Here is a 57,671-nt window from a genome sequence, read left to right as displayed (position 1 = left end):
AGGAAAACCTTCAGGCATCTATTTAAAGCTTAATGCGATCACTGATAAAGAGATGATAGACCAGTTATACCGTGCATCATGCGAAGGTGTAAAAATTAGAATGATTGTTCGAGGAACCTGTGTTTTAGAACCTCAAATTCCCAATCTGAGTGAAAATATATATGTAACTAGTATCGTCGATCAATATTTAGAGCACGCACGGGTATATATATTTGAAAATGATGGTAAAAAAGATACTTTCATCTCCTCTGCTGACTGGATGCCACGTAATTTGGATAACCGCATAGAAGTAGGTGTGAAGATATTTGATCCTATCTTAAAATCAACTATTCATGATATTTTTAATATCCAATGTAATGATAATGTCAAAGCACGAATTATTGATAAAGAAAACATGAATAATTATGTTCAACGCGGTAATAAGAAAAAAATTCGAGCACAGCACGCTATTTATGATTATTTAAAACAATTAGAAGCCAAACAATAAGGATATCTAAACGTGAAGAAATCTAATGAATATGCGGTTATTGATCTCGGTTCTAACAGTTTTCATATGATTATTGCACGAATCATTAATGGTGCAACACAGATAATTTATAAAAATAAAAAGAATATACATTTGGCGACTGGATTAGATGAAAATAATCAATTAAGTGACTCGAGTATTAAACGGGGAATAGAGTGTCTTGAACTGTTTGCTGAACGTTTAAATGGATTTCCCCCGGAAAATGTGAGAATTGTTGCAACTTACACACTTCGTGTTGCATCAAACAGGCATAAGTTTTTGAAGGCTGCAGCTAAAATATTACCTTACCCTATAGAAATTATTTCAGGTCAAGAAGAAGCCCGTTTAGTCTATTTAGGTACTATGACCGCTGAACCCACTTCATCAATTGATACTAAATTTGTTATTGATATTGGCGGAGGATCAACTGAAATTGCGATTGGCAAAGGCAATGACCTTAAACCTATCATTGTCGCTAGTCGTCCAATGGGCTGCGTAACCTTTAATAAACGTTTTTTTCCACAACAAAAGATTGATGAAGAGTCATTTCAACGAGCAAAACTTGCAGCCGAGCAACAAATTGAAACCATGATTAGTACTATCAAAAAACAGAATATTACGGTTGCTTTTGGTACATCAGGAACCATTAAATCTATTCATCATATTCTATTAGATCTTGGTGTGAGTGACGGTATTATTACCCCGAAGAGATTAGATGATTTAGTTAGTTATGTATTGGACTTTGAAACATTTGATGATATTACCTACCCTTCACTATCCGATGAACGTAAACAGGTTTTTGTGAGTGGACTGGCAATATTTTGTGGTGTATTTAATGCATTGGGATTAAATTCGTTGCAGTATAGTTCTAATGCTTTACGTGAAGGGGTTTTATATGAATTAATCGGTGGCCCTAATTATCGAGACATACGTCAAACCACCGCCGAATCTTTATCTAAACACTACAATATCGATCAGCGTCATGCTATGCAAGTTGTCAAAACAGCAAAATACTTTTTTTTACAATGGAAAGAGCAAGCACAAATCGATATTCCAATTTGTGTCGAATCCATTTTATATTGGGCGGCTCTTTTACATGAAGTAGGATTAAAAATTAACTTTTCGTCTGTGCATAAACATTCAAGTTACATTCTGCAAAACAGTAATTTGCCGGGATTTAACGAAGAACAACAACTGTTATTATCGACACTCGTTCGTTATCATCGAAAATCAATTAATATTGAAGCATTTCCTTATTTTAGCCTTTTTGAATTTAAACATATTATTTCATTATTACAAATACTCAGACTCTCCATTCTGATCAATAATCAACGTTCTACAGAGATTAATTTGAATGCATTTCGATTAAAATTAGTTAAAGACAAATTGACCAAAATGACATTCGAAATTGACACTAATTTTGTGGAAAGTAATAAATTGATTTTATTAGATTTAGAGCAGGAACAAAAATATTGGCAGACCATTAATGATTGGAGTTTATCGATTATGTTGTTATGAGATTTTCATATTTAGAGAATAAAAAACCGCCAATTTCTGACGGTTTTTTTGTTGAATAGTGTCTAAGATACGTTATTTCTTAACCTAATTCCAACATTTTCCACCACAAAAGACCAACGGTAAATACAATGGTTAAGTTAACAACGCTACAGATAAACCCTACTTTCCACCATGTTTTGACCGGAACAAAACCTTCAGCAAATAACAATGGATTTCGAGCATTAGCAAATTGGGTAATTGAACCAAAAAAGTTGGTACAAATAACTAATGCAAATATCGCAATCATTGGTGGAACATGAAGTGCCACGGCTACAGATAAGAATACTGGAAATAGCGCCGCAATATGCGCATTGCCACTAGCAAAGAAATAGTGTAAATAAACATAGGCAATAGACAAAATAATAATAACTTGTACCCAGCTATTATCAATAAATTGGTTTTCTACTGCACGACCGATAGTATCGCCTAACCATTTTGTAACACCTAGCTTATTGACTTGTCCTGCTATCATTAATAAAGCCGCAAACCAAATTAAGGTATCCCATGCCGCTTTTTCACCTTTCACATCATCCCAGCTTAGTACACCAGTTAAGATTAAAATTGTTAAACCAATAAAAGCAGTCGTTGTTGCATCAACACCTAAATAGTCTTTACCGAAAATCCAAAGACCTAACAATAAAATTACCGTACCACCCATGATAATTTCTTTAGCGGTGATTGGTCCCATTTTCTTCAACTCTTCAACAGCTAATCTTGGTGCATCAGGTGTTTTTTTAAGTTCTGGATTGGTTAAAAAATAAATAACTAATGGAATCACAATAAAAGAAACCAAACAAGGTACGATAGCGGCAACAAACCACTGTCCCCATCCCAATGTCACGCCTAATGTTTCTGTGACTAATTTAGCGGCTAATAAATTACCGGTAAATGCAGTCAAAAACATTGCTGAGGTAATATCATTGATATGACTTATGGTTAACATTAAAAAAGTGCCAATTCGATTTCTTGATTCATCCTTCGGATTAGAATTAAAGTTAATCGATAACGCTTCAGCGATTGGATAAATTACACCACCAGCACGAGCTGTCGTACTTGGAATGGCAGGCGCCAATGCCACATCTGTTACAGCTAAACCATAAGCTAAGCCTAAAGTGTTTTTACCTAAAATTTTTACTAAATAATAAGCAATACGTTTGCTTAAACCAGTTTTAATAAATCCTCGCGCAATCATAAAAGCAACAACGATCAACCAAATTAAGCTACTATTTAATTCACTTAATGATATCTTGATAGACTCAGTTGCATTAGCTGCACCAGATGGTCTTAAAATAGCAAAAACCGTAATGGCTAATAAGCCAATTGCGCCAATTGGCATAATTTCTGCAACAATACAGGCAATCGTTGCCACAAAAATAATGCTTGTTCGCCAACCTTCTGTACTTATTCCTTGTGGAGGCGAAACAAATAGCCATAATATTGCTGAAATAGCAGCAATAATTATGAGCGGTAACCATTTTACTGGTGGTTTTTTCACTGCGTTCATAATAATTTCCTTCTTTAATGTAAAAACGTAATTAATTCATTTAAAACAATAAAAGTTTAGCAATTTCATTGTCATTGGTTCTTAATGCAGATTTATTTCATAGTGTTTATCAATTAGATCAAAATTAAAATTTTTCGGATTGATCAGTGTCATCGTTTTATTTTTTAGTAAAAAAATGGCTGAAATTTCTGGATGTTTTTTTAAATATTCACCACTGGCATTTACGCCTAATCCATAAAAAATCGTTGAATAAATATCGCCTTCAAGAGAAGTATTTGAAATAACGGTAACGCTTTCAATTTCATTATCAAGAGGATAGCCAGTTAAAGGATTGAAAATATGATGATAAAGCCGATTATTTTGCACAAAATAACGTTCATAAATGCCCGAAGTAACGACTGATTTATTTTTAACTTTTATTATACCTGCTAACTCATCAGATAAAGAAAAGGGTTTTCTTAACCCTATACACCAACAACCTGACTTTTCTATTGGGGAGGCTCCTAACGTTAGTATATTTCCACCTAAATTTATGATGCCATGGTGAATATGATGTTCAAGTAACAGATTTTTAATGACATCGGCGATATAACCTTTTGCGATAGCACCAAGATCTATCTCCATTCCTGCTTTTTTTAAAAAAACAGAATGGGTTGTATCATTTAATTCTATATCAAATGGATCGGTTAATAATAGTTGTTGTTTGATATGATGATCGGCAGGAATACTATCTCCTTTAAACCCTATTTTCCAAAGTTTGACAACAGGGCCGATAGCCATATTAAAACAACTTGAGGGATTCACGCTCAGTTGCCAAGCCTGTTTAATAAGTGAAAATACAGGTAAGCTTACCTCAACAGGATGTTTGCCTGCTGCAAGATTGATTGACATAACCTCCGAAACTGGGCGGTTAACAGTCAATTTATCTTCAAGCAATTTAATGGTAGCAAAAGCAAGTTTTGCGACGGTTTCATTCTGCTCAAGTAGCGTCAATGTCACCGTCATCCCCATCAATGTTTGAGTATACTCGAAGGTAGTAGAACTTACCATTTTTAAGCCAATTTCAATTAACTGTTAATGTAATCTGTGGCTTTTTTACCTGCTTGTATACCAAAAATAATGATATCAGCAACAGCATTACCACCAATGCGATTTGCTCCATGCACACCACCAACAACCTCACCAGCCGCAAAAACACCTTTAATCACATGTTTATCATTATCTAATACTTGTGTTTCAGTGTTTATCGTTACACCTCCCATTGTATGGTGAACACCCGGTGCAATTTTAATTGCATAAAATGGTGCGGTGTTAATTGGATGACGCATTCCCGTCGTTCGACCAAAATCCTCATCTTGTTTGTTAATTACAAACTCATTATAACGTTCAATCGTTTTTGACAGATTATTAGCATCAATAGAAAGTTTGTTAGCTAATTCAGTAATTGAATCGGCTTGAACAACGAGATCATTAGAAACATACTCTTCAACGGCTTTGTTTTCGTCACGAACTTGTTGATCGAATAAAATATAGGAATAGTGTTCAGGTAATTTGATAATATCCGCTGAAACTTTATCTCGGGTATCTAATTCATTAACAAAACGTTTACCTTCTTGAGAAACAAGAATTGCGCCACCGCCACGTATAGATTCTGAGATCAAATATGAGGTAGTTTGTTCAACAGTTGGATGGATTTGAATTTCGCCCATATCAACAGTGCCAGCCCCAAGTTTTTCTAAGATCATGATACCAGAACCTGTAGCCCCTTTATGGTTGGTTGTCACAAAACCTTTTAAGTCAGGACGATATTTTTCAACCATTTCACGGTTAGCACTAAATCCGCCCGTTGCAATCACCACCGCTTTCGCTTTAATGATATAATTTGTGCCGTCTTCTTCAACGACTTTAACGCCAACAACTTTATGATTTTCGGTAACGATTTCAGTCACATTGGTATCTAACATGACTTCAATACCACGTTTATTAAGATTTTTTACCAATCCACTAATCAAAAATCCGCCAACAGCTGCACCACTTGCTGGTCGATGTGTACGGTCGATACTCATTCCACCTGTTGTCGTAATACCACTTAGTTCAATACCGTTTTCATCTAACCAATCAATCGCATCGGGGGCATTTTCAACAAAGTAACGAAGTAATTCCGGATTATTTTTATTTTTACCACCAGCCAAAGTTTCTTTATAGAATAGATCCTTACTGTCAACGATGCCTTTAAGTTTTTGGAATTTAGTTTCAGCTGCATTCATACCAGCAGACGCTTTATTGGTATTTCCGCCAATAACAGGCATTTTTTCAACGACAACAACGCTAGCCCCTAAATCATGAGCTCGTATTGCAGAAGCCAGCCCTGCTCCCCCGCTTCCCACAACAACAATATCGTAAGATTTATCATTTGGATCACCACCTTCAGCAATAATGGCTTCTTTATTCGATTGTGTCATGGCCTTAGTAACGGCTTTTTTGAATGCTTCACACTGTGATGTAGCCCCAGAAATTGCATCCACATGTGGACTGTTTGAATTAATAATTCGTTGTTTAATTTCTGCAAAATTATCTAAAACTTGGTTATCAAACTCATTGGCATTCACAAGTTGCATATCTTTAATGAAATCTTTGCCTAACTCGACATTAATAAGAAATTCATAAGATTCATCATTAACTTTTTCTTGATATTGACCAGGTTTGAATTTCTTATTATTTAGACTTGCATCACGAATTAATGCTTCAACTAATGAAAAACGCCATAAAGGTTCAGGGATATTCAATTCTTCACGTTTGTCACTACTGATAGTTAGCTCCAGTTGTTCACCTTTTTCAATACGGCTAATCCAGTCTGGATAAGCGATGCATGCTCGACCAACAGCGACCAAATCGTAACCATTATCAATCGCCGTTTCTACATCAATTTGATTAACCACATTACCTACACCTACTACCGGAATTTTAGCTAATGTCGCAGATCGCATTGCCACATATTTATTGATTAACGGGGTTGGATCTTGGGTATCAACAATTGAAGGTCTTAAAATCGCGCCCATTGAAAAATGAATATAATCCAGACCTTTGTCTGCTAATTTTTCAAGTAGATACATGGAGTCATCAAAACGAATACCCGGTACTTCCAGTTCTTCCGGAGAAAAACGATAACCAACAATAAATTCTGGTGTCGCAAACTGTTTAACCATTTTATGCGTGATATCTAAGATTGCTAAAGGGAATTGCAAGCGATTATCACGGCTTCCACCCCATTTATCGGTTCGTTGATTTGAATTTGGAGAATAAAATTGTTGGATTAAATAAGTGTTAGCACCGTGGATTTCAACACCATCAAAACCGGCTTCAATAGCACGACGTACCGCTTGACCAAATTTTTCGATCATGTCGTCGACTTCGTCTGCCGTTAATGCGATCGGTGTTGCAGCGCCTACTCTAGGGGCTGCGATAGCACTTGGTCCAACAGGAGATTGTCCACCAATGAGTTTTGGCTCAACCATTCGACCACCGTGATAAACTTGAATGACTGCTTTCGATCCCTTTTCTTTAATTGCTTTCGCAATTTTAGCTAATCCTTCAATTTTATCATCGTTATCTAAACCTATTGCACCAGGAAACGCTAATCCTTTATTATCGACAAACCCGCACTCAACGATGATTGTTCCAATTTCACCTGCTCGATCTCGATAATACTCGATTAAATCATGCGTGACTGAACCGTCATAAAATCCGGAACAGGTCGTCATTGGCGCCATCATTATTCTATTTTTTAATTCAACGCCATTGGGTAAAGTGAAGGGTTTAAAAATATTTTCTTTTTTCATTATTATATACCTAATTATTTTATTCAGATTTATTAACTGTTGTTAATAATAGCATTACTTATAATCATTCTCCACTTCGAAACAGACTATTAATGTACTGATGTATTATTTTTTAGACAAAAATTTTTATATATTTTTTAAAGTATTATGTGCTATTTGTTTATCTAAACAAATAACATTGTAGCTTAAGTAAGCAAAACAGTTTTCAAGATAGTCATATTGCAACGATAAATCTAAAAAAAAACACTACAACTATTTCATTTAGTTACATATTTATCATTATAATTGGCTTGAAGTTTGAATAGATTAAGCTAGAATGCATGCAAGTTTGTACAAGAGAACCTAAGAATGATTAGAGTGAAAAAAGAAAAATTATTATCCAAAATTAAGTATCACTCTTTTTTAATTCAATTTATTGATCCTCCTTTATGGAGGATTTTTTTTATCAAAAATATACCCCTCTTTCATCAGAATTTTTTTAAGTGCTCATCACAGGAGATATTATGAAATCTTTAACGCCGTTTTACGATCCCACTATCAGTTACGAAGATAATTATGCAAACGGTCCTTTTGGGCTTTTTACACAATTAAGTCACGTTGAACATGTCGCAACCCAAACCAGTCAATTTCTCAATCTTAATGTTAATTTACCATTTGGAATGCCTGCCGGTCCCCTTCTAAATGCCAATTATATTAAAGCTGCATTTGCGTATGGATTTGACTTATGCGTCTATAAAACTGTAAGAACAAGATTTCACAAATGTCATCCATTGCCGAATGTGCTATCTGTTCATCCTAACGGTAAATTATCCAGTAATCTTGATACTGTCTTAGCAGATACAAATTATACTCAACCGCTATCAATTACCAATTCGTTTGGTGTTCCTTCTCTTGCTCCCGATGTTTGGCAACCTGATATGGCTGATGCGGTAAAAGCCGCTGGTCAAGGTCAATATGTTATTGGTAGCTTTCAAGGAACACAAGGACATGGCGAAATTGAAAAAGATTATGCGTTAGCCGCTAAATTAGTAAGAGAAACTAATGCCCCAATTCTTGAAGCAAACTTGAGTTGCCCAAATGAAGGAGCGAGTAAATTACTCTGTTTTGATGTTGATAAAGTAGAACGCATTGTAAATGAAATTAAAAATGCAGTTCCCGATCGTCCACTTATATTGAAACTAGCCTATTTTCCGGATGATGAAAAAATTATTTCATTACTTACTAAAGTCGGATCGATAATTGATGGATTAAGTGCTATTAATACCTTATCAGCTAAACCTGTTAACGCAAATGGTCAGCCAGCTTTAGGAGAAAATAGAAAGGAAGGTGGAATTTGTGGCGATGCCATACGTTGGGCTGGATTAGATATGGTGAGTCGCCTTGATAAATATCGTCAACAAATGGATTTAAAATTCACCATTATAGGTGTTGGTGGAGTTAGCAACAGTGAACATTATCATCAATTCATTAAAAACGGTGCTGATGCTGTGATGAGTGCGACAGGAGCCATGTGGAATCCGTTACTTGCTATAGAGATTAAGAAAAGTCTGAACTAGATTATTAGCAATATTTATAATTGTTACAGGGTAACTTACCCTGTAATTACGTTTCTTTTCTCTTTAAATTTTCTTTTTTCTAAAATAATAAAAGCCAATAACAATATGCGCTAAAAAAACGATTACTAAAATAATGCGCACATGCAAGGAATGAATAAAAATAAATGGGATTAACAATGCGATAAAAACCATAGCTAGCATTTTAAACAAACTTTTTTTAGATGCTTTTTTATCAATAAGCATCTTTTGTATATAAGTTTGATAATAATGACTTTGAGTAAAACAGCGATAAAGACGATCTGAACTATTAAGCCACAAATATGCGGTTAACAAATAGAAAGGTACTGTCGGCAAAAGTGGCACGAAAATGCCTACCGTTCCCAGCAAAAATGAAACACTACCTATAATAATAAATAACCATTTTTTTAACATAACTAAGTATACTTATAGATAATTATTAAAATTTTGATTGCGAATAACAAAGCATGAATTCAATATTCCAAAAAACTTAATCATTACGCCTAAAGTTAGGGTAAATTATTCATTGTGTGACAACTTAAGTATATAACAGAGTTTTAAAAGAAAAAAATGTTATGAAACACGATTTTTTCATATTGATTAAATTACATTTTTCTTTGCATTTATGTTAAATGTGTTATATAAAAACAATTACATATTTAGGTAATTTTAGTTTTGGATCAGTTTTAATATGGAAAAAAAGGAAAAGTTAACTATACTTCTTTGTTCTCCTGATTGTTCGACAAAATTTTTAACAGAAGGATCGGTTTTTATAAAACCAATAGATAGTTATTGGAATGATTTTGGATACCAATTAGCGACAGAAATAGGTATTCGATTAAATGATAATTCAATTGAATGGTTTGATTCAAAATTTGCTTTCAAAGATCAAGATAATACTTATAAGTATGTTTCTACAATTCTAAAAAAAGAGAAATTTGTAAATCTTTTTTCGATAGATTTAGCTTTTGCTCATTTATTCACAAATCAAAAATCTTATAGCGCCATCAGCCGATTAATTGGTTTTGAAAGAGCAATAAACATTCTGGAAGAAATAAATGATATTTGTTTATATGTGGATAAACCTTCAAGAATACCAAAGTGGGATGATTTTTATAAAACCGATGTGTATAGTAGAGCTATGCTTAGAACGAGTGAGGCGTATTTTGCTTATCGGCATGGATATTCTATTATACAAGGTAAAGTCATTGAAAATGCGGACTCTAAACAAACCTTCAACATTACGTTTAAAAATTTAGATTCTCTTCAACTCGAATTTAAATTTACCAATCAGAATAAATTACGGGGTCGCATTGCGACCATAATAGGGCAAAATGGATGTGGAAAAACAACGATACTGACAGAACTCGTTAAAGCGCTTGCTGATAGGCAATCAAAACATATCTCAATTGTTCCACAACTTGACTTTAACCAAGTTATTTTGTTTGCTCATCATGCAACACTTAATTCAATTGACAAAGAACTTATCAATAACCCTAGTGTTTCTATTTCACAGCTAGATCCTAATATTCAGAACGACAGGGTTTTTAATGAAAAAACAGACAATCATTTATTGGTAGATGTGTTAAGAAACAATAGAATATCCGAATTATGTAATATCATTTCCCAAGAATTTTATGATTTAACAATAAAAGTTCCGCTTTTAGTGGATCATTCGGCTAACCTAGATCAACACCACGAAATCGCAATAAAAAACTTTGCCCGATACAATGGTGAGCAACGTTGGCTTGATAGGATAGCGACGATTGACCGAGAAAAAAATCTCGTTATATATAAAAATGACGAAAAATATCATCCAAGTTTAGGACAATCAACATTTATCCGTTTCATTTTAAACGTTTTTGCCAATGTCGGACCGGCATCAGTACTGCTTATTGATGAACCAGAAACTTTTTTACATCCTAACCTTATTTCTCAATTTATGAGAATTCTTAATAATGTATTAGAGACCACAAAATCCATCGCTATAATCGCTACTCATTCTCCTTACATTGTCAGAGAAGTACAAAGTGCACAAGTTCATATTATTGAAAAGGACGAAGTAGATTTCAAAATTAAGCAGCCGCGAATGCAAACATTAGGCGCTAATGTGACCAGCATCTCAAATGAAATCTTTGGCGATGATCTGTTAATCCATCTATACAATGAATTAGTTGATAACATTAAAGATGATTTAACCTTCGATGAAATTCTCGATAAGTATATTGGTGAAATCAGTCCAGATGCCCTCTTACAGCTAAGGAATAATATGGAATATTAATATGAGAAAATTAAATTTTCCACAATATAATAGCGCAGAAATTATTGATAGCAGTCAATTAGATGAACTTTGTCAAAAAAATCGAAAAGGAAAACATATTCGGTTTATTTCATCTTATATCGATATTATTAAAAAATCTTACGAACATTATGATAAGCATAATGGTAACCCTTGGTTTATTAATTCATTGTCAGAAGAAACAATACCTTCATTATCGGCATTTAAACAACACATGAATCTTTTATATGATAACCCGCCACAAGCACTTAAATTCATTAAATCGCTGAGAGAAAGTATTCAAGGTGCATGCCCAATGTGTGGGAGACATGGCAATGGAACAATCGATCATTATTTACCTAAATCAATCTTTCCAGAATACTCTTTCTTTTCCAAGAACCTGATACCTGCTTGTGATAGATGCAATAAGGAACGATCATTAAAAATAAAAGGAGATATATTACATGAAAGGCCTATTCACCCTTATTTTGATAAATTTATTGAAAAAAGAATCATGTCATCTCACTTTAAACCAGACTGGCGAGCACCGTTAATTACTCCTATAGCCATAGATGTAAAAGATGAAGAAAAAATTATAGTTGAATGGCACATCAAGAATATTGTCATCCCTTCAGGAATCAAGAATCATTTCTCTTATTTATGGACAAAATTATGTGAATCACCAAAGATATATATAAAAAACGCAATTAATTTAGAAGACATCATAAAAAAATTATATGAAATCCAATTAATTTACGAGAATAATGGCGGAACACCCAATAATTGGGATGCCTGTTTTTATCATGGATTACAAAATAGCGAAGAAGCACTCAATTATTTGATTAAAATTCAAAAAGGCGAATTATAAATAAACAACTATTGATTTTATATAGAGGATTGGAACAAAAACATTATGGAAAAACTGATGAAATTGGCGGAACGGACGGGGCTCGAACCCGCGACCCCCTGCGTGACAGGCAGGTATTCTAACCAACTGAACTACCGCTCCGCTTTTTAGACTACTTCAAGGCATCACTGCTGAAGTAGGCGTGATATTAAAGATTATTTTCGATGACGTCAATAGATATTTTAAAATATGCAACCAATTGAATAGAAAACAATCATTTACTGGCACGCCATAATGCTCCGCCACTTTTTTTATCAATTTTTGATAAAACAGTTTCATGTTCTGAAAGTTCATATTCTGAGGCTTTTATGACTTTTAAAGGGGTCGATCCTCGCTCTATTCTTTGAAGAGTATTGCTGTTTTCACCATTAGCTAGACTATGTTCATCCATATTAAAGGATAATGTCGTTTGTCCCCCCGTCATAGCTAAATATACTTCAGCTAAAATCTCAGCATCCAGTAAAGCGCCATGAAGTGTACGATGAGAATTATCAATTTGGTAGCGTTCACAAAGCACATCTAAATTATTACGTTTGCCAGGGAAGAGGCGTCTTGCCATTGCTAAAGTATCGGTAACAATACAGTGATCAGCAGTTTTATAATCTAAACCACAAAGACGAAACTCATAATCCATAAACCCAACATCAAACGATGCATTATGGATAATTAATTCAGCACCATCAATAAACTTAATAAAATCATGGGCAATATTTTTGAATATGGGTTTATCTTTAACAGCTTCATTGCTTATACCATGAACTTTAAACGCTTCTTCATCAATTAAGCGTTCTGGATTAATATAGACATGAAAATGATTGCCTGTTAAACGGCGATTGATGATTTCAACAGCACCAATTTCAATAATCTTATGTCCTTCATAATGATTATTTCCATCTTGATTCATACCTGTTGTTTCTGTATCGAGTACAATTTGGCGAGTAGAATGAGTTATCACGTTATTCTCTTTATATCAAACATTGGGAAAACTACGAATTAGTGATATAGTTTACCATTAAATACTATTAATGTTGATACCTACCCGCTATTGGAAGCAGAATCTTCAGATTTGCTTACCATTTTTAAATTGTGTTACATTTTGGGAATTATCAACCTAGTTTGCCGAAAAGTTTGCAAAAATGTTAAAACAAATCAGAATATACACAGATGGTTCTTGTCTTGGAAACCCTGGGCCTGGCGGATATGCTGCCATTTTAAGATATAAGCACAATGAAAAAATATTAGCAGAAGGATATTTTAATACAACTAATAATCGAATGGAGTTATTAGCTGCAATTGTCGCTTTAGAAAAATTAAAAGAGCCTTGTCAAATTGATCTCTATTCTGATAGCCAATATTTGAAAAATGGCATTTCAAAATGGATTTATACCTGGAAAAAAAATGGATGGAAAACCGCAAATAACAAATCTGTCAAAAATGTTGATTTATGGATGCGGCTTGATAAAGCGGTACAAACACATAAAATCGATTGGATTTGGGTTAAAGGCCATGCAGGGCATCCTGAAAATGAACAATGTGATATCATAGCCAAATCTAAAGCTGAGTCCCCTACTTTAGTGGATACTTTTTTTGAAGAATCAAATTCAGCGTAATAAGTTTTAAACCCTATTATTTCACATGAGACCAACCCATTATAGTTATCAAATGTCACTTAATAGCATGGATTTCATTTATGTATAAATTACACATAATCCCCGTTTTAAAAGACAATTATGTCTGGTTATTAGAAAATAATGCTAAACAAGTTATTATCATTGATCCAGGGGCAGCCGAACCTGTTTATAACTATCTACATCTACATAATTTAACACCCCTTGCAATTTTGCTTACTCATCACCATATAGATCACATTGGCGGTGTGGTAAAACTACAAAATGATTTTAATTCTATTGAGGTATATGGGCCCAAAGAGATTCCTTTACCTATTCAATATGTAGAAAATAGGGATAAATTAATTATTGCCGATTTTAAATTTGAGATAATTCCTGTACCAGGTCATACATTGGGTCATTTGGCTTACTATTGTCAGCCTTATCTTTTTTGTGGCGACACGCTGTTATCGGCTGGTTGTGGACGTGTATTTGAAGGTACTTATCAGCAAATGCTAAATTCACTTAACAAATTAGCCCAATTACCTGATGATACCCTAGTCTGTGCTGGTCATGAATATACCAAATCTAATCTTGATTTTGCACTCAATATGTTACCAAATGATACTAAAATTAGTGCCTATTATGATTTAATTTCCGATAAATCAATTACTTTACCATCTACTTTAAGAAATGAAAAACAAATTAATGTTTTTCTACGATGTAAAGAAAAAAACATACAAAATAAATTAAATTTTAACAATGAGTTAGATTTATTTGTTTTTTTTAGAAGCCAAAAGGATATTTTTTAGGTATAATATACGGTTTTAATAAATGTTTAATGTTTTAAGGTAATGAAAAAGTTATTTATATTCACAGCATTATGTTCGTTTTTGGTTGCATGCCAAAACCATCAATCTCAATATAATAGTAGTGTCTATCCAACACATAACTCAGAATCAATCGTTACCAGTGGACTTTTAAAAAGTAGTGGAATTAATAATAAATTAATTACTCAAAATCCTTGGCATTATATGATAAGCCAACTGAATGTGAAAGTCCCTGAAAATAATCGTATTAAAGAAGAAAGAGCGCTTTTATTACGCAACCCTAAAGCTTTTGAAACTACAGCGCTTCGTTCTGAGCCTTATGTATATTACATAATGGATCAACTACGTCAAAATAATTTACCGGTAGAATTAGCTTTAATTCCACTGATTGAAAGTGCCTACGATCCGTTAGCAACATCGGCTGGTAAAGCTGCCGGTTTATGGCAGATTGTACCCATAACGGCCAGAGAATATGGTCTCAATAAAAGTCACTCATTTGATCCAAGACGTGATCTAATTGCATCAACGAATTCAGCGATAACGCTGTTAAAAGATCTGAACGGTCGTTTTAAAGGAGATTGGTTATTAACTCTTGCTGCTTATAATGCTGGCGAAGGTCGCATTAGAAAAGCAATTGCACAAAATAAAGCAAATGGTTTACCAACAAATTATTGGGCGCTGGATTTACCAACTGAAACCCGACACTATGTACCAAAGATTTTAGCCATTATTGATATTGTAAAAAATAGTGAACGTTACGGTATTAAATTACCCGATTGTAACTATGAAAACTCATTAGTTAGAATTGATATGTCTAAAAATATTTCATTAGCTAAAATTGCTCAATATACTGGGATACCAATTAACGACTTAAAAAGTTTTAATGCAGGCTATTTACAACAAACTGTAAGTGGACCATTCCATTTACTGGTTCCGTATTCTTATGCGGAAGATTTACATAAAAAGCTACAAGCACAAAATCTTGTTTCAGCCGAAATCACAGAACTTTTACAAGATGTGCCTCATAACACTATGCCTTTGGAAGTCAAAACAGTAGCAATCAAGTCCGAAGTGTCAAGTGGAATAAATAATAAGAATAAAACGCTTCATACTAAATCCAATAAACAGATCACTTATCAAGTTAAAGCAGGTGATGATTTAGTAACTATAGCTAAAAATTATCGTGTTAAAATTACAGATATTTTAACTTGGAATAATTTGACCGATCAGGATATCAAAGAAGGTGATGTATTAACCATTAATCTTGCAAATCCAATTTAAATTTGACCAATAAAGGATTATGATCAGATGCCGAAGTACTAATTATTTTTGCTGTATCTAATTGTAATCCTCGATAAAATACAAAATCTAATGGTCTTCCCATAAATGTTTTTCGAATATCAATTGAAAAATTCACCGGTTTGAGGTCAATTGTACTTACTAAATGATATAAAAGATTTAACCTCTGTTGACTCCAAGCATTGAAATCACCCGCTAAGATCACCGGTCCATTATGCTCCTTGATTCGATTTAATAGCATATGCATTTGTTGCCGATAACTTTTCACACCAATACTAAAATTAACGGCATGAATGTTCGCAACCAGCAATTGTTGTGTTGAGTTATAAATAGGATATATCGTGATTAAAGCGGATTTTGGAACGCGAATAAGGGGTTCTTTTTCTCTAAATGAATAGATAGAGATAGGTAATGTATCTGTAATTGTCATCACACCAGCATAAATATTATTGAAGCAGTAAGCGGGCACATGGTCTGCTATCTTATTTTGTCGGGTAATAAAGTTCAATAATTGTGGTGTGGTTTGCGCTTCTTGTAATAATATCAATTTAGTTTCATCTGCATAATGTTCTAAAATTTGAATACAGTCGGCTCTTTTTTGTTTAAAAATATTCCAAACCATAATTGTAAAAGTAGTTTTATCAATTAATGGTTTATTTACTATCAATTGACTATTGGGCAAAATAATTTCTACTTCATTATTTGCCCGATATCGTAAGGTATAATCTCGATGTTTAAACATATTAACTATTTATTTTGTTGAGCTAAATATTTATCAAACGATACTTTATCATTTTCTTCTAATTTTTTCTGTTTTTCGAGTGAAATATACCGCTGTTGAACAAAATCATTATCGGTTAACACGGCTAAAGGTTCTGACAATAACTGTTTTTTATATTGACTTGCTAAAGCTAAACCAAATTTAGCTGTTCCCAAATCACTTATCGCCTGTAATGTTCTTGCTGATAAAGTTAATTCTGGATAATCAAACATAACATCAAGTCGCTCACAAACCTTACGGTAGTGCTGTTTTTCATCATGATGATCTAAAACATCAGCAACACGTAGTAAATCCTTAAATAATTGATGACCTACTTTGGCCATTGGTTCATGATAACTTCCACACCCCATTGTTATTTCAATCCCCGGTTTCCGACCTTCTAAAATAACTCGATTCCAGTTTAATTTTGCGCACTCTAGCTCTTGACTGCTCATTTCAGGTGCCGGTGCTAATGCACACCAAATTAAAAATAAATCGATAAATCGGATCTGTTCTTCTGTAATACCGATTGGTGAAAATGGATTAACATCTAAAGCTCTTACTTCGATATACTCAATTCCACCACGTAGCAATGCATCTGAAGGTGATTCCCCTGCCCTAGGAACACGTTTAGGACGAATCGGCGCATAAAACTCATTTTCAATTTGTAAGACTTTATCATTTAATTGACGATACTGACCATCAACTTTAATGCCTAAGCGACTAAATTCGGGAGATTGTGTTTTAGTTGCGCGTTTTAATCCCTCGACATAAGTATTCAAATGATTAAAAGTGATACCCAATTGCTTTTGAGCATTATTGGTATAACCAATATCGCTAAGCCTTAAAGATGTAGCATAAGGTAAATAACAGTTGCCGTTAGTTTGTTCAATGAATGCTTTCGCTTTTTCGGGATCTTGGATAAATGAAGAGCACATTGATGGTGATGCACCAAAAAGATACGGGATTACCCAACCAAAGCGATAATAGTTACGAATTAAAGTGAAATAGCCTTCTGAAATAACATCTTTACCCTCTTCAGTATTTTTTACCCCGTCTCTTGCTTGCCAAAATGCTGTCGGTAAAGAAAAATTATAATGGACACCTGAAATAGTTTGCATCATTGCACCATAACGGTTTTTTAATCCCTCACGATACAGTGTTTTTAAACGCCCTTCGTTTGAAGAACCATATTGCGCTAAAATAATATCGTCTTCTTTCGCAACAAAACACGGCATACTGAGTGGCCACATCATTTCATCACCAATATTAATACTGGCATAACGATGTAAATCTCGCAAAAACGTGAGCATATAATCAATGTTCGTATTGACCGGTGTTATAAATTCAAGCATCGACTCAGCAAAATCAGTTGTGATCCAAGGGTGAGTTAAGGCTGAACCAATTTTATTGGGAAAAGGCGTTTTAGATAAAGAACCATCGGGTAAAATTCGTAAGGTCTCTCGTTCCAGTCCACGTTGAATACCTTGTAAGATAGTATAATGTTTTTCTAACCAATTAAGTGCTTTAGAAACATCAGGTATCATAATCTTTATTTATCCTAAATTGAGTTTTATATATTCAATATTATCATAATTTACAAGCTTCTATTGGTAATTTTGGCTTTTCACTCATGCTTTATCAGATTAGAACTGATTTCAAAGATGAAAACACTCAATAATACTATTTATTATTGATAGTTAGGTCATGAATCGACATTTGATAATCTTGTCTATTTCATGGATAGGAATGGGTAATCATCCGCATTCCTTTTAATGTAAAACAATTAGATATCATCAATTTCACAAAGTTTTAACTCTGTTATTGTGCTTTTTGATTGGCAATATAGCTTTCATCAACTTGAATTATACTATTAGTTTGATGATCGATTTGATAGGTTTTACCAAATCCAATAACCAGTCTGCCTTGCATTGGTGAAATTTTAAATAAGTTAAAGTCTTTCATTTCTGACAACATATAAACCATTTTACTGACTCGTAAAGCAAATTGCTCAATAATAGCATTAAACAATTCGGAATCTTTTTCAATCATGTTAGCAGTGGCTTGAAAGCTTAAACGTTTACGAGCATAAATGTTCTTCGTTTTAGATTCATCTTCAATAATAAAAGCTGAGATATGGGCATTAGCTTTGATATTCTGACTATGTGGGGCTAAATCAGAAATAAGTATATAGTAATCCTTACCATCAAAAAAATAAGGTGAATAACTTGTTTCGACATCGCCATTTGAATTAATGGTCGACAATATGACCGATAAAACGGACTCATGAAGGCTATTTATTGTATTTTGAACTATCTCAATGTTGGACTCAGCCATAAAAATTTCCTTTAACTTTTTAATTTATTTATATTAATTAGTTCGATAGATTAAAGTTTAATCGTTATTTGATCAATCAGTTAATCAATTGAATATAGAGTCATAACTTTAATCATTGTTATTGGGTACACTGTGTAGCCCTATTGTTTTATAGGCATTACTCAATTAGCATTATGTTGTTAACTATTTGTAATAGGCGATTAATCATACCCTATCCGTCTTTTCTTTCCAATAAAACTAATACTTCCATATGCGCTGTATGAGGAAACATATCAAATAATTGAACTTTCTTAAGTTGGTAATCCGATAATAAGCGTATATCTTCAACTAATGATGATAAATTGCAGCTAGAATATAAAATATAATGAGGTTTAACTTGAGCTAAGAATTGCATTAATGTTTCACCTCCCCCTCTTCTGGGTGGATTGAGTAATACTAAGTCAGGTATATTCTGTTGTCCGATGCTATACCGGGTTGCATCTAATGATTTAAAGGTAAGATGAGTAAAACCCATTTCATGTGCTGAGCGTGAAGCACACTCTATTGCATCTTGGCTAATTTCTATTCCCGTCAATTCTATATTCTCGTTATCTGAAGAATTGACTAAATGTAAACCAAATCCGCCTACCCCACAAAACAGATCCCAAATGGAGCTTATTTTTAAATTATTTACCCAATCACTTGCTGTTTGATAAAGATTCTTAGCAATATTGGTATTGGTTTGAAAAAAGCTTTTAGCTTTAATATAAAGGGGAATGTGATTCAATGTAAAATTCAAATAACTATTTTGGGTAAGAACAATTTCTTCTTCACCTTCTAAAATAGCTGAATGATTAGGTTGAATATTTATTGAAACAACCTGTAAATTTTCAATTTTGTTTTGAAGCTGTTGAAGTGAATTTCTGATTTTCTCAACAAACTTGTGTGATCTCATCACAAATCGAATCATAAAACCATTTGTTTCTTCGGCGGTACTTTCTGTAATGATGACAAATTTCAATTCCCCTTTTCGCTTATTAATATTATAAGGAACTAAACCTTGTTTACGGATGTACGTTCGTACTATTTTAAGAATATTTTGCATACTGGTGGTATAAAGCGGACAATCGCAAAGATCAATAGCTTCATTACCATTTACCATACCCAATATCGGTTTTTCAACAGTGCCAAGTACGGCCATTTTTGCCTTATTACGAAAAGCTACTTCTGAGCTAGCAACGGGCAGCTTAACCTCTTTAGGGTTAAACTCCGTTATTTTTTCTGATAAATTACTCTGTTTTTCTTGAAGTTGGGTGGCGTAAGAATAATTGATCCAGTTACATGATAAACATTTTTTTTGCTGATAATAGCGACACTGCATTATAGTCATAACCTCGTTTTATAATAAGTTATTATATAATTAAATTGTTTCAAAGATTAGTTATTTTAAGCCAAACCACAAAAGACAGCCTGATATTGACTTTTTGAAAATAAAAATTAATTATTTATCAAAAAGATATTTAATTATTTTATTACCAAGGTTTGACGTCATAGCGCTATATGATAGGATATAGCCATTAACATTACAGGAACAATTTAATGTCTATTAAGTTAAAAACGCCAACAGAAATCGAAAAAATGCGTATCGCTGGCAAACTTGCTGCCGATGTATTAGAAATGATCGAACCCTATGTCAAGCCCGGTATAACGACAGGTGAACTGGATAAAATTTGCTATGAATATATTGTCAATGTTCAAAAAGCTATCCCTGCAAATATCGGCTATAGCGGTTATCAACATACAAGCTGTATTTCAATCAATGACGTTGTTTGTCATGGTATCCCAAGTTTTGATAAAAAAATAAAAGATGGTGACATACTTAACATTGATGTCACTGTTATCAAAGACGGTTATCACGGTGACACATCAAGAATGTATATTGCAGGAAAACCAACCGTTGCTGGCGAAAAGTTGTGTGAAGTGGCACAAAATAGCTTGTATGAAGCGATAAAAATTATTCAGCCAGGTATTCGATTAAGAGAAATCGGTAAAACAATTCAAAAATATGTAGAAAAATTTGGTTTTTCATCTGTTAGGGAGTATTGTGGCCATGGAATCGGTGAAGTTTATCATGATGAACCGCAAGTGCTACATTATGATGCTGATGACGGTGGAGTTATTTTAAAACCGGGTATGACATTCACTATAGAACCTATGGTAAACACAGGTGATTGGCGTACTCGAACAATGAAAGATGGTTGGACCGTAAAAACCAAAGATCATGGACTTTCTGCTCAATATGAACACACTATTTTAGTGACAGATAATGGTGTTGAAGTATTAACGCTACGCAGTAATGAAAACTTCCCTCGAGTAATCGAACACTAAAACTGATGATTCAACAATAAATTTATTGTTGAATCATGATTATCTTCTCTAATTCATCTTAATAAAGTAATGTATAAAGTTTACGACGATAAGAAGCCGCTAACGGATTACTTGTGCCTAAGGCTGCTAAAAGGTCAAGTAAGGTTTTCTTAACTTGTCCATCACCTGCATTAAGATCTTGATTAAGAGGCTTAAATAGTAATTCAAGTGCTTCTTCTTGCCGTCCTACTTGCATTAATTGCGATGATAATTGGATCATCAACTCTACATCATCCGGGTGTTTTTCTAATTCAGCTTGTAATAATTGCAATTCGGGAGAATTTGCAGCTTGTTCCAATAACTCAATTTCAGCTTGTAAACCATGATAGGTAGTATCCTGATCTTGCAATGGAACAGAAGCTAAAACATCTTTTGCTTCCGCTAGCTGCTTTAATGCTATCTGTGCTTTGGCTAACATGAATGCAATATCGGATCTTGGTTTACCTAAATGATCCTTTAAATTCTTCCATGCTTGTCTTAATAATGGCAAAGCTTCTTCGTATTTTTCTTCATTAAATAGATTTTGTGCTTCAATTAACTTAAGTTCATCTTCATTAGGCAACACTTTAGTAAGTAATTCACGAATTTTTTCTTCTGGTTGAGGCCCTTGAAAACCATCGAGAGGTTGGCCATTTTGGAATAAATAAACGGTCGGAATGGCACGTAACCCAAATTGAGCAGCCAACATCTGTTGCTCATCACAATTGACACTCGCTAAAATAAATTGACCATGATATTCATCAGCTAATTTAGTCAATGTTTGTGTCATTTCTTCATAATTTGGGCTTCTTGGTGACCAAAAGTAAAATAACACAAGCTGTTTAGTTGATTTTTCTAAAATTTCTTGAATATTTTGTTCATTAACATCAAAAATAAAAGGGTTTTGCATATTATGTCCTATGAATATTGAGATTCATTATTTATTGAGTAAAATTCTATCCATTAATCTATCCGGAAGCAAACGTTTGCCAATCGCCGCTAACTGGGTTACTTTTGTTACCCTGTAACGTATTTTAGGTTTGCGATGTTCAAGGGCATGATATAAACATGGCAAAACGGCCTCGGGCGGTAAGGTAAATCGTTTAGCTATTGGTGGATTTTCAATCCGATGTGTTTTTTCTGTTTGATTGACATTTTTTGAAAAAGCTGTTGTTAATGGACCAGGTTCAATCAAACACACTTTAATATTTGTATTGGCTAATTCAAGTCTTAATACATCCGACCAGGCTTCTAAAGCATACTTACTGGCTGAATAAGCACCTCGTCCCGGTGTTGCAATAATACCAACGATTGAACTGGTTTGTATGATTCGTCCTTCATTATGTTCAATCATGGCGGGTAAGAGCAGTTGAGTTAATTGATGAACACCAAAAAAATTAGTTGCAAATTGAGATTCTAACTGCTCACGACTGATTGTATTTAATCGACCATATACACCAAATCCAGCATTATTAAATAAACCATATAATTTGTTATTGGACAATGCTAACACTTCCTTAGCAGCTTGGGTGACTGAATTAGGATTATTGAGATCAAGAATCACTGCTTCAAATCCTTGCTCAATAAGTTTTTTTTGATCCTCGTCTTTACGGCAAGAAGTAATAACACGATATCCTCGTTGTTTGAGTGCAACAGCCGAAATCAGCCCTATTCCACTTGAACAGCCCGTTATAAATATTGTGCGCAATTCTCTTCTCCCAGATAGTTGTATGTTGTCAAGTTAGCCTATAGCAATTATGATATCACATCTTAATTTAAGTTACTTAACGTTAGTCATGAGGATCGTATGAGAATCGCTATCATTGCCGCAATGGAAGAAGAAGTTGCGATATTAAAAAGTAAAATTACCCATTATAGAGTGGAACGCCATCTAAATTGCGATTTTCATCTTGGAAAAATAGCCAATTGTGAAATTGTACTTCTTCAATCAGGCATTGGAAAAGTCGCAGCAGCATCAGGAACCACCCTATTATTAAATAATTATCAAGTTGATGCGGTTATCAATACTGGCTCAGCAGGTGGACTTTCAACGGCATTAAACATTGGCGATATAGTGGTATCGAAAAATGTATTTTATCATGATGTGGATTTGACTGCGTTTGGTTATCAACCAGGTCAAATGTCAGGATGCCCGATTGCATTTGAGGCAAGTGAAACTTACCAAACATTAGCCAAAGAGTGTATTAAAAAACAAGGGGTCAACGCTATTGAAGGATCGATCGGTAGTGGTGATGTATTTATCAATGGAAAAACCAATCTGGAACGAATTAAGCAAACATTTCCCAATGCTATCGCCGTTGAGATGGAAGCGGCTGCTATTGGTCATGTTTGTTGGTTATATCAGATACCTTTTGTGGTCGTTAGAGCAATTTCGGATAATGGTGATAGTGAATCAGCCGTTGATTTCCAATCTTTCTTAAAATTGGCTGCAACACAATCTTCATTGATTGTCGAATCAATGCTAACTGAACTTGCTTAATTGTTGTCAAATTTAGACATTGATAATTGAAAAACATGTCATATTAAATGAGCAGATCATATCTGCTCATTAGCAACATTTATTGACAATAGGGTTCAAATAAAGGTTTTCGCCAGCCTGATAAAATTTCTGGATCCTGCCCTACTTTATCAATCTTCCACTTCACGTATTGGTTTATTAATCGTCTGGATAGTAACAAATCTGCATTAAGCCCTGTTTGTGAGGCAATCTTGACAGCTGCATTTTTTAGTTGATCTGTAATCACCTTATAATCAGGATAACTATTAATACGACGTATTGCTGGAATGTCTGGAATAGGTTCCGATAAAATATTCAGAATCTGTTGGCCATATAACCGAATCTCTTTTCCATGCAATCCTAATTTATCGAGTTCTGACAAGGATGAGGGTGAATAACGAGCTATTTTCCACAACACCTCTTCTTTGACCACAAAGTTTACAGCAATATCTTGCTGCTTAGCTAATTGATAGCGCCAACTCGCTAATTTATATAACTGCCCTAAACTCTTACCTTTCAATTGCCAGCTATTTTTAATACTCAGGTAAGCATCATCTGGATTGATCACCTCACATTTGCGACCAATAACCATTTGACACTCTTGATAAGCGGCAACTAAATAATGGTTGCTGATTAATTGTGATTTAAGTTTTTGCATTAACGGAAACAGGTATATCACATCATTAATCGCATATTGACACTGTTTGTCTGTCAATGGCCGTTTCAACCAATCTGTACGGGTTTCACTTTTATCAAGATCAATATTGAGATATTTTTTAACTAAACTGGCATAGCCACTACTTAATGGATTATCTAAAAAAGATGCAAGGACTTGACTATCAATGATTGGCGTTGGGACACAATCAAAATGATGCATAAATACTTCAATATCTTCACTGCAAGAATGAAAATATTTTTCAATGGCGTCATTTCGAAAAATGTCGATTAAACATTGCCAATCGGTGATTGCAATAGGATCGATCAAGGCAGCAAATTCACCATTAAATACCTGAAGTAAGCCTAAATGAGGATAAAAAGTTCGAGTTCGAACAAATTCAGTATCCAATGCAATAGCTGCACTATTTTTGATTTTTGAACAATAATCAGCGAGTTGTTCATTATTTATAATAAATTGATAAGTCAATATTAATTACCTATTCTAAAGAATGATTTGATTGTTCTTTGTTATTATCAAACGTCACATCAATGACAACAATTTCTGAACGTGTCATTAAGCGTAAAGGTATACTTCCAAAGCCATAACCGCTACTTACAATACTGGTAAACTGTTTTTCTATATCATGATATATCCCATCAGCATTTTTATAAATAACAGATAACAAAAGATTGATTGGAAAAAGTTGCCCACCATGCGTGTGTCCTGAAATCATTAAATCAACCCCGGCGTTAGCTGTTTCATCAAGATTTTTGGGTTGGTGATCTAATAAAATGATGGGTGTAGACGTATCAGCAAACATCATTAAATCAGCAAGTTCCGCTCGTTTTAAATCATACTTACTCGATGAAAAATCTTCTCGACCAATTAACGTGATATTCAAATCACTAAGGTACACAATATCATCTCGTAAAACGCGCATATTAGCAGCTTTAAACGCATCAACAATATCCTCACCATGAGGATGTTCTTTATTAATGGCTAGATATTCATGATTACCAAAAATAATATAGGTACCATATTTCGATTTCAATTGTGAAAATTGTTTATTAAAGTCAGTTTCTGTAAATGATTTTAATTGTTTATCTAGCGTATCACCAGTGATAACGATAAGATCGGCATTAAGTTTGTTAACTTCGTCCACCATTTGCTTGATAAATTTACGCTGGGTTAACCCATTAAGATGAATATCACTTAATTGAACAATACGTAAATGATCAACATTAGCCTGTTTATTAATCGTAACTTGATAATTTACTATTTTAGAATTAGTCGCCATTTGATGACCAAATATAAACAGTACAATTACGCAACCGACATAAACATAACTCACCCAAAAATCGGGTTTAAATCTTTTTCTACTTATTAAGTGAATAAAGTCAAAAAGCAATGTCGCATAAACAAAACAGATAGTTAAACTGAATAATATGCCAAAAAAGGCCGGAAAATCATTCAATACTTTTGACAGGATAAATGTGGTAGCTATGGTTGCTAATGCTAACCAATAAGCCAATTTCAAATAACCATTTAAATGAAAATCTAGCCAAAATAACCACCGTTTACCTAAGTAAATAATGACTAAAATACTCATCAAACTTATAAAAAGAATAACAAAATTCATAATGCTTCAAACAAATTAACTTAAAAAAGTGGTATCATAACAGAATTATTTTTTATTCGTTATCTATAACTTCAACTTTTATGAATTCAAAAATAGATCAATTATTTTCAACCCCTATCGATAAATTAGGTGACTGGACTTTTGATGAAAAAGTTGCTGAGGTGTTTCCAGATATGGTTCAACGCTCGGTGCCGGGTTATTCGAATATTATTTCTATGATTGGTATGTTGGCTGAACGATTTGTCCAACCGAACTCAATGATTTATGACTTAGGTTGTTCATTAGGTGCAGCAACGCTCTCTATTCGTCGTAATATTAAACATGAAAATTGCCATATTGTGGCTATTGATAATTCGTTACCGATGGTTGAACGTTGTAAACGCCATATCGACGCCTTTAAGGCCAATACGCCCGTTGATGTAATCTGTGACGACATCTGTAATATCCAGATGCAAAATGCATCCATGGTTGTTCTCAATTTTACATTACAATTTTTAACACCCGAATCCCGACAACAAGTCTTGAATAAGATTTATCAAGCATTAAACCCCAATGGTATATTGGTATTATCTGAAAAATTTAGTTTTACTGATTCAACTATTGATGACTTACTGTTCAATATGCATCATGATTTTAAACGTGCGAATGGTTACAGTGAGTTAGAAATTAGTCAAAAGCGTAATATGTTAGAAAATGTCATGCTGACTGATACTATCGAAATCCATAATGAACGCCTAACCAAAGCAGGTTTTACACATATTAACACTTGGTTCCAATGTTTCAATTTTGGTTCTATCATTGCTATAAAATAGCCGTTATTTAGGATAGTTAACAATCCATATATCAGTCAAAAATCAAATTTATAAGGACACAAAAGAATGATCGATTTTGGTGATTTTTACCAGATTATCGCAAAAAATAGGCTCAGTAGCTGGCTTGAAGTCTTACCGGCACAATTAGCCAATTGGCAAAAACAAAACTTAGATAGCCGTTTTACACAATGGCTAAATAGTATTAAACACTTACCTGTTATAACGCCCTATCATATAGATTTATTGCATGGTGTCAGCGTAAAAACGCAAACTCCTCTTTCAACTGGGGAACAGCAACGTATTACTCAGCTATTAAAAAACATGATGCCTTGGCGCAAAGGACCATTTCATTTTTATGGTATAGATATCGATACTGAATGGCGTTCTGATTGGAAATGGGAACGTCTTATTCATCATATTGATAATTTAGAAGGTAAACTTGTTTTAGATGTTGGTTGTAATAGTGGGTATCACTTATGGCGAATGATTGGCGCTGGGGCTAAACTTGCAGTAGGCATCGATCCTATGGCTCTTTATTTATGTCAATTTGAAGCCGTCAGAAAATTATTAGGTGATGATAAACGAGCACATTTATTACCACTTGGCATTGAAGAGCTACCAAAGCTTAATGCTTTTGATACGGTATTTTCGATGGGTGTTTTATACCATCGCCGTTCACCTCTTGATCATCTTTACCAATTAAAAGATCAGCTTGTTGATGGTGGACAATTAATATTAGAAACACTCGTTATTGAAGGTGACTTACATCAAGCGCTTATGCCTGGTGAACGTTATGCACAAATGCGCAATGTTTACTTTATTCCATCGGTACCTACCATGATAAATTGGCTACAAAAATGCGGTTTTAAAGATGTCAGAATGGTGGATATTTCACAAACTAGTTTAGAAGAACAACGTAAAACCGATTGGATGACGTCTGATTCACTTGTTGATTTTCTCGATCCAAATGATCTGAGTAAAACCATTGAGGGTTATCCTGCCCCAATGCGAGCGGTATTTATTGCACAAAAATAGCTTTTTACATTAGTGAAAATTTATTTAAATTGTAATAAACAATCCTATCAAAATACTGTTTTATCTTATGTTAAAGCAAACACCGCCAAAATAAAAAAACAACAAGTAATAAACAAAAAACGGGCTTAATACCCGTTTTTTATACCTATTTTTCGCTTAAACAAATTGTTTATTGCACACCCGGTACCGTAAAATGCATAATTAAAAGCAACGTTGGTAAAATAAATATGGATAAAATTGTTGAAGCAAAAAAGATACTTGATGCTTGTTCTTGCTCAACATTCCAATTATAAGCCAAAATAACGGCTGTTGATGCTGTTGGCATAGCTAACAAGAATACTAACTCTTCCGCCTCCATACCCGTAATACCAAAAAGGTTTACCGCAATTAAAGCTACTACTGGTGTAAAGAAGCTTTTTAAAATCACATTGATAATCAACGGTTTTGAAAAATTCAATTTAACACCATAGATACCTACCCCAACGGCAATTAACGAAATAAAGTTACAAGCATTCGACATGATATCAAAGGTATTAAAGACAAAATGTGGTAACCATTTTGTTCCATCTGTAACACTGACAATTAAGCCCAGAATGACCGCTAAAAACATTGGTTTCATTAACGAGTTTTTCACTGCGCTAAATACCATGTTGCCCGTTACTTTTCCGCCAGATATTTTCGTATCACACAATTCCAATAAGAAAATCGTCATTGGTATCAATGATAACGCCACCACAAAATTCGCTACAGCGACTGAAATGGTTGACGATGCACCTAACATCAATGTTAAAAATGGTACGCCCATTCCCCCCATATTCGGGAAACAACATAACATCGCGTTCATCGCTGTTGATTTTAAATCTTTATGTAAAATGTATTTATTGGTTAAAAAACAAATTATCCATAAAAATGACATTGTACAGAAAAATGCAATCATCCAAATACCGTTGAATATTTCAGACGGCTTAGCATGTGATGTATGCACAAAAAGTAATGCCGGAAATACAAAGTTTGACACTAAACCGGATAATAGCTTCTTGGAGTCTTTGGTAAAAATATTCTGATGAACACATAACCAACCAAGAAAAATTAATAAAAACACCGGAAGACAAGAACTAACAACTTGCCCTACTGCAGACCAAATTAGATTCATTTTTTTTAAAACTCCTAAAATAATATTACTTAAAATACATATTCGGTAATTGGTCGGTAACTTTGGATTAGAATTTATATTTATAGACCGAGCTAAAATAAGTAGGTAATAAAACTGAACATGACCCAGTTATAATAAAACTAGCGACAAAACCTTTTTTCAGTTTTTTAAAAACTTGATATAACTAAATGTTGTTTTACGCACTTTGTGTTTTTGAAAAATATTTTTAATACGACAACCCTTGCTATATTTAAATGTCAAATAACATAACTTGGAAAATATTATATCTGATTCTTTTCGCCCTTGTGTCGAGCTGGCAATACTGACTGTCTAAAAAAACAAAAAATCGCAACAAATATTATTGATATATATCAATATTGGTATTTTATTGTTATAAAAAACAAAAGATGAGAAAATAAAAAAAACGAGCGTTAAATTAGAGTAAAAATCAAAATTAAGCTAAAACAAACTAAATAGCGCTTTTTATCATCGATAACCAATCAAAATTGCATCAGGCGTACTTAGGTTAACAAATTGACTTTTTGTATTATTTCGATAAGTCACACTTAAAGTTTACCTTTAGTCACTTATATAAGGGCTGTGAACAAAAATACAAGGTATAGTGAATTATGTTGTAAATTAATTAATAAATAATCAATATAATGTAAACTATTTAAGTGGTTTTGTAAAATGCCGTAATGTAATTTAAATCAATTATTATGATAGCTTGCGATTTTGTTCTCTATTTTTTGCAACAATACAAATTCAATCCTGCCATTATTTCAACTATTCTTGATTCAGATCGTCAAACTTACTGGTTCGTCAAAATATACTTATCATCCATTACACATGGTCATTTTTTGTCACATTGCTATTTTTTTACAGTGTTTTTCATTGAATCAAGAATCTTATACTGTATATTTATACACTATTCGTTTTTTATCACGAATACTACTACATAGTATAAATTTTACCTGTATATTTTTAGGAGAAACGTTCTTGAGTAAATCCTGTATTGTGCTAGGAACCGTTGATAGCACTATCAAAAATTACTTACCTTTGGTTGATACCCCTGTCAGGGCTGGCTTTCCATCGCCTGCTGATGATTATTTAGAAGCCAAACTGGACTTAACCGATCACTTAGTTAAACACCCAAGTGCTACTTATTATATTAAAGCACAAGGTGAATCAATGATTAACTATGGTATTTTTAGTGGTGATCTTTTAGTAGTAGATCGTTCATTAGCACCCCAAATAGAAGATATTGTCGTTGCAGCTGTTGACGGTGAACTAACATGTAAGTGCCTGGGACTTATTGATGGACAACATTATCTATTATCAGGCAATGAACTTTATCCCCCTATTTCATTAGCGGGTAAAGAAGTCCATATATGGGGCGTTGTTATACACACTATTCATTCTTTACGAAAACGTGGTCATGCATGATTGGGCTGATTGATTGTAATAACTTTTATGCTTCGTGTGAGCGTGTTTTTAACCCTAAATTAGAAGGAAAACCAATTGGCATTTTATCCAATAATGATGGATGTGTCATCGCACGCTCCAATGAACTTAAACCTTTAGTACCAATGGGTATGCCTGCCTACCAAATTGAGGCTAACATTCGAAAACAAATTACATTATTAAGTTCTAACTATGAACTTTATGGCGATATGAGCCAACGTGTTTTTGATACTGTCAGCCATTATACTGCCGATATTGAACCCTACTCAATTGACGAAGCTTTTATTAAACTGGCGGGATTTAGCGATGTTACAACCCATTGTCAACATTTAAGGGCAATAGTAAAACGTGATACGGGAATTCCGGTAAGTATTGGCATTGCATCAACCCACACGTTAGCAAAGTTGGCAAACCACATTGCAAAAAAGCAGCCTATTTATCAAGGGGTCTATTGCCTTCCTAACGATTCAGCCTTACTTGATCAGATTTTAAAATCATTTCCTGTTGATGAAATTTGGGGCGTTGGCAGACCCATAGCCAAAAGATTGCAAACATTAGGTATTCATACTGCGTGGGATCTGCGTCAGGCAGATTTAAAACAAATTAGACAACAATTTTCCGTCGTGCTTGAACGTACCATATTAGAGTTGCAAGGTATTAACGCTATTGAATTAGATGACATTGCAACACCTAAAAAAAACATTATGACATCACGTAGTTTTGGGCAGTTAACAGGTGAATTATTCGACTTGCAAGAGGCAATTCGTATTCACGCCAGTCGAGGCGCTGAAAAACTAAGACAACAAAAATCGATTGCTAATGCTGTACTTGTTTTTTTGAAAACAAATCGGTTTCGTCAAGACTTAATTCAATACAATCCCTCGATTGTCGTACCGCTACTATCACCTACTGATGATTCAAGAGTAATTATTCATGCGGCACAACAGGGACTAACAACAATTTATAAAAAAGGATTTTTATTTATGAAGTCAGGTGTTATGTTACTCGACTTAAAAGCTAAAGATAGCTTTTGTCAATCTGACTTATTTGCTTTAAATAGTCTGCCAGTCTTACAGCAAAAAAATGATAACTTAATGAAAACAATCGATACCATTAATCAAAAAATGGGTAAAAATACCATTCAATTAGGCGGAAGTAGAAAAACCGCACCTTGGCAGATCAAACGAGAACGGCTTAGCCAACGTTACACAACACGTTGGGATGAATTACCATTAGTTAAATGATAATTAACAACAAAAATAACCAATCATTATAACGAAGAATAATGTTGTAAATTTTTGCATTTCCAACAGAAAAATCTAAATTACGTTTTTTTATCATAATAAACGTTAAGATAAATAACGATTGGGCATATAAAAATAGTCATAACATGCAAATTTGATTTTTTACTCATAAAATTTATTTTACAAAAAGTTAACGTTTTGATTAAAATATGTTAACTTTATCGAGTTGTTAGCGTGTATTAAATGCATACTAACAGTTCAAAAATAAGTCAAAAAAGAAGAATATACAGTGCTAAAGTATGTCTTCAAAATGCTTATCCAGAAATAACAAAGCTCGAAAAAACAGTTTTAAACGAATAAATAGCTTTATTTTGAGTAATTAAAATACGTTAAATAAATATACATTTTCACATAGATTATGTTTGATAGGTTATGGCATTGCTTATAAAAAGTTGTGAATTAATTTTTTAGTAACAAAGCTTTATAAGTAAATTTCCATTAAAGGCCACAACTTTTTGGACATTGGCTTACATTTTTCCATAACCAACTAGAGTACTAAATGTGTAAAAAATTTTTGTGACCTTATTTATTGTTTGCTTATACGTTAATAGATTCAGTGTATGAAGCATAAATTTTATAACAGAACGATATACTGAACAACGTCAACATGTTTTTCATCATCACGATAAAAAATACACGAAAGTAATGGGGCAATTAGGATGAATAATACCGCAGTAGAAATTGAAAAACTTAAACAGTTAAGTGAAGCAAATAGTAACAGCAATTATATCTCAATTTACACCTCTAAAAAGCAACAAAATTTATCAAATATACCAATTTTAAAGCCTTTACTGATAATTATATTAAGTGGTTGCAAAGTGATTGGTAATGAAAAAAAACTAGCCTGCAATACAGGAGATTTTATTTTTTTCACCGATGTTCAATCAATGAACATGAGAAATATACCCGCAAATACGAATTATTTTGCATTACTTATTAATTTTGAATTTTCTGATTTTAATGATACATCAATCAACATCAATACAAAGAAAACCAATGAATATACTGCAGGGAAAGCAAATTCTGCCTTTTATAAATGTGTTTCACAAATGATAGAATGCTTAGAATGGGCATCTGATGACATCATTGCAAATCGTAGAAAAGAAATTATTAAACTGTTAGTCCATTCCGGTTATGAAAATTTGGCATGTTTACCCAATCGAAAAGAAACCACGCAAAAAGTAATTGAAATATTTAATAAAAAAGACAATAAAAAAATAACCATTGATGAAATTTGCAAAGAAATCTGTATGAGTAAAGCAACGTTGTATCGAAAATTGAAACTTGAAGGGGAAAATATACAAAAAATTAAGGAAAAACTCGTGATGGGACAAGCGCTTCATTTATTACAAACCTCTAATTTTTCAACAGAATATATCGCTGAAATGATAGGGTATTCTTCGTCCACTCGGTTTTCACAAAGATTTAAAGCTAATTTTGGATTAACGCCAAGAGAATTAAAAAACACCAAACGAAACTAATAAACATTTCATCATTTATTCCATTAAATGGAAACCACGTTAAGAATGAATATTACTTTCGCTGGTAAACATGCTAGTTCTAGTAATTGAATAAATGGTGGAACTTTAAAGATTTTAATATCTATCTTGATAGATAGACATACAGGAATTAAGGTTGAATCAGCCTTAATTCAAAACAAAAATAATACAGCCTTTACTTATTTCGTGACGTTTGCTGAAAATTTGTGAAAACTATTAGCGACAACAAGACCACTAAAATTAAATTAACGAAATAGCGCTGAATTTCATCATATGAAAACCATTAAATTTTCATACAACAGTCTTAAATGACAAACACAAGCATTAATTTATTTACTACTCAAGAAAATAACAATGCCACAACTGTTAATCTCAACCCATTATATTTATTAGGATTTAACACTTGTATCTGGCTAAATTTGCGGTAAATTTTAACAATAACTGATATAAAAGAAATGACATTTACATTCATTTTAGTGACAAAATCATTCATATTTATAAAATTATGAAAATATTTGGCGTAATAACCCAATATTAATGACAAACATTAAGTTAGCTCAATAAACGAAGATTGCAATTTTATTCACTGATCGGTTTAAGTAAATATGATTGATTCAAGATGATAATGACCATTATAGAAGATGAAGGCAATTAAATTGAAAAAATAATAAACCATAACCAACTCATTAAAAATCAATCGATTGGTTATGGTTTATCAGCATATAGCAAGTGACTTACGATCCCATATTAACAATTGAGCTACGGAAACGTCTTAATGCTATAAAGAAAAAGACCGATCCAATTCCAATTAACCATACATAGGATGTCCACACAACACTCAACCCTGCACCACGATATAGTATGGCTTGCCCTAATTCGACAAAATGCGTTGTTGGGGCAATCATCATAATATTTTGTACTACTTCAGGCATACTTTCCCTTGGTGTACTACCACCGGACAACATTTGTAACGGTAATAAAATCAAAATCAACAACATAGCAAATTGTGCGGTTGATTTGGCAATCGTAGCCATAAAAATTCCAAGTGACGTTGTCACAAACAAGTGTAAAGCGGCTCCAATCAAAAACAACGTAATTGAGCCATTAATTGGAACATTAAGCCAGCTTTTTACCACCAATAGTAATGCCACCCAAGTTGAGATTAACACCACTAATCCCATTGACCATACCTTAGATATCATTATTTGAAACGGTGTGACAGGCATAGAAAGCAGATGATCAATAGTGCCATGTTCACGTTCTCGCATTAATGCAGCTCCGGTTAAAATAATGGATAACGTCGTCACAATATTAATGATTTCCATTACCGAGCCAAACCAAGAGCGAGTTAAATTCGGATTAAATGAGGTATGAACTTGAATATTGACAGGTAAATCCGTTGCTTTGCTATAACGATTAACATACTCTGTCACTTCACCCGTGATGATTTGTGTGATATAACCATTCCCTACAAAAGCTTGCCCCATTCGAGTCGCATCGATATTTAATTGAATTTCAGGACTTTGATTGTTCAACACATCACGCTGAAAATTAGGCGGAATATTTAAAGCAAAGGTATAGCTATCGGTATCCATGCCTCGATCCACCTCATCCATTGAGTATAATTTTACAGGTTGATTAAACATCGGCGGATAAAAAGCCGCAACAATTTGTCTTGATAACGGTGAATCATCTTCATCAACCACCGCTATTGAGGCATGATGAAGCGAGTCAGATGTTGCTGTAGCGGCAATATAAATATCAAACGTAAAACAGTAACCTATTAACAGAAGCATGATAGGATCGCGTAATAGTCCCCATAATTCCTTAATACCTAATCGATAAATATTAATTAAGCTTTGCTTCATAACTACCCTTCCTGTTTTTTAAGGAGAAAAATACTGGCGCACAGCACAACAGGAATAGTGACTAATAATGCGAATAAAGAATTGTGTAAATCATTAAAACCCAGTGCTTTATTAAATACACCTCGTGCAATGATTAGCATATGTGTTGTTGGATAAACTTCACCGATATAACGCCCACTCCCCTCCAATGAAGCCACAGGATTGAGTAAACCCGAAAACTGAATAGCAGGTAACATAGTGCCGACACAGGTTAAAAATATCACTGCAATTTGACTACGTGTAATAGTTGACGCCAACAGCCCAAGCCCCGTTGAAATAATACAATAAGCTAAAGCAGCCAAGCATAACGTGAATAAACTGCCTTTGATTGGCACGCCAAAAATAGTAATCGCCATAAACAGCAACAGCAAAAAACTAAACATAGAAATAATAATATACGGTACCTGCTTTCCTAATAAAAATTCGGCACGAGTCACAGGGGTAACATATAAATTAATAATCGATCCCATCTCTTTTTCACGGACAACCGATAAAGCTGCCAGCATGGAAGGAATCATCAATAATAAAATAGGAATAACCGCCGGTACCATTGACGGTAAGCTTTTTACATCAGGATTATATCGATACCGCGTCTCAATATTCGCCAAACTGGTTGAATCTTTTCCTGACATTTCTTTCACTTTTTGACTTAGCCAAGCAAGATGCATACCTTGTACATAGCCTTTAATGGTTTCTGCGCGTAGTGGCATGGCACCATCTATCCAAACACCAATATCAACGGAATCACCACGTTGAATATCTCGTCCAAAATTAGGTGGAATTTCAATCGCTAACGCAATATCATTACTTCGTAAACGGGCATCCATATCGGCATAATCCGTTATAGGTGGCCTTTCAACAAAGTAACGTTTGGAACCAGACAAATTAAGCGTATAGTTTTGACTGATTTCACTTTGGTCACGATCTAGCACGGCAAAACGTAAATTTTCGACATCTAGCGTAATCCCATAACCCATAACGAGCATTAAGATTGCTGACCCCATTAATGCCAACATCGCACGTAAAGGATCTCGCGACAGTTCAAGTGTTTCACGCCATAAACAACCAATCATCCGTGTTAAACTAAATCCTTGAAGATGATTCGCTGGTGGGATGACTGTTTGGGATTTGTCAGCGGTAACTGGAGCTTCGGTCGATTTTTGTTGTGCATCGCTATCGTCAGCACCTGCATCAACTAGATAGCGGATGAAGGCATCTTCTAAAGTCGACGCGTTTTTCGATGCAATAATATTATCGGGAGTATCACTTGCCAACACTTTCCCCGCATGCATTAAAGAAATTCTGTCACATCTTGCGGCTTCATTCATAAAATGGGTAGTAATAAAAACCGTTACTTTATCTTTACGGGATAATTCAATGATCAAACGCCAAAAGTCATCTCGAGCAATCGGATCGACGCCGGATGTCGGTTCATCTAAAATTAATATTTCTGGGTTGTGCACAACGGCGACCGATAAAGATAAACGCTGTTTAACCCCTAAAGGTAAGCTATCAGGTAGATTTTGAGCATCTTGTTCTAATCCAAACCGTTTAAGAAGTTCAGAAACACGTTCAGGTATTTTACTTTCTTCAATGCCAAATAAACGTGCATGTAGCACTAAGTTTTGCTCAACAGTCAATTCACTATACAAAGAAAAAGCTTGAGACATATAACCTAAATGCCGTCTGGTATTAATATCATTGGCATCAACAGGTTTACCAAATAACCAAGCTTCACCGGACGAAATAGGTAATAAGCCAGTTAACATCTTCATGGTTGTTGATTTACCACAACCGTTTGACCCTAAAAAGCCAAAAATCTCGCCTTGTTTAATCGAAAAATTAACATGATCGACTGCAATAAAATCACCAAATTGCTTAGTTAGCCCTTTCGCTTCTATCGCTGTTTGTAGATTGTTATTTACATCCAAAGGTGGAATTTCAACGGCTTGATAGCCTTGTTTGGCACTTTCTGGCATCAACTGAATAAAGGCATCGTCTAAATTATCTTTTCCTGTTTGGCTTAATAATGATTTAGGTGTGCCTGTTTCTAAAATTTTACCGCCATACATTGCAACAAGCCAATCAAAGTTTTGTGCTTCATCCATATAAGCTGTTGCCACAATAACACTCATTTGTGGTCTTTGCTGCCGAATTTTATTAATTAATTGCCAAAATTGTGCTCGGGAAAGGGGATCGACCCCTGTGGTAGGTTCATCAAGAATCAGTAAATCAGGATCATGAATCAAAGCAGAACATAAACTGACTTTTTGTTTCATACCGCCAGATAGTCGCCCTGCTGGTCTTGATAAAAAGGGATACAGCCCAGTACTTTTTGTTAATTCGTCAATGCGACGTCGGCGCTCTGCGGCATCATTACCAAATAAACGAGCAAAAAATTGAAGATTTTCCTCGACAGATAATGTTGGATAAAGATTTTTACCTAATCCTTGTGGCATGTAAGCAATACGAGTACACACCGCTTTACGATGTGACTTATCTCGCATATCGCCATCTAAAACATAAACTAAACCATCTTGAATGACATGTGCACCCGCAATCAAAGACAGCAAACTTGATTTACCAACCCCATCTGGCCCAATTAATCCCACCATGCACCTTGGTGGAATAGTTAAACTAATGTTATCCAGCGCACAATTTTTTTTATAATGCAGTGAAACATCGCTAATTTTAACCACTGCATCATCAATAGATTTAGCTTCTGCTAATAAAGCTAAATCCTTATTGTCTGATTCTGACATATGCTATCTCCAATTATTTAGTTGGACATTTGGCTACATCAGATAAATCAGCTGGCCAAGAAGTATTCGGGTTTAATCTCACCCATGCTACACCTGGTAAACCCGTTTTTACTTGATTGATAAAACATTTTAATAATTCAGGATCGAGTTGTGCTTTCACTCTAAACATCAATTTTTGGCGTTCATCTTTCGTTTCAACCGTTTTAGGGGTGAACTGTGCAACACTCGAAACAAACGAAATTTTAGCTGAAATGGCTTTGTCAGGTAACGCATCTAAAATCAATCTAACTTCGTCACCAATGGCTACTTTGCCCGCTACAGTTTCGGGTAAAAAGAAGGTTAAATAAACGTCATACAAATTAACCAGATTTAGCACTTTACCACCAGAAGGCATCACTTCACCTAACTGAGCAATACGATATTGGATACGACCATCGACAGGTGCAACGAGTGTACTGTCATCAATATCGGCTTGGATTTGTCTGATATTGGCATCAGCAACATTAATGGCTGATTTAGCACTTTCCACGCCAGCTTGTGCAACTTCTATTGCGGCATCCGCTGCTGTCACTTGTGATTGAGCGGAATCTAATGCTGCTTTAGCGCTATTGAATTTAGCGGTATCATCATCAAATTGTTGAATGGATAAAGCCCCTTTTTGATAAAGGGTGGTTGTTCGTTGAAGATGTTTTGAAGCGATATCTAAGTCACTTTCACGCTGAGTAACACCGGCTAAAGCCGCAATTTTATCACTCATTTTTAAAGAAACTTGTGCTTTAGCACTTGCCTCATTACTGATAGCTTGAAGGTATTGGGCTTGAGCTTCGTTCAATTTGGCTTGCAACGTATCCGTTTGCATTACAACGAGTGGTTGCCCTGCCTTAACAAAATCCCCTTCATTCACATTAATTTTTTCAATTCGACCTGCTAATTTTGCAGAAATATTGATTTCGGTTGCCTCAATACGCCCATTTCCACTAGTAAAATCCGCACCATATCCATCCGTTTTTAGTTGCTGCCATGCAATAAAAATAATAGCAAGTATAACGACGGTGATAATAATCCATTTTTTGCTTATTTGTTTCATAACTCATGCCTTGTTCAAGATAATTAATTTATAATCAAGCTTAACGAAATATTGAATCGTTATATGCTATTTAGTAATGATCAAATAATAACAAATGTTTTTTACAAATAAAATCAGCATACAAAATAAACGCAAGAAATGTTAAAAAATTGAAAATCAGTGAATCTTTATCAATTGATCACACCAAATTAATGTTTGCTGGTCATAATGAGTCACTACTAAATTAGTCATGCAGATTAAAAACAGCGTGAAACATAAGCGTTAGTCATAGGCAAATCTTACAGTAAGTGATATGCTTATCATCTTATTAATGGATTTAATTTAATTAGCAATTTAAGGTGATTTTGTATGGCATTGCCCTCTTTTTTAACGCTTTATAGTGAACTGATATCAACCCCAACAATCAGCAATGTAACCAATGAAAAACTCGATTTTTCAAACAAACCTTTAATAGACAAATTAGCAAACTGGTTTGAAGAGTTAGGTTTCAAAATTGAAATACAGCCCGTACCGAATACTCGCGGTAAATTTAATTTATTAGCAACTTATTCAAATAATGAAAACCAGACACAAGGTGGATTACTGCTTAGCGGCCATACTGACACAGTGCCTTTTGATGAAGGACAATGGACTAAAGATCCTTTCAAATTAACGGAAGAAAACAACAAGTTATATGGATTAGGCACAGCAGACATGAAAGGTTTTTTTGCTTTTATACTTGATGCCTTACGTGATATTGATCTAACCAAACTAACTAAACCTATTTATGTTCTTGCTACCGCTGATGAAGAAACCACCATGGCTGGAGCATCATTTTTTGCTAAAAATACTCACTTACAACCCGATTGTACAATCATTGGTGAACCAACATCATTAATACCGATACGTGCGCACAAAGGCTTTATTTCCAACTCAATCAAAGTCATTGGTAAGTCTGGTCATTCAAGTGATCCAGACAAAGGAATAAATGCGATTGAAGTCATGCATTTAGCTATCGCACAATTGTTAAAACTGAAACAACAGTTTAAAGAACGGTATCATAATGACGGTTTTACTGTTCCCTATCCGACGCTTAATCTTGGGGTCATTCATGGGGGCGATGCAGCAAACCGTATTTGTGGTTGTTGCGAACTAATTATTGATATTCGTGTATTGCCAAACAACGATGTTAATTCGCTTTATCATGATCTCTGTCAGGCTTTACAACCGGTCATGGACAAATACCCTAACCGTATTTCGGTGGAATATGAAGTATCCCCGATTCCGGGTTATGAATGTAAAAAAGATCATCCTGCTTTACAGCAAGTTGAAAAATTAGTTGGTCAAACTGCGCAAACCGTAAACTACAGTACTGAAGCGCCTTATTTAAACCAAATTTCACCAACCATTGTATTAGGTCCTGGTTCAATTGAACAAGCACATCAACCTGATGAGTTTATTTCAATGGATTTTTTAAAACCGACTAAAATAGCTATCGAAAATTTGATTAAAGATTTTTGTTTATAAAAAATATCCTTTTCGCCGAAACAGTCGGCGAAAAGGATTAGATATTAAACGTTGAAAAATCACTCGCAATTTCCGTATTAGCAAATATGCTTCTTGCCTCATTAAGTAATTTATCATTATCTTTAAGGCTATATCTTGGGCTGATATGGGTCATGATAAGTTGCTTGGCATTGGCATATTTAGCAATCGTTGCAGCATGAACAGTGGTAGAATGCCCTCGTTCTAAGGCTTTTTCTTCCAAAGCATGCTCTTGAGTCGCCTCATGCACCATTAAATCAACATCTTTGGCTAGCGCAATCGAGGCTTGACATGGCACCGTGTCACCAAAAATTGCCAATTTTCGACCTTGCCTTACCGATCCTAAATAATCATTACCATGAATAACACGGCCGTCTTCTAAGGTAACAGTTTTACCGGCTTTCAAAAGTGCATAGTGTGCGCCAATTTCGATATTATCTTGTTTTAATTTATCGATATCTAAACTAGCTGGTAAATCCTTTTCAATAATACGATAGCCAAAGCAAGGAACGCGATGCTGCAATAATGTTGCTTCGACTTTGAACTTTTCATCTTCGAAAACCGTACAGTCTTCTTCAAGCTCAATGATATTGAGTGGATAACTTAACCAAGAGTGACTAATTGCGATAACCGTTTCAATAAATTGCTTCACCCCTTTAGGTGCAATCAAGGTTAAAGCGGATTGATTTTGCATTAAAGAACGCGTGGTTAATACCCCTGGAAGCCCAAACAGATGATCACCATGTAAATGCGTTAAAAAAATCATCTCAAGTTTTGCAAGACTAAATTTAACTTTTTGCATTTGCATTTGTGTGGCTTCACCACAATCAAACAACCACAATTTGCCACGTTCTTGCAAAAGATCGAGCACAATACTACTCACATTACGCTCAGCTGTTGGGCAACCAGCACTGGTGCCTAAAAAAGTCAATTTCATAAAACTTAGATATTTTTACGCTCGATTGTTTGTTCACCCCAAAACAGTCTATCTGCTTTTGTTTTAGAAAAGGCAAGTGGCAATACTTCATCACTTCCTTCTGACCAAATTTGTTCAGCAAGCTTTTCATCATTATGTGCTAACTCAAAAATGGCTTCTGCAATTTCTAGAGATGTTTCACGAATTTTTGCCCAAGAACGAAGGTCATGTATTTCTTTTTTGGTTTGATTCATTTTTATACCCCTTTTTTGCAAGATTAGGTGTAAAATACCCTCAATTTACATAAATTACAATAGGTGTATCACTTTATGCTAACGATAATTTCTCCTGCCAAGACCCTCGATTTTCAAAGTCCGCTTATCACAAAAACACACACATTACCTAAATTTATTAAAGATTCTGAGATACTTATTAAAGAGTGTAAAAAATTATCCGCCGACGATTTAGCTAAATTGATGTCAATTAGTCCAAAATTGGCTGAAGTAAATTATGAACGATTTCAACATTGGCATAAAGAATTTAATCTTGAAAATGCCAGACAAGCAATTCTTGCTTTTAAAGGTGATGTGTATGAAGGGCTTCATGTCGACGATTTTTCAGCAGCAGATTTAAAATTTGCTCAATCTCATTTACGGATCTTATCCGGACTTTATGGTCTACTCAACCCCCTTGACCTTATTCAACCCTATCGTTTAGAAATGGGGATACGCCTAAAAAACGGTCATAACAATAATTTATATCAATTTTGGGGAGATAAATTAACCGACCAGTTAAATAATGAGTTTCATAAAACTGCAAATCCAACGTTAATCAATTTAGCCTCGAATGAGTATTTTAAAGCCATTAAACCAAAACAATTAAAAGCGACGATTATCCAACCTATTTTTTTAGATGAAAGTAAAGGTGAATTCAAGGTAATTAGTTTTTATGCCAAAAAAGCACGAGGATTAATGAGTCGTTACATTATCAAAAATAACCTCAATCAACCTGATGATATAAAAAGCTTTAACCTTGAAGGCTATCAATTTGATCCAAAACAATCGACGCAGTTAGAATGGTATTTTATTCGTAAACATCAATAAATAGTAATTATCATATGGCTTTTTTTTCGACGTTAGGACAACAATTTGTCGCAACATTACCGCTATTTATTCTTATTTTATTAGGCTATATAGCGGTTAAATTAGGTCGCTGGCAAAAAACGGTGACCGACAGTTTAACCAAATTCACCTTTTATATCGCTTTTCCGATTATGCTCTTTCAAATTATGAGCCATTTTTCCGAGCATTCTGAAATCGATATGAAACTATTATTCGTTTTCTTCGGTAGCTCATTTATTGTTTTTGCTTTAGGTTGCTTAATCGCCTATAAATGTTTTCACCTAAATGGTTCTGAATGTACGATGTTTGCTATGGGGGGAATCTATACCAACACAGTATTTGTTGGTATCCCAATCATAAAAATGCTACTGGGTGACAGTGCAATTCCAATTGTTGCGATTATTGTCATCTTTAATGCACTTATTTTATGGACGCTAGCAACCGTATCGATCGAATTTGTACAAATGGGAAAACTTTCCAGCAAAGGATTTATTAAAGCATTCAAAAATGTCACCAAAAACCCTATAATTATAGGCATTTTTGCCGGTATTGCGGTTAATTATACGGGTATCGCATTACCTAAATTCATTCAACAATCCACAAAAATGGTCAGTGACATGACAGCACCTTTATCACTTATTGTATTAGGCATGGGGCTGGCCGAATATCAAATCAGGAACAAATTACACATTACCGCAACAATCTGTATGATAAAACTGGCAATACTACCTATTGTTACATTTGTGACAGGAAAACTGCTAGGATTACCCGTATTGGAATTACAAGTTATTGTATTATTAAGCTCAGTATCGATTGCGATTAACTGTTATATGATGGCAAGACAATTTGAGGTATTACAAGGCCCTATTGCATCAAGTTTACTCATATCAACAGCATTATCATCCATAACAACACCGTTGATATTATCCATTATGTTACAATTTGGCTTAACATAATGTTATTTAATTTATTTTGGGGAGTGGCGTTTTATTTTGTGATGAAGTATTAAAGCAAACACAATCACCGCACTTCCAATTGAAAATCGAATCCAGTCAATGGATTGATGCCAAACTACGACATTAACCAAGATGCCTGTTGGAATAACCACGTTATTCATAATCGCTAATGTTCCTGAGTCCACTTTAGTCGCGCCATAGTTCCATAAAAAATAACACAAACCAGAGGCAATCACACCAAGCCAAATAATGATACCCCACTGTAAGTTGGTTGTAGGTAATTTTGAATAATCGCCAAACAATAACCAGCCAAGACTAGCAACAAGCACAGCCCCTAAATAGACCCATGCAAAAGCTTGATGTTGGGGCAATGGATAAAGTTCCATAATTCGTTTATACCCAACCTGCCCTAAAGCAAACACAACATTTGCGCCCTGAATTAATAAAAATCCAATAATAAAATCACGACTGATATGATCATAGCGAATAATAGCTGCACCAATAACGGCAATAATAGCCGTTAACAGATAACTATATCGAAGACGATGACCTTGCAATATGTCATAAATAATCGTGACATAAATAGGCGTCGATATGGTAAAAAGAAGGACTTCAGGTACTGAAATATACTGAAAGGAATTATAATAAAAAAAGTACATAATCCCCAATTGACAGGCTCCAACGCCCATTAACAAAATCATCTGTTTAAAGCGGATACCACGAAATCGAAAAAAAGGAATAAAAGTAATAAAAGCTAACAAAACACGCATCACAACAGCAAACCAAGAGTCAACTTGTCCACTGAGATAAACAGCAATAAGACTGAATGAAAATGACCAAACAATCGTGACAAAAATAAGATAAAACATAAATCACAAATAACAAATTAAATTTAAATTGCACGCATCGTACCAATTCATCATTAACTTGTAAACGATTTATTACAATAATTGGTGACAAATAACGTTAATGATCTAAATTATTCAATCATTCTACACGACTACATTACTTGATAACCTGTATACAAATGATTATTACTCTTCATCGAATACTGCCGTAGCAAAATCCATTCCACAAGTAAAAAGTCTAATGGAAAATAAAATTTCGAATTTTACACCCAATAATCGTAGATATATTGAACTTAATTCAGATATTATAGGAACATAAACATGATTAAATTCAAATTATCCTGTAATGACTCAAGATGTTTCTAAATTGTAGTAATAAAATTTTTCAATATAAAGAATAGTGATTAAACAAAGAAAGGTTTGTTACCCTATTCCGCTATAAAGATACAGTCCGGTGACAGTTGAAGGGCAAAATTCAATCTATCCAAGAAAATTATAAATGGATGACACTATGAAATTATTGAAGATTTTAATCATAATATTACTAGTAATTAAATTTTTACCAAAATTCTTATTTGTCAGGATGATCCTACCGTTTTTATGGTGTTGAAGAAACCGAACGGTTATTATACTTATCCTCTCCGTTATACTTATCTTAAAGCAAATTACCATAAAGGGTTACCGATTGGAATTTGGAAATTTTATAAATTAGATTACCAAGAGAAGCCAGATGGATCTGCTGATCTATCTTCTGCTAAAAAAGGCAAACTTTTGTACACAGAAACCTATAAAGACGGTGAGCTTGTCAAACGCAAATTTGTGGATAAAGAAATTGATGAATTGAATTAAAGATTGTGTAGTAAACAAACGATTATTATGCTTATCACCCTCATAAATATTAACGGTGGTAAGTTAACAATAAATAAAAAAATAAACATAACAACTTAATATTTTTAGTTGTTATACTGTTGTCAATATAGGAAAGAAACACCCTGATGCTAGAAATAATGTAGGAGTTCTTTGGGGAAAAAATCAAACGAAATATAAAGTTTTAATCAAGCTTGATTATATTACACACCCTAAAGATGCAAAAAGTATTTACGACAATATGGACTTAGTAGCATAGCAACTTGCTCAAGGGTTAGAAATCAACATTAATAAACATTTTTAAGAATAAAATGAAAAAATTACTAATAGTGTCTATTTTTTTTGTTGGCATTTTGGCATGTGTTCAACGCATTGAAGAAAAAAAGATTTCCGAAGTTACCCCGTCACATTCAGTACGAATTAAAGAATCCAATACTCCGGAGGGTTTTCTACGATATGAATATTATATCAATGGCAATAAAGCAGCGGATTATATAAAAACTTACTATACTAAAGGCGGTCAATTAGAATCTGTGTATTATATGTCATCATATAAACCAGACGGCATTTCTGCTCAAGGATTTTACCCAAATGGAAAACTAAAATTCATCCGCTATGTAAGAGATGAAGTTAAAAAAGGAGATGTATTATATGTTATTTATTATCCTAATGGACAAATAAATCTTATAGAAACAATAGTTACTGACTCTTTAGAATTACCCAAACTCACTACTATTTACTTTGAAAATGGCGTTAAGCAATATGAAGGGTTTATGGATATGTATAATGCTACCACAATACCTGTAGGATTATGGAAAACATACGATGAAAAAGGCGATTTAATCGAAACCACCTATTATCATCCTGATGAATTAGGCAAAGACTATAAAATCGTAACTCAATATAAGAATGGAAAAGTTGTTTCAAAGAAAATTTACAATTTTGATGATTTATATGAGACTGAGTTAAAAGAGCTTTTAACCATTCCTAAATAATAAATAATTGAAAAATAGAAAATTTTGATTGAAATAAAAATGCGACTATTTACCAAATTACTTTTGAATATGGATTCAGATCTAACTATGCGACAAGTTTGGCAGAGTTTGCTGGTGTAAGCTCAGGTGTTCAAAATCATTATGATCATGAACATTGAGGATTTAATATAGATTTTATACATACTACTATTCAATTAGGAAAATCATGAAAACGATAGCTATACTTTTACTCATTAGCTTTTTGACTTCTTGTGGTTATGCGCATAAAGAGGAAAAAACAAACATAAACTATAGCAAAGTCATTGCGTTAGACCATGATCCTGTTTTAATCCAGTTAGGCAATAAAAAATTAACATTAAAAGGATTAAACCAAGAAGATTTTTCACTGGTACAAAAAGGGAAGACGCTTTTTATCATTAAAAAGCTGTATCTGGGTATAGATGATCTGCAAATTGAATTTATAGATAATAAGGATCAAGATTTTCTATTAACTGGTGAAATAGAATATGGGGTTTCTCAAGACTTAATTGATGGTATACGAACTGTTGAATTTTTACCATTTTATTTTAAAGAAGATATACTGTTGCATAACAATAAAGGGAAATTTATTTTATTAACTGCGATTAAAACCACACCACAGCTAGAAGCCATTTGCCAAGAAAAATATTTTGATGAGATCCGAAAAGAGTCTTATTTGGTTCAAAAACAGTTCTATCAGAATGAAATAATCGATAACCCAGAAAAATATAAGGATTGTTGCCCTGAGTATATTGAATATGCAACACAATTCTTATCTAAAAAAGAGCGTGATTTTCACTCATTACAAAGCCTGTTTGTTGAATTTACCTATAAAAAAATAAAGTTAAACATAGGTAATGGCTATCATATCGTCTTTTATAATATCAACAATTTTGTTCCTGAATAAAAATGAGTGATTATGCGGATTGTATTAGTTTAACTAAATAACAAAATAGAGATAAAATACAAACCGCATATAATATATCATTTATCTATTTCTAACTTTCCGTATTTAATGGCAAATAAAGTTTAAGTTTGAAAGAAGATAAACAGCTAAAAAACATGGAAAATTTAAAAGATGAGTAATGCTAAAAAAAATTTATATTTACTAGTCGCAATAGTATTCATTTCATGTTCATGTAATTCAAGTTTTGCAGACGAAAATAAACACGATTTTAGTCAAACTTTATCCACTGACAATGCCTTATGTCAAAAACCGATAAAAGAATACTTTCCAAATGGAACATTAAAATTATCAGGTTGCCAAGGGATTTACAATGGAACAGGAATTCAAGTTGGGTTATGGAAAAAATATAATCAAAAAGGCGAATTGATCGAAACGGCGTATTATCACCCCGACGAGTTTGGAAAAGACTATAAAATTATTACGCAATATGAAAAAAATAAAATCATCTCGAAAAAAATATACAACTTTGATGATTTGTACGAAGTTGAGTTAAAAGAACTTTCAACTATACCTAAATAATAATTCAATGCTTGGATATTAGTCCAATCAATAGATTAATCTTAATATAAAAGCATGATAAAAAATAACAATGTAGATTGGAAATAATGAATAAAATTTTAATACTAATAACAAGCCTATTAATAACCTTCTCGTGCCAAGCACAAGATGAGATAACCAATATGACTAAGTCATGTCATGATTTAAAATTTCGAAATCTAATTTATTATCAAATGTGTTTAGATTGGCATTTAAGTGCAGACGATATTCTCGAAATTACTCAAAATAAGCACGAAGAGTACTTACCTGATGATGTTAATTTTGAACATTACTATGGTTTTACCCCTGATGGTATCTATATTAAAGCTGAATTAACCAAAAATAATAAACTTTATGATATCCTGTTAGGTTCGCAGTCATGGTTTTTACTTACCGATAAGCACACTGAACAATCACAACTATATTCTTACCGAGATCCTAAACATTCCCGATACTTTCTAGGGGACTTTGTCACCGAAGCATTAGTCGAACAACATCCTGAGTTAGAAGAACGATACAAACAACATTATCAATCAGCAATTAATACTATTTTGCAATATCAACCAACGACCTTAAAAGATTTTAATGGTCATTATAGTTCGACTTATTTAACACTCACTATTCATGATACTAAGATTAAACTTAATACGCTTGATTACGATTTACCGTTATACCTAAAAAACGACGTCAGTCTTTGCGCCTATCAAGGATTAGCAAAAGAACAAACCCAAGGCAATTTTATCTTTAACCTGTTTATTAAGGATAAAAGATATTATTTTCAATCACCTAACTTTATGGATAATAAAATGACTGAAGTTTATAAAAAAGATTAAAAATGAAGAAACATATCCTTCTTTTTCTGTTTTTTATGCTCATTGTCATCGGTAGTTCAAATGGCAGTACGAAAAATACCGCCATTCAACATACTTTGCCTTTTACATCTGATGGTTTAAAAAGTTATTATTCTTATGACGAAAATACGGGGACTTATAAAATAAATGCTCAATTATTGGAAAAAAAAGAATTTACCCAATCAGAAAAAAATATTAAGCCTAAAAATTTTCAGGATTATTATTCAATATCAAAATATTATTACCCTGTGTTAGACGTTTCAATTGGTTTACAAAGAGTTACAGGGATTATATACGAAGGATGGGTAGAGTCAGAATATCCCTGCTTATTTTTTCAAATAAACAGTTATGATCATGCAGGAAATAGGATTGATGCTTTATTAATAGACCATAGATTCACATTTGAAGTCACCTATTGGAATGATTTTGCCATTGATAAAAATGGAAATATATTCATTCAAGAATATTCTAAAAATAAGGTTACAATTGATGATAACGGAAATATTATCAAACACCCCACAATACCTAAAATAGAGTCACATTTATTAAAATTTAAAATCAATAAAAATGGCAATTTTGAATTAATCCATTAAAAGAATAGGAAAATGAAGATGAAACAATACTGGTTTTATTGCTAACTGTTTTTTTAATATATCCGTTTCTGATGCACAGATAAAAGAATTTTTATTTCAACAAACGTTCAATGAAGTTATTAATGCTTATAACCAAAAAGATAATACAAGGTTCAATCAATTATCCAAAGTCCAAACATTAGAACCCATTACCCGCAAAGTAATTTTGGTTTCTGACTTAAAACCTGAAAAAGATAAAATATTTTGGGGTAAAACTTTTATTTTTTACCTATCTTGGATTGAAGGCAAATGGTATTTAACGATGATTGATTTTGCGCTGACTGATTGCAGTGCTTAATAATGGGTGTTATTTTGACATTCATTTTCATCCCTTCTTGATGGAGATTGGAAAGATGATAAAATTTTTACGCAATTTGAAGAATTAAATCATCTTTTAGAAAAAAGACCATTTTGATGATTTGTATGAAATCGAGTTAAAAATACTTGCAGATATACCTAAGTTATCCTCAATTAATCAACACGACAAAACACTTAATCCCCGCCTCTTAACGAGGGGGTTACATGATGGCATTTTTTACTCCTGCTATCCTGATTGTTTTACTTTCCCTTTTTTAAGCTAATGTTAGAATTATTCGACCGGATACACGGTTTTTGTGAGTTCATACTCTTGTTCTATTTGGGCTAGCTCTTCTTTTGAGCCCGCTTTCGATGCCTTGTCCAATCCTTCAATTTGTCTCGAGGTGATTTTTAGCTTCGGTTTAACTTGCATAAATGTTTCAGCATCACGTGGGTAATAATTAAGGTATTCTAGACCTATTTGGTCTAAAGGATCGTTCGTTCTAAACTCCATAAAGTGGCTTATCCAATCCCAATCGCCAGCAAAACAATCTGTTTCTCGAATATAAATATATTCTATGACTTCGTAACTACCAGGTTTGCAAGCTACTCCGTATAAAGAATTGTGTTCTATTGTACCGCCCGAAGCAAAAGCCCCCGTAGTTCGTTGCAATACACCATGAAAGTTTTCCCAATCATAAACCTTAATTTCAAATTTATTTAAATCATTAAATGAACATAGTGGCTTCCAAAATCTAAACATCCATTTAGTTGCCACCGCTTCGTAAAGGTAAACTTTACCTGTTTTGCGATTAAAACGAATTGGATTACTTACGGGAGCAAATTGACCAAAAAGAAGATTGAAAAGAATGAAATAAAGAAATAGACCTAATCCAATAGATGCAACAAAATATATTATTGCCATGAACCAATAAAGTTTTAATTCAGTTAAAAAATAAAAAAATAACGAAATAAGCAAAATTTCTCCACTTCCAAATAAAAAAAATCCAATATAGGGCCCTATAATTTTTCGTTTGCGATAGATTTCAAGGTAATTATCCGTTGCACATGCAATATAATTTGTAGAGCCGAGTATCCCGCCTCCACTGGTTTTACTTAAATCCTCATTCCAACAAACAAGTTGCGGTTTGTAACGTGATGGCATTTTTTACTCCTGCTATCCTGATTGGTTTGCTTTCCGTTTTTTAAACTAACATGAAGATTATTCGACCGGATACACGGTTTTTGTGAGTTCATACTCTTGTTCTATTTGGGCTAGCTCTTCTTTTGAGCCCGCTTTCGATGCCTTGTCTAACCCTTCAATTTGTCTCGAGGTGATTTTTAGTCTCGGTTTTACTTGCATAAAGGTTTCGGCATCACGTGGATGGTAATCAACGTATTCTAAACCTTCTTGGTCTATGGGGTTATCGATGTCCGATCCCATAAAATGACAGATCCAATGCCAATCCATCGTAAAACAATCCGTTTCACGGATATAAATATATTCAATCACTTTATAACTATTAGGCTCACAAGCAACCCCAACTAAAGCATAACGTTCAAAGCTACCACCTTGCGGGTTAACCACTGTCGAACCTAGTAATACGGCATTAAAATTTTTCCAATCGTAAACTTTTATATGAAATTTGTTTAAATCTTTAAAAGCCTTTAGCGGTGGCCATAGCTTCGTCGACATCCGTTCCATTACTACCGCTTCGTAAAGATAAACCTTGCCTGTTTTACGATTAAAGCGAATAGGACTACTAGCCGGAGCAAATTGATAAAAAAGAAAAGTGAAAAAAATTACATAAAGTAACAGACCTACTACTATAGATGTAACAAACGGCATTATAATCACCCATAAATCAATACTATTTTGATTTAATAAATAAAAAAACAACCATATAAGCGAAATTTCTATACTTCCAAATAAAAATAATGTGAAATAAGGCACTATAATCTTTCGTTTACGATAGATTTCAAGATAATTATCCGTTGCACATGCAATATAACTAGCATAGTGTTTAGTGCCTGGTCCTCCCCCTTTAGATAAATCGCTTTTCCATTTGGGCAGTGGTGGTTTGTAACGTGATGGCATTTTTTGCTCCTGCTATCCTGATTGGTTTGCTTTCCGTTTTTTAAACTAACGTGAAGATTATTCGACCGGATATACGGTTTTTGTGAGTTCATACTCTTGTTCTATTTGGGCTAGCTCTTCTTTTGAGCCTGCTTTCGATGCTTTGTCTAACCCTTCAATTTGTCTCGAGGTGATTTTTAGCCTCGGTTTTACTTGCATAAAGGTTTCGGCATCACGTGGGTAATAATTAAGGTATTGTAAACCTATTTGGTCTAAAGGTTCGTTCGTTCTAAACTCCATAAAGTGGCTTATCCAATCCCAATCACCAGCTAAACAATCTGTTTCTCGAATATAAATATATTCTATGACTTCGTAACTACCAGGTTTGCAAGCTACTCCGTATAAAGAATTGTGTTCTATTGTTCCGCCCGAAGCAAAAGCCCCCGTAGATCGTTGCAATACACCATGAAAGTTTTCCCAATCATAAACCTTAATTTCAAATTTATTTAAATCATTGAATGAACATAGCGGCTTCCAAAATCTAAACATCCATTTTGTTGCCACCGCTTCGTAAAGGTAAACCTTTCCTGTTTTGCGATTAAAACGAATTGGATTACTTACGGGTGCAAATTGACCAAAAAGAAGATTGAAAAGAATGAAATAAACAACCAGACCTCCCACTATAGATATAACAAACGACATTATAATCACCCATAAATCAATACTATTTTGATTTAATAAATAAAAAAATAACCAAATAAACGAAATTTCTGCACTTCCAAATAAAAAAAATCCAATATAGGGACCTATAATTTTTCGTTTACGAAATATTTCAAGGTAATTATCTGTCGCACATGCAATATAATTTGTAGAGCCGAGTATCCCGCCTCCACTGGTTTTACTTAAATCTTGATTCCAACAAACAAGTTGCGGTTTGTAACGTGATGGCATTTTTGCTCCTGCTATCCTGATTGTTTTGCTTTCCGTTTTTTAAACTAACGTTAAGATTATTCGACCGGATACACGGTTTTTGTTAGTTCATACTCTTGTTCTATCTGGGCTAGCTCTTCTTTTGAACCCGCTTTCGATGCCTTGTCCAATCCTTCAATTTGTCTCGAGGTGATTTTTAGCCTCGGTTTTACTTGCATAAAGGTTTCGGCATCACGTGGATGGTAATCAATGTATTCTAAGCCTGCTTGGTCTAACGGTTTATCGGTGTCCCATCCCATAAAATGACAAATCCAATCCCAATCCTCTGTAAAATAATCCGTTTTTCGAATATAAATATATTCAATGACTTTATAGCTATTGGGCTCACAAGCAACCCCGACTAAAATGGATTCTTCAAAGCTACCGCCTTGCGCATTGACTACTGTATAACGCTGCAATACAGCATGAAAATTTTTCCAATCATAAACTTTTATATGAAATTTATTTAGATCTTTAAAAGTTCTTAGCAATGGCCATATCTTCTTCGACATCCGTTCCATTACTACCGCTTCGTAAAGATAAACTTTGCCTGTTTTACGATTAAAGCGAATAGGACTACTAGCCGGAGCAAATTGATAAAAAAGAAAAGTGAAAAAGTTCACATAAAGTACCAGACCTAACCCAATAGTTGCAAAAAAATATATTATTGCCATGAACCAATAAAGTTTTAATTCAGTTAAAAAATAAAAAAATAACGATATAAGCAAAATTTCTGCACTTCCAAATAAAAAAAATGTGAAATAAGGCACTATAATTTTTCGTTTACGATAGATTTCAAGATAATTATCCGTTGCACATGCAATATAACTAGCATAGTGTTTAGTGCCTGGTCCTCCCCCTTTAGATAAATCGCTTTTCCATTTGGGCAGTGGTGGTTTGTAACGTGATGGCATCATTTACTCCTAACGTTATTTTTCAATTAAAAAACTTTTGCCTTCAAATTCATGATATTGATGAACCGGGGCAGGTTGTTCAATTTTATCATCATTGATAATTTTGGGTTTTTGATACATAAGTTCAACGGCAAACAATAAATCTTGAATGGCAGACAGATCAATTTCAGCCAATTTAAAATTAATAACCAGATTGGTGATTGTGCCTTCCATTACTTTCAGTGTTTTATCGCTGTTATCAATGTCTACTTCCTCCGACTGGTACTTATAAAATCGTCCTTTTGATGGTGTAATGCTAACAGTCGGTTTACGATTGACCGAAAGCGGGGGAAAAGTATATTCAACTAATTTACTTTCAAGCTCGTATGTTTCAGGATTATGAGTCAGTTCCAATATAACTTTCTTTTTTGAGTCAATTTTATCATTTATAGTGACAATAAATTGTAGTTCATCATTCTGCTTATCAAAGTTATGAATAGTCATACTAAGATAGAGTGATTTATACTCAAAACCGCCGATTAATGATACATCCTTACGGGACTCAGATTCTTTTAATTTCAGCTGGGGTGACATGCCCGAGGTTAAAAACGCAAAATCATTTAATGCTTTTTTTAATCCATCCTTGGTCAATGGGTATCGACACTGATCAACCCCAAACCCACAACGCGCAAACCAACGCTCTAACTTGGTTCGTTCAAAAAAAGAGGCAATATAGATAATAATGATACCGGCAACAGCGACAGCAATACCAATTCCTGTAACCATTAATGACGGAAGGGCTAGCTCAATCCAGCCTAAAGAGAATGCTGCACCAATTCCTATAGTTATTCCTCCAAGTATTCTTAAACCTCCAGCTGCTATTTCTCCTTCTCTTAACATTAAATTAAACCCTTTAAATATTTCCATCGCACCATCAACTATTGTTAATAGAGCAAGCCCTTTACCGGCAATATTGAGCAAATTATTGGTGATATTGAAAAAGTTTTTTATGCCGTTAGCTCTTTGCAAACTTTGTGTGATGAGTCGACTTTCGCCGTGCGGAAAACGGGTTAAAAAATTGCTGACCCTTAATGCCGTTTTAGCGGTTGCCATTCTGATAATATGCCCCACCACTTCGGTCGTCATGCCACACAGCGCAATGTGACCCGAACAGAAATCATAAAAAAGAAAAGCACGTGCTATTGGGTCGGTTTCGGATTGAAGTTGTTTTCGGTTCTCTTCTAATCCTTTCAGGGTGAACCCCAACATCACCACATTTAAAAAGCATTTGGCTAAACCATTCACTATAATTTTTTGATTTTCTGTTGGAACATGGTTCAGTTTTTTATTTTCCATTTCTTTTAATAGCGATGCTTGTAATTCATCCCCATTTGCCATTACCGCAATGTCAATATCCTGAGGAACGCGCGCGACAAATCGTCGAAATTTTTGGATAGGTAAAATATCTTCGTTTGCCAGCTTTTTAAAATCATCCAGTAAATTTTGCGGTACCCGTGCATTTTCTGTCACCATGCTCACGTCAAGTGTCACGGTTTTTTGTTTTAGCACATCGTATTCAGCCCGGGTAAAACCTCGGGATTTGCCATTCAAATCCATAATATAAAATTTTGAATCGGCTTTATTAAAATAAAGATTATCGCCCGTTGCTGTTTTTAAGTTGGTTTTAAAATTAACCCCGCCGGTGACCGATATTTTGCCAATACTTTCAAAAACTTCGGCAATATGGGGCATGCGGATTTTTAACTTAACTTCGGTTACTTTTCCATCGGCTATTTTTGCCGCCAATTGTTTTAAACGACCGCTTATCAGTGTTTCGTTCAGTAATACCCTGCTATTGCGGTATTCGGTGGCAATGCCTGAAGTGACATCCGTTGACAACGATAATATATGATTACGAATAACATGCGCTAATAAGATATCCCCATCGCTGGCATCGATATCTGCCCCAAAAATGTTATTCATGCTGTCAGCTAACACTTTATCAAAATCACTACCGGATGATTCCGTACTGATTGAAGTTGATGAAGAATTATTATTTTCAGACGTGTCACTGTCGTTTTGACCAAATAAATCCTTATCGTCACCTGCCAGAACTTGATAGTAGTAGCTGTCCGGGTCTGAACAGAGTTCATCTTGTAAGGCTTTCACATCATCAGTCGGGGTAATATGACTGGATAACATTGTATGTGCATCATCCAGATAAAATTTATGAAAAGGTTTGAGTTGGTAGTTGAATTCAACTTCCCAAAAACGGGTTTTGTTCCGCTCAGATATCACTACTTTTGACAGTTTTGAATTCATCCCTTCTCGACCAAATAACCAGCGTGCATAATTGGCATAGTCCCGCGAATATTTTTGGATAGTTTGGTTAACACTGTCAGTACTGTTTTTCCAGCTGCTGCGAAAACGTTCAAGCGCTTTCATGTCAAGCTGGGCTTTTAATTTTTTCCAGTGCTCCTGAAAATTGAGCTCTGCCGATTTTTCTTGCGGTATAAATTCGCATGGAGAGAGTATAGAATTAGTACAAATATCAATTTCACTGCGTGTTAAATTTGTCGATTGCCCTCCTCCGGCAAGATTTATAATAGTTTCTCTAATATAACCGGATGATCTTTCCTTAAAAAATTGTTCTAATGATTTTTCATAACCGTCGATTGTTTGTTGTATTGTAAATTTATACTGACATTCTTCATCATATATTTGACTATAAATAAAGGGAACCCCAGTCTTTTTGTTGAGTTTTCCATTTAATCCTTTTTCACCGGTATAATTATTTTTTACTTCTCGCTGGTAATTGAGTTCTTCAACAATGCCAAAATTATCCTCGACCAAAACTACCGGTACTTGGCAATTGTATTTGTCTTCCATATTGCTGGCAAAAATAAAATAATCCCAGTTCGATTCTTTACGGCTTTCAAAATGATGAATTGTGTAAAATCCGGTTGTTCTGAGGTCCTCGAAAACCAGTTCCGGTTGTAACGGAAACGGTGATGTTGAAAAGTCAGCATTATCGTTCCCCGACTTGTTATAACCCTCTGCCATCATAAATAAATCTTTTGCCCGTATCTGATCGGGTGATATTGTCTGAATGGCTTCTTCACTAAGATCAACATACGTAAAACGATCCAGAGCCGCTTCACCGCTAAGGTATTTTTCTCTTATCTTTTCTGTCCATGGGTACTTACTATAGGCTATCCAGGCTTTTTGGTATAAATTGGTATCGATATTGATAAATGATGCCGGTACATGGTGATTTGATTTGATACACGAAGCTGACATGGGCTCACATTTGTTAATTACCATGTTTTCTAGTGGTCTTTGTCTGAACGCGCCTTCTGGCGTCACTTCATATCCGAGAAACTCTTTGTTACCTTCCTTGCTTTCAACCAAAACATAAATATAGCCTTGTCTTACATTTCGTAAGGTATATTCATGCTCCTTAAGCAGGTTTTTGGGTTGCTTTGCAACGTCTTCCGGCACTTTATTTGACCAGGGCACATTCCATGCTTTTTTACGGATGACTGACTTTCTCAGTAAGTAAATTGGAAAACCTTCCCGATCACAGAGTCGACAATTTTTTTTGCATTCTGAGGTCAGCTTTTCTATGTCTTCGTTGATACTAATTTCATGTGTATTATTGTCGGTTTGCATTTCGTCTAAATCGTCTTGCTTTTGATTGTTTTGTTCCAAGTCCATTAGTTAACCTCTCCCCACTTTAATTGTCTTAATACTGATAAACGTTCTTTTAATGTGCCCGGTTGTTCAATTGCATTGAACACTGCTTTTTCCGTGGCTTTATTCGCCATTAAATCAATGTGATAAAATAAACTGGTCATGGCAAAGGCAAACTGATCTTCCAAATCAGACAGCCCAATATTTATCCCTTCCACCCATTTATCGGCCACTACCATAAGTAGCGTATCATCCGGTGTTGTAATGCGTTGTTTTTCTTTCAATGTTTT

Annotated in this window: 50 protein-coding genes and 1 tRNA gene (1 of these 51 running past the window's edge); 24 read left to right on the top strand and 27 right to left on the bottom strand. The window is 34.1% G+C overall.

Going from position 1 to position 57,671, the window contains the following annotated elements; genetic code table 11:
• Together ppk1 and ACGH47_RS05780 are read left to right on the top strand one after the other, a co-directional pair.
• Positions 1-487, top strand: partial view of a polyphosphate kinase 1 gene (ppk1, locus tag ACGH47_RS05785; RefSeq protein WP_267350947.1) — the end only. It extends 1,574 nt beyond the left edge of the window; only the last 487 of its 2,061 coding nucleotides appear in the window; its start codon lies beyond the left edge, outside the window; its stop codon occupies positions 485-487.
• Positions 488-499: 12 nt separating this feature from the next.
• A complete protein-coding gene (locus ACGH47_RS05780; protein WP_411622949.1) occupies positions 500-2,023 on the top strand; it encodes an exopolyphosphatase in 1,524 nt (507 codons plus the stop codon).
• A 79-nt stretch (positions 2,024-2,102) separates the two neighbouring features.
• On the opposite strand, the gene ACGH47_RS05775 is transcribed toward ACGH47_RS05780, so the two are convergent.
• The 3 genes from ACGH47_RS05775 to ACGH47_RS05765 form a co-directional block, all read right to left on the bottom strand.
• The gene (locus ACGH47_RS05775; protein WP_411622948.1) at positions 2,103-3,566 is read right to left on the bottom strand and encodes a DASS family sodium-coupled anion symporter; all 1,464 of its coding nucleotides are present in this window, start codon (positions 3,564-3,566) and stop codon (positions 2,103-2,105) included.
• Positions 3,567-3,647: 81 nt separating this feature from the next.
• Positions 3,648-4,616 carry an FAD:protein FMN transferase gene (locus ACGH47_RS05770; protein ID WP_411622947.1) on the bottom strand — a complete coding sequence of 323 codons (969 nt, stop codon included), beginning with the start codon at positions 4,614-4,616 and terminating at the stop codon, positions 3,648-3,650.
• Positions 4,617-4,633: 17 nt separating this feature from the next.
• Complete coding sequence (locus ACGH47_RS05765) at positions 4,634-7,405, bottom strand: flavocytochrome c (protein WP_411622946.1); 2,772 nt, start codon at positions 7,403-7,405, stop codon at positions 4,634-4,636.
• 503 nt (positions 7,406-7,908) lie between these two features.
• On the opposite strand from ACGH47_RS05765, the gene ACGH47_RS05760 reads away from it, so the two are divergent.
• Positions 7,909-8,961: a dihydroorotate oxidase gene (locus ACGH47_RS05760; RefSeq protein WP_411596652.1), complete on the top strand. Its 1,053-nt coding sequence runs from the start codon at positions 7,909-7,911 to the stop codon at positions 8,959-8,961.
• 63 nt (positions 8,962-9,024) lie between these two features.
• On the opposite strand, the gene ACGH47_RS05755 is transcribed toward ACGH47_RS05760, so the two are convergent.
• On the bottom strand, positions 9,025-9,393 hold the full coding sequence (locus ACGH47_RS05755; RefSeq protein WP_411622945.1) for a YbaN family protein: 369 nt from the start codon (positions 9,391-9,393) through the stop codon (positions 9,025-9,027).
• Positions 9,394-9,670: 277 nt separating this feature from the next.
• Here ACGH47_RS05755 and ACGH47_RS05750 point away from each other — a divergent pair, with 277 nt between their 5' ends.
• Positions 9,671-11,260 (top strand): ATP-dependent nuclease, encoded by a 1,590-nt coding sequence (locus ACGH47_RS05750; protein ID WP_267350937.1) that lies wholly within the window; start codon positions 9,671-9,673, stop codon positions 11,258-11,260.
• 1 nt (position 11,261) lies between these two features.
• Positions 11,262-12,125: an HNH endonuclease gene (locus ACGH47_RS05745; RefSeq protein WP_411622944.1), complete on the top strand. Its 864-nt coding sequence runs from the start codon at positions 11,262-11,264 to the stop codon at positions 12,123-12,125.
• A gap of 64 nt (positions 12,126-12,189) precedes the next feature.
• Here the strand turns inward: ACGH47_RS05745 and ACGH47_RS05740 are convergent.
• Positions 12,190-12,266, bottom strand: a tRNA-Asp gene (locus ACGH47_RS05740).
• A gap of 112 nt (positions 12,267-12,378) precedes the next feature.
• Positions 12,379-13,119 (bottom strand): DNA polymerase III subunit epsilon, encoded by a 741-nt coding sequence (gene dnaQ, locus ACGH47_RS05735; protein WP_267350934.1) that lies wholly within the window; start codon positions 13,117-13,119, stop codon positions 12,379-12,381.
• 181 nt (positions 13,120-13,300) lie between these two features.
• On the opposite strand from dnaQ, the gene rnhA reads away from it, so the two are divergent.
• The 3 genes from rnhA to ACGH47_RS05720 all read left to right on the top strand — a co-directional run bounded on the left by rnhA (position 13,301) and on the right by ACGH47_RS05720 (position 15,882).
• On the top strand, positions 13,301-13,774 hold the full coding sequence (gene rnhA, locus ACGH47_RS05730) for a ribonuclease HI (RefSeq protein ID WP_267350932.1): 474 nt from the start codon (positions 13,301-13,303) through the stop codon (positions 13,772-13,774).
• Positions 13,775-13,854: 80 nt separating this feature from the next.
• Positions 13,855-14,583 carry a hydroxyacylglutathione hydrolase gene (gene gloB / locus ACGH47_RS05725; protein WP_267378695.1) on the top strand — a complete coding sequence of 243 codons (729 nt, stop codon included), beginning with the start codon at positions 13,855-13,857 and terminating at the stop codon, positions 14,581-14,583.
• A 42-nt stretch (positions 14,584-14,625) separates the two neighbouring features.
• Positions 14,626-15,882, top strand: a complete 1,257-nt coding sequence (locus ACGH47_RS05720; RefSeq protein WP_267350928.1) for a transglycosylase SLT domain-containing protein — start codon at positions 14,626-14,628, stop codon at positions 15,880-15,882.
• Here the strand turns inward: ACGH47_RS05720 and ACGH47_RS05715 are convergent.
• From ACGH47_RS05715 to rlmC, 4 genes are all read right to left on the bottom strand, one after another.
• Positions 15,860-16,642, bottom strand: a complete 783-nt coding sequence (locus ACGH47_RS05715; RefSeq protein WP_411622943.1) for an endonuclease/exonuclease/phosphatase family protein — start codon at positions 16,640-16,642, stop codon at positions 15,860-15,862. The genes ACGH47_RS05720 and ACGH47_RS05715 overlap by 23 nt on opposite strands.
• 5 nt (positions 16,643-16,647) lie before the next feature.
• A complete protein-coding gene (gene gshA, locus ACGH47_RS05710) occupies positions 16,648-18,207 on the bottom strand; it encodes a glutamate--cysteine ligase (protein ID WP_411622942.1) in 1,560 nt (519 codons plus the stop codon).
• Positions 18,208-18,481: 274 nt separating this feature from the next.
• Positions 18,482-18,997, bottom strand: a complete 516-nt coding sequence (locus ACGH47_RS05705; protein WP_411622941.1) for a HugZ family protein — start codon at positions 18,995-18,997, stop codon at positions 18,482-18,484.
• A gap of 211 nt (positions 18,998-19,208) precedes the next feature.
• On the bottom strand, positions 19,209-20,357 hold the full coding sequence (gene rlmC, locus ACGH47_RS05700) for a 23S rRNA (uracil(747)-C(5))-methyltransferase RlmC (RefSeq protein WP_411623036.1): 1,149 nt from the start codon (positions 20,355-20,357) through the stop codon (positions 19,209-19,211).
• 218 nt (positions 20,358-20,575) lie between these two features.
• Here rlmC and map point away from each other — a divergent pair, with 218 nt between their 5' ends.
• Positions 20,576-21,364, top strand: coding sequence for a type I methionyl aminopeptidase (map, locus tag ACGH47_RS05695; protein ID WP_267350918.1), 789 nt, complete (start codon positions 20,576-20,578; stop codon positions 21,362-21,364).
• A 58-nt stretch (positions 21,365-21,422) separates the two neighbouring features.
• On the opposite strand, the gene ACGH47_RS05690 is transcribed toward map, so the two are convergent.
• Complete coding sequence (locus ACGH47_RS05690) at positions 21,423-22,292, bottom strand: co-chaperone YbbN (protein WP_411622940.1); 870 nt, start codon at positions 22,290-22,292, stop codon at positions 21,423-21,425.
• A 27-nt stretch (positions 22,293-22,319) separates the two neighbouring features.
• Positions 22,320-23,090 carry an SDR family oxidoreductase gene (locus ACGH47_RS05685; protein ID WP_411622939.1) on the bottom strand — a complete coding sequence of 257 codons (771 nt, stop codon included), beginning with the start codon at positions 23,088-23,090 and terminating at the stop codon, positions 22,320-22,322.
• Positions 23,091-23,189: 99 nt separating this feature from the next.
• Here ACGH47_RS05685 and ACGH47_RS05680 point away from each other — a divergent pair, with 99 nt between their 5' ends.
• The gene (locus ACGH47_RS05680) at positions 23,190-23,882 is read left to right on the top strand and encodes a 5'-methylthioadenosine/adenosylhomocysteine nucleosidase (RefSeq protein WP_411622938.1); all 693 of its coding nucleotides are present in this window, start codon (positions 23,190-23,192) and stop codon (positions 23,880-23,882) included.
• 79 nt (positions 23,883-23,961) lie between these two features.
• Here ACGH47_RS05680 and rnd read toward each other — a convergent pair whose 3' ends face one another.
• Both rnd and ACGH47_RS05670 read right to left on the bottom strand, forming a co-directional pair.
• The gene (gene rnd, locus ACGH47_RS05675) at positions 23,962-25,044 is read right to left on the bottom strand and encodes a ribonuclease D (RefSeq protein ID WP_411622937.1); all 1,083 of its coding nucleotides are present in this window, start codon (positions 25,042-25,044) and stop codon (positions 23,962-23,964) included.
• A 10-nt stretch (positions 25,045-25,054) separates the two neighbouring features.
• Complete coding sequence (locus tag ACGH47_RS05670; protein ID WP_411589806.1) at positions 25,055-26,197, bottom strand: metallophosphoesterase; 1,143 nt, start codon at positions 26,195-26,197, stop codon at positions 25,055-25,057.
• 80 nt (positions 26,198-26,277) lie between these two features.
• Here ACGH47_RS05670 and cmoA point away from each other — a divergent pair, with 80 nt between their 5' ends.
• Both cmoA and cmoB read left to right on the top strand, forming a co-directional pair.
• Positions 26,278-27,009 (top strand): carboxy-S-adenosyl-L-methionine synthase CmoA, encoded by a 732-nt coding sequence (gene cmoA, locus ACGH47_RS05665; RefSeq protein WP_267378672.1) that lies wholly within the window; start codon positions 26,278-26,280, stop codon positions 27,007-27,009.
• A gap of 66 nt (positions 27,010-27,075) precedes the next feature.
• Complete coding sequence (gene cmoB, locus ACGH47_RS05660; RefSeq protein ID WP_411598593.1) at positions 27,076-28,044, top strand: tRNA 5-methoxyuridine(34)/uridine 5-oxyacetic acid(34) synthase CmoB; 969 nt, start codon at positions 27,076-27,078, stop codon at positions 28,042-28,044.
• A 169-nt stretch (positions 28,045-28,213) separates the two neighbouring features.
• On the opposite strand, the gene ACGH47_RS05655 is transcribed toward cmoB, so the two are convergent.
• Positions 28,214-29,197: an AEC family transporter gene (locus ACGH47_RS05655; RefSeq protein WP_267350908.1), complete on the bottom strand. Its 984-nt coding sequence runs from the start codon at positions 29,195-29,197 to the stop codon at positions 28,214-28,216.
• Positions 29,198-30,196: 999 nt separating this feature from the next.
• On the opposite strand from ACGH47_RS05655, the gene ACGH47_RS05650 reads away from it, so the two are divergent.
• The 3 genes from ACGH47_RS05650 to ACGH47_RS05640 all read left to right on the top strand — a co-directional run bounded on the left by ACGH47_RS05650 (position 30,197) and on the right by ACGH47_RS05640 (position 33,446).
• Positions 30,197-30,643 (top strand): LexA family protein, encoded by a 447-nt coding sequence (locus ACGH47_RS05650; RefSeq protein ID WP_267350906.1) that lies wholly within the window; start codon positions 30,197-30,199, stop codon positions 30,641-30,643.
• Complete coding sequence (locus ACGH47_RS05645; RefSeq protein ID WP_411622936.1) at positions 30,640-31,905, top strand: Y-family DNA polymerase; 1,266 nt, start codon at positions 30,640-30,642, stop codon at positions 31,903-31,905. The genes ACGH47_RS05650 and ACGH47_RS05645 overlap by 4 nt, the downstream gene beginning before the upstream one ends.
• A 719-nt stretch (positions 31,906-32,624) precedes the next feature.
• Positions 32,625-33,446, top strand: coding sequence for a helix-turn-helix transcriptional regulator (locus tag ACGH47_RS05640; protein WP_411622935.1), 822 nt, complete (start codon positions 32,625-32,627; stop codon positions 33,444-33,446).
• 752 nt (positions 33,447-34,198) lie between these two features.
• On the opposite strand, the gene ACGH47_RS05635 is transcribed toward ACGH47_RS05640, so the two are convergent.
• The 3 genes from ACGH47_RS05635 to ACGH47_RS05625 are packed head-to-tail and all read right to left on the bottom strand — an operon-like array spanning position 34,199 to position 39,220.
• Positions 34,199-35,332 (bottom strand): ABC transporter permease, encoded by a 1,134-nt coding sequence (locus ACGH47_RS05635; protein WP_267350900.1) that lies wholly within the window; start codon positions 35,330-35,332, stop codon positions 34,199-34,201.
• A 2-nt stretch (positions 35,333-35,334) separates the two neighbouring features.
• A complete protein-coding gene (gene rbbA / locus ACGH47_RS05630; protein WP_411622934.1) occupies positions 35,335-38,133 on the bottom strand; it encodes a ribosome-associated ATPase/putative transporter RbbA in 2,799 nt (932 codons plus the stop codon).
• Between the two features lie 13 nt (positions 38,134-38,146).
• Positions 38,147-39,220, bottom strand: coding sequence for an HlyD family secretion protein (locus ACGH47_RS05625; RefSeq protein WP_267350896.1), 1,074 nt, complete (start codon positions 39,218-39,220; stop codon positions 38,147-38,149).
• Between the two features lie 348 nt (positions 39,221-39,568).
• Here ACGH47_RS05625 and argE point away from each other — a divergent pair, with 348 nt between their 5' ends.
• A complete protein-coding gene (gene argE, locus ACGH47_RS05620; RefSeq protein WP_267350894.1) occupies positions 39,569-40,726 on the top strand; it encodes an acetylornithine deacetylase in 1,158 nt (385 codons plus the stop codon).
• A 37-nt stretch (positions 40,727-40,763) separates the two neighbouring features.
• On the opposite strand, the gene rnz is transcribed toward argE, so the two are convergent.
• Positions 40,764-41,681 carry a ribonuclease Z gene (rnz, locus tag ACGH47_RS05615; RefSeq protein WP_411622933.1) on the bottom strand — a complete coding sequence of 306 codons (918 nt, stop codon included), beginning with the start codon at positions 41,679-41,681 and terminating at the stop codon, positions 40,764-40,766.
• A 5-nt stretch (positions 41,682-41,686) separates the two neighbouring features.
• Positions 41,687-41,914: a YccJ family protein gene (locus ACGH47_RS05610; protein ID WP_220217224.1), complete on the bottom strand. Its 228-nt coding sequence runs from the start codon at positions 41,912-41,914 to the stop codon at positions 41,687-41,689.
• A 75-nt stretch (positions 41,915-41,989) separates the two neighbouring features.
• Here ACGH47_RS05610 and yaaA point away from each other — a divergent pair, with 75 nt between their 5' ends.
• The gene (gene yaaA / locus ACGH47_RS05605; protein ID WP_411622932.1) at positions 41,990-42,763 is read left to right on the top strand and encodes a peroxide stress protein YaaA; all 774 of its coding nucleotides are present in this window, start codon (positions 41,990-41,992) and stop codon (positions 42,761-42,763) included.
• Between the two features lie 14 nt (positions 42,764-42,777).
• A complete protein-coding gene (locus tag ACGH47_RS05600; protein WP_411622931.1) occupies positions 42,778-43,737 on the top strand; it encodes an AEC family transporter in 960 nt (319 codons plus the stop codon).
• Positions 43,738-43,748: 11 nt separating this feature from the next.
• Here the strand turns inward: ACGH47_RS05600 and ACGH47_RS05595 are convergent, their stop codons facing one another.
• Entirely contained in the window at positions 43,749-44,606 is an 858-nt protein-coding gene (locus tag ACGH47_RS05595) for a carboxylate/amino acid/amine transporter (protein ID WP_267350887.1), read from the bottom strand.
• Positions 44,607-45,191: 585 nt separating this feature from the next.
• Between ACGH47_RS05595 and ACGH47_RS05590 the strand changes: the two genes are divergently transcribed.
• The 6 genes from ACGH47_RS05590 (at position 45,192) to ACGH47_RS05565 (ending at position 49,413) form a co-directional block, all read left to right on the top strand.
• Positions 45,192-45,434 (top strand): hypothetical protein, encoded by a 243-nt coding sequence (locus tag ACGH47_RS05590; RefSeq protein WP_411622930.1) that lies wholly within the window; start codon positions 45,192-45,194, stop codon positions 45,432-45,434.
• Between the two features lie 329 nt (positions 45,435-45,763).
• Positions 45,764-46,447, top strand: a complete 684-nt coding sequence (locus tag ACGH47_RS05585) for a toxin-antitoxin system YwqK family antitoxin (protein ID WP_411596633.1) — start codon at positions 45,764-45,766, stop codon at positions 46,445-46,447.
• Between the two features lie 205 nt (positions 46,448-46,652).
• Positions 46,653-47,372: a hypothetical protein gene (locus ACGH47_RS05580; protein ID WP_411622929.1), complete on the top strand. Its 720-nt coding sequence runs from the start codon at positions 46,653-46,655 to the stop codon at positions 47,370-47,372.
• A gap of 171 nt (positions 47,373-47,543) precedes the next feature.
• On the top strand, positions 47,544-47,951 hold the full coding sequence (locus tag ACGH47_RS05575; RefSeq protein WP_411622928.1) for a hypothetical protein: 408 nt from the start codon (positions 47,544-47,546) through the stop codon (positions 47,949-47,951).
• A 161-nt stretch (positions 47,952-48,112) separates the two neighbouring features.
• Positions 48,113-48,802 carry a hypothetical protein gene (locus ACGH47_RS05570; RefSeq protein ID WP_411622927.1) on the top strand — a complete coding sequence of 230 codons (690 nt, stop codon included), beginning with the start codon at positions 48,113-48,115 and terminating at the stop codon, positions 48,800-48,802.
• Positions 48,803-48,804: 2 nt separating this feature from the next.
• Positions 48,805-49,413, top strand: coding sequence for a hypothetical protein (locus ACGH47_RS05565; protein WP_411622926.1), 609 nt, complete (start codon positions 48,805-48,807; stop codon positions 49,411-49,413).
• A 628-nt stretch (positions 49,414-50,041) separates the two neighbouring features.
• Here ACGH47_RS05565 and ACGH47_RS05560 read toward each other — a convergent pair.
• The 6 genes from ACGH47_RS05560 to ACGH47_RS05535 form a co-directional block, all read right to left on the bottom strand.
• Positions 50,042-50,914: a DUF6708 domain-containing protein gene (locus tag ACGH47_RS05560; RefSeq protein ID WP_411622925.1), complete on the bottom strand. Its 873-nt coding sequence runs from the start codon at positions 50,912-50,914 to the stop codon at positions 50,042-50,044.
• Between the two features lie 57 nt (positions 50,915-50,971).
• Positions 50,972-51,847: a DUF6708 domain-containing protein gene (locus ACGH47_RS05555; protein WP_411622924.1), complete on the bottom strand. Its 876-nt coding sequence runs from the start codon at positions 51,845-51,847 to the stop codon at positions 50,972-50,974.
• A gap of 57 nt (positions 51,848-51,904) precedes the next feature.
• Positions 51,905-52,777 (bottom strand): DUF6708 domain-containing protein, encoded by an 873-nt coding sequence (locus ACGH47_RS05550; RefSeq protein WP_411622923.1) that lies wholly within the window; start codon positions 52,775-52,777, stop codon positions 51,905-51,907.
• A gap of 56 nt (positions 52,778-52,833) precedes the next feature.
• Positions 52,834-53,709, bottom strand: a complete 876-nt coding sequence (locus ACGH47_RS05545; protein ID WP_411622922.1) for a DUF6708 domain-containing protein — start codon at positions 53,707-53,709, stop codon at positions 52,834-52,836.
• A 15-nt stretch (positions 53,710-53,724) separates the two neighbouring features.
• Positions 53,725-57,405, bottom strand: coding sequence for a toxin VasX (locus tag ACGH47_RS05540; protein ID WP_411622921.1), 3,681 nt, complete (start codon positions 57,403-57,405; stop codon positions 53,725-53,727).
• Positions 57,405-57,671 (bottom strand): hypothetical protein (locus ACGH47_RS05535; protein WP_411622920.1); only part of this gene is annotated, 267 nt, incomplete at its 5' end. The genes ACGH47_RS05540 and ACGH47_RS05535, both read right to left, overlap by 1 nt.

Source organism: Gilliamella sp. CG16, from assembly GCF_046635785.1.
Lineage (GTDB): Bacteria > Pseudomonadota > Gammaproteobacteria > Enterobacterales > Orbaceae > Gilliamella > Gilliamella apicola_I.
This window is presented reverse-complemented; position numbering and strand designations above follow the sequence as displayed.

Excerpts from the sequence above, each read along its gene's own strand:
- ACGH47_RS05775 (WP_411622948.1), bottom strand. The coding sequence starts at position 3,566 with ATGAACGCAGTGAAAAAACCACCAGTAAAATGGTTACCGCTCATAATT.
- ACGH47_RS05770 (WP_411622947.1), bottom strand. The coding sequence starts at position 4,616 with ATGGTAAGTTCTACTACCTTCGAGTATACTCAAACATTGATGGGGATG.
- ACGH47_RS05765 (WP_411622946.1), bottom strand. The coding sequence starts at position 7,405 with ATGAAAAAAGAAAATATTTTTAAACCCTTCACTTTACCCAATGGCGTT.
- ACGH47_RS05760 (WP_411596652.1), top strand. The coding sequence starts at position 7,909 with ATGAAATCTTTAACGCCGTTTTACGATCCCACTATCAGTTACGAAGAT.
- ACGH47_RS05755 (WP_411622945.1), bottom strand. The coding sequence starts at position 9,393 with ATGTTAAAAAAATGGTTATTTATTATTATAGGTAGTGTTTCATTTTTG.
- ACGH47_RS05750 (WP_267350937.1), top strand. The coding sequence starts at position 9,671 with ATGGAAAAAAAGGAAAAGTTAACTATACTTCTTTGTTCTCCTGATTGT.
- ACGH47_RS05745 (WP_411622944.1), top strand. The coding sequence starts at position 11,262 with ATGAGAAAATTAAATTTTCCACAATATAATAGCGCAGAAATTATTGAT.
- rnhA (WP_267350932.1), top strand. The coding sequence starts at position 13,301 with ATGTTAAAACAAATCAGAATATACACAGATGGTTCTTGTCTTGGAAAC.
- gloB (WP_267378695.1), top strand. The coding sequence starts at position 13,855 with ATGTATAAATTACACATAATCCCCGTTTTAAAAGACAATTATGTCTGG.
- ACGH47_RS05720 (WP_267350928.1), top strand. The coding sequence starts at position 14,626 with ATGAAAAAGTTATTTATATTCACAGCATTATGTTCGTTTTTGGTTGCA.
- ACGH47_RS05715 (WP_411622943.1), bottom strand. The coding sequence starts at position 16,642 with ATGTTTAAACATCGAGATTATACCTTACGATATCGGGCAAATAATGAA.
- gshA (WP_411622942.1), bottom strand. The coding sequence starts at position 18,207 with ATGATACCTGATGTTTCTAAAGCACTTAATTGGTTAGAAAAACATTAT.
- ACGH47_RS05705 (WP_411622941.1), bottom strand. The coding sequence starts at position 18,997 with ATGGCTGAGTCCAACATTGAGATAGTTCAAAATACAATAAATAGCCTT.
- rlmC (WP_411623036.1), bottom strand. The coding sequence starts at position 20,357 with ATGCAGTGTCGCTATTATCAGCAAAAAAAATGTTTATCATGTAACTGG.
- map (WP_267350918.1), top strand. The coding sequence starts at position 20,576 with ATGTCTATTAAGTTAAAAACGCCAACAGAAATCGAAAAAATGCGTATC.
- ACGH47_RS05690 (WP_411622940.1), bottom strand. The coding sequence starts at position 22,292 with ATGCAAAACCCTTTTATTTTTGATGTTAATGAACAAAATATTCAAGAA.
- ACGH47_RS05680 (WP_411622938.1), top strand. The coding sequence starts at position 23,190 with ATGAGAATCGCTATCATTGCCGCAATGGAAGAAGAAGTTGCGATATTA.
- ACGH47_RS05670 (WP_411589806.1), bottom strand. The coding sequence starts at position 26,197 with ATGAATTTTGTTATTCTTTTTATAAGTTTGATGAGTATTTTAGTCATT.
- cmoA (WP_267378672.1), top strand. The coding sequence starts at position 26,278 with ATGAATTCAAAAATAGATCAATTATTTTCAACCCCTATCGATAAATTA.
- cmoB (WP_411598593.1), top strand. The coding sequence starts at position 27,076 with ATGATCGATTTTGGTGATTTTTACCAGATTATCGCAAAAAATAGGCTC.
- ACGH47_RS05655 (WP_267350908.1), bottom strand. The coding sequence starts at position 29,197 with ATGAATCTAATTTGGTCTGCAGTAGGGCAAGTTGTTAGTTCTTGTCTT.
- ACGH47_RS05645 (WP_411622936.1), top strand. The coding sequence starts at position 30,640 with ATGATTGGGCTGATTGATTGTAATAACTTTTATGCTTCGTGTGAGCGT.
- ACGH47_RS05640 (WP_411622935.1), top strand. The coding sequence starts at position 32,625 with ATGAATAATACCGCAGTAGAAATTGAAAAACTTAAACAGTTAAGTGAA.
- ACGH47_RS05635 (WP_267350900.1), bottom strand. The coding sequence starts at position 35,332 with ATGAAGCAAAGCTTAATTAATATTTATCGATTAGGTATTAAGGAATTA.
- rbbA (WP_411622934.1), bottom strand. The coding sequence starts at position 38,133 with ATGTCAGAATCAGACAATAAGGATTTAGCTTTATTAGCAGAAGCTAAA.
- ACGH47_RS05625 (WP_267350896.1), bottom strand. The coding sequence starts at position 39,220 with ATGAAACAAATAAGCAAAAAATGGATTATTATCACCGTCGTTATACTT.
- argE (WP_267350894.1), top strand. The coding sequence starts at position 39,569 with ATGGCATTGCCCTCTTTTTTAACGCTTTATAGTGAACTGATATCAACC.
- rnz (WP_411622933.1), bottom strand. The coding sequence starts at position 41,681 with ATGAAATTGACTTTTTTAGGCACCAGTGCTGGTTGCCCAACAGCTGAG.
- ACGH47_RS05610 (WP_220217224.1), bottom strand. The coding sequence starts at position 41,914 with ATGAATCAAACCAAAAAAGAAATACATGACCTTCGTTCTTGGGCAAAA.
- yaaA (WP_411622932.1), top strand. The coding sequence starts at position 41,990 with ATGCTAACGATAATTTCTCCTGCCAAGACCCTCGATTTTCAAAGTCCG.
- ACGH47_RS05600 (WP_411622931.1), top strand. The coding sequence starts at position 42,778 with ATGGCTTTTTTTTCGACGTTAGGACAACAATTTGTCGCAACATTACCG.
- ACGH47_RS05595 (WP_267350887.1), bottom strand. The coding sequence starts at position 44,606 with ATGTTTTATCTTATTTTTGTCACGATTGTTTGGTCATTTTCATTCAGT.
- ACGH47_RS05585 (WP_411596633.1), top strand. The coding sequence starts at position 45,764 with ATGAAAAAATTACTAATAGTGTCTATTTTTTTTGTTGGCATTTTGGCA.
- ACGH47_RS05580 (WP_411622929.1), top strand. The coding sequence starts at position 46,653 with ATGAAAACGATAGCTATACTTTTACTCATTAGCTTTTTGACTTCTTGT.
- ACGH47_RS05575 (WP_411622928.1), top strand. The coding sequence starts at position 47,544 with ATGAGTAATGCTAAAAAAAATTTATATTTACTAGTCGCAATAGTATTC.
- ACGH47_RS05570 (WP_411622927.1), top strand. The coding sequence starts at position 48,113 with ATGACTAAGTCATGTCATGATTTAAAATTTCGAAATCTAATTTATTAT.
- ACGH47_RS05565 (WP_411622926.1), top strand. The coding sequence starts at position 48,805 with ATGAAGAAACATATCCTTCTTTTTCTGTTTTTTATGCTCATTGTCATC.
- ACGH47_RS05560 (WP_411622925.1), bottom strand. The coding sequence starts at position 50,914 with ATGCCATCACGTTACAAACCGCAACTTGTTTGTTGGAATGAGGATTTA.
- ACGH47_RS05555 (WP_411622924.1), bottom strand. The coding sequence starts at position 51,847 with ATGCCATCACGTTACAAACCACCACTGCCCAAATGGAAAAGCGATTTA.
- ACGH47_RS05550 (WP_411622923.1), bottom strand. The coding sequence starts at position 52,777 with ATGCCATCACGTTACAAACCGCAACTTGTTTGTTGGAATCAAGATTTA.
- ACGH47_RS05545 (WP_411622922.1), bottom strand. The coding sequence starts at position 53,709 with ATGCCATCACGTTACAAACCACCACTGCCCAAATGGAAAAGCGATTTA.
- ACGH47_RS05540 (WP_411622921.1), bottom strand. The coding sequence starts at position 57,405 with ATGGACTTGGAACAAAACAATCAAAAGCAAGACGATTTAGACGAAATG.